The sequence below is a fragment of the Pararhodobacter sp. genome, assembly GCF_036802785.1.
Classification (GTDB): Bacteria; Pseudomonadota; Alphaproteobacteria; order Rhodobacterales; family Rhodobacteraceae; genus Pararhodobacter.
This window is the reverse complement of sequence record NZ_DAIRVN010000003.1, coordinates 1-56318: the sequence shown is the minus strand read 5'-3', so window position 1 is coordinate 56318 and position 56318 is coordinate 1. Positions and strand designations below refer to the sequence as shown.

The 56318-nt window shown below is 65.3% G+C and carries 51 protein-coding genes, 1 pseudogene and 1 riboswitch (1 of these 53 running past the window's edge); of the genes and pseudogenes, 39 read left to right on the top strand and 13 right to left on the bottom strand.

Translation table 11 applies throughout. The features are described from left to right. The 5 genes from V7Q53_RS02230 to V7Q53_RS02210 form a co-directional block, all read left to right on the top strand. A protein-coding gene (locus V7Q53_RS02230; RefSeq protein ID WP_333826740.1) for an amino acid ABC transporter ATP-binding protein crosses the window boundary here: on the top strand, window positions 1–519 show its 3' portion. It extends 228 nt beyond the left edge of the window; 519 of the gene's 747 nt are visible here — the last part of the coding sequence; the start codon falls outside the window, past its left edge; it ends in the stop codon at window positions 517–519. 12 nt (window positions 520–531) lie between these two features. After that, window positions 532–1536: a succinylglutamate desuccinylase/aspartoacylase family protein gene (locus V7Q53_RS02225; protein ID WP_333826739.1), complete on the top strand. Its 1005-nt coding sequence runs from the start codon at window positions 532–534 to the stop codon at window positions 1534–1536. Window positions 1537–1597: 61 nt separating this feature from the next. Next, window positions 1598–1807, top strand: a riboswitch (cobalamin riboswitch). A gap of 57 nt (window positions 1808–1864) precedes the next feature. Continuing rightward, on the top strand, window positions 1865–2908 hold the full coding sequence (locus tag V7Q53_RS02220; RefSeq protein WP_333826738.1) for an ABC transporter substrate-binding protein: 1044 nt from the start codon (window positions 1865–1867) through the stop codon (window positions 2906–2908). A gap of 5 nt (window positions 2909–2913) precedes the next feature. Continuing rightward, window positions 2914–3966, top strand: a complete 1053-nt coding sequence (locus V7Q53_RS02215) for a FecCD family ABC transporter permease (RefSeq protein WP_442954405.1) — start codon at window positions 2914–2916, stop codon at window positions 3964–3966. Beyond that, entirely contained in the window at window positions 3963–4715 is a 753-nt protein-coding gene (locus V7Q53_RS02210; RefSeq protein ID WP_333826737.1) for an ABC transporter ATP-binding protein, read from the top strand. The genes V7Q53_RS02215 and V7Q53_RS02210 overlap by 4 nt, the downstream gene beginning before the upstream one ends. A gap of 131 nt (window positions 4716–4846) precedes the next feature. Here the strand turns inward: V7Q53_RS02210 and V7Q53_RS02205 are convergent, their stop codons facing one another. Further along, a complete protein-coding gene (locus V7Q53_RS02205) occupies window positions 4847–6055 on the bottom strand; it encodes a hypothetical protein (RefSeq protein ID WP_333826736.1) in 1209 nt (402 codons plus the stop codon). Between the two features lie 257 nt (window positions 6056–6312). Here V7Q53_RS02205 and V7Q53_RS02200 point away from each other — a divergent pair, with 257 nt between their 5' ends. Then, entirely contained in the window at window positions 6313–7437 is a 1125-nt protein-coding gene (locus tag V7Q53_RS02200; protein ID WP_333826735.1) for a zinc-binding dehydrogenase, read from the top strand. Window positions 7438–7521: 84 nt separating this feature from the next. Here V7Q53_RS02200 and V7Q53_RS02195 read toward each other — a convergent pair whose 3' ends face one another. Then, window positions 7522–8499 carry a Bug family tripartite tricarboxylate transporter substrate binding protein gene (locus tag V7Q53_RS02195; protein WP_333826734.1) on the bottom strand — a complete coding sequence of 326 codons (978 nt, stop codon included), beginning with the start codon at window positions 8497–8499 and terminating at the stop codon, window positions 7522–7524. A 244-nt stretch (window positions 8500–8743) separates the two neighbouring features. Between V7Q53_RS02195 and V7Q53_RS02190 the strand changes: the two genes are divergently transcribed. The 18 genes from V7Q53_RS02190 to V7Q53_RS02105 all read left to right on the top strand — a co-directional run bounded on the left by V7Q53_RS02190 (window position 8744) and on the right by V7Q53_RS02105 (window position 27017). After that, entirely contained in the window at window positions 8744–9196 is a 453-nt protein-coding gene (locus tag V7Q53_RS02190) for a tripartite tricarboxylate transporter TctB family protein (RefSeq protein WP_333826733.1), read from the top strand. Between the two features lie 10 nt (window positions 9197–9206). Next, window positions 9207–10715, top strand: a complete 1509-nt coding sequence (locus V7Q53_RS02185; protein ID WP_333826732.1) for a tripartite tricarboxylate transporter permease — start codon at window positions 9207–9209, stop codon at window positions 10713–10715. Between the two features lie 149 nt (window positions 10716–10864). Beyond that, window positions 10865–11638, top strand: coding sequence for an enoyl-CoA hydratase/isomerase family protein (locus V7Q53_RS02180; protein ID WP_333826731.1), 774 nt, complete (start codon window positions 10865–10867; stop codon window positions 11636–11638). A 1-nt stretch (window position 11639) separates the two neighbouring features. Beyond that, complete coding sequence (locus V7Q53_RS02175) at window positions 11640–13778, top strand: acetate--CoA ligase family protein (RefSeq protein WP_333826730.1); 2139 nt, start codon at window positions 11640–11642, stop codon at window positions 13776–13778. Continuing rightward, window positions 13775–14953, top strand: coding sequence for an acyl-CoA dehydrogenase family protein (locus tag V7Q53_RS02170; RefSeq protein WP_333826729.1), 1179 nt, complete (start codon window positions 13775–13777; stop codon window positions 14951–14953). Before V7Q53_RS02175 ends, V7Q53_RS02170 begins: the two co-directional genes overlap by 4 nt. 2 nt (window positions 14954–14955) lie before the next feature. Continuing rightward, window positions 14956–15957, top strand: coding sequence for an acyl-CoA dehydrogenase family protein (locus tag V7Q53_RS02165; RefSeq protein WP_333826728.1), 1002 nt, complete (start codon window positions 14956–14958; stop codon window positions 15955–15957). After that, a complete protein-coding gene (locus V7Q53_RS02160; RefSeq protein WP_333826727.1) occupies window positions 15947–16699 on the top strand; it encodes an SDR family NAD(P)-dependent oxidoreductase in 753 nt (250 codons plus the stop codon). Before V7Q53_RS02165 ends, V7Q53_RS02160 begins: the two co-directional genes overlap by 11 nt. 12 nt (window positions 16700–16711) lie before the next feature. Continuing rightward, the gene (locus V7Q53_RS02155; RefSeq protein ID WP_333826726.1) at window positions 16712–17965 is read left to right on the top strand and encodes an SDR family oxidoreductase; all 1254 of its coding nucleotides are present in this window, start codon (window positions 16712–16714) and stop codon (window positions 17963–17965) included. A 135-nt stretch (window positions 17966–18100) separates the two neighbouring features. Further along, complete coding sequence (locus V7Q53_RS02150; RefSeq protein WP_333826725.1) at window positions 18101–19102, top strand: oxidoreductase; 1002 nt, start codon at window positions 18101–18103, stop codon at window positions 19100–19102. Continuing rightward, window positions 19074–19319, top strand: a complete 246-nt coding sequence (locus V7Q53_RS02145; RefSeq protein WP_333826724.1) for a hypothetical protein — start codon at window positions 19074–19076, stop codon at window positions 19317–19319. The genes V7Q53_RS02150 and V7Q53_RS02145 overlap by 29 nt, the downstream gene beginning before the upstream one ends. Beyond that, a complete protein-coding gene (locus tag V7Q53_RS02140) occupies window positions 19316–20356 on the top strand; it encodes an NADP-dependent oxidoreductase (RefSeq protein ID WP_333826723.1) in 1041 nt (346 codons plus the stop codon). Before V7Q53_RS02145 ends, V7Q53_RS02140 begins: the two co-directional genes overlap by 4 nt. 279 nt (window positions 20357–20635) lie before the next feature. Then, complete coding sequence (locus V7Q53_RS02135) at window positions 20636–21748, top strand: acyl-CoA dehydrogenase family protein (protein WP_333826722.1); 1113 nt, start codon at window positions 20636–20638, stop codon at window positions 21746–21748. A gap of 11 nt (window positions 21749–21759) precedes the next feature. Then, a complete protein-coding gene (locus V7Q53_RS02130; protein WP_333826721.1) occupies window positions 21760–22539 on the top strand; it encodes an enoyl-CoA hydratase/isomerase family protein in 780 nt (259 codons plus the stop codon). Further along, window positions 22539–23702 carry an acyl-CoA dehydrogenase family protein gene (locus V7Q53_RS02125; protein ID WP_333826720.1) on the top strand — a complete coding sequence of 388 codons (1164 nt, stop codon included), beginning with the start codon at window positions 22539–22541 and terminating at the stop codon, window positions 23700–23702. The genes V7Q53_RS02130 and V7Q53_RS02125 overlap by 1 nt, the downstream gene beginning before the upstream one ends. A gap of 23 nt (window positions 23703–23725) precedes the next feature. Next, the gene (locus V7Q53_RS02120; protein WP_333826719.1) at window positions 23726–24511 is read left to right on the top strand and encodes an ABC transporter ATP-binding protein; all 786 of its coding nucleotides are present in this window, start codon (window positions 23726–23728) and stop codon (window positions 24509–24511) included. Continuing rightward, window positions 24501–25208 (top strand): ABC transporter ATP-binding protein, encoded by a 708-nt coding sequence (locus V7Q53_RS02115; RefSeq protein WP_333826718.1) that lies wholly within the window; start codon window positions 24501–24503, stop codon window positions 25206–25208. Before V7Q53_RS02120 ends, V7Q53_RS02115 begins: the two co-directional genes overlap by 11 nt. 4 nt (window positions 25209–25212) lie before the next feature. Next, a complete protein-coding gene (locus V7Q53_RS02110; RefSeq protein ID WP_333826717.1) occupies window positions 25213–26097 on the top strand; it encodes a branched-chain amino acid ABC transporter permease in 885 nt (294 codons plus the stop codon). Further along, window positions 26094–27017, top strand: coding sequence for a branched-chain amino acid ABC transporter permease (locus V7Q53_RS02105; protein WP_333826716.1), 924 nt, complete (start codon window positions 26094–26096; stop codon window positions 27015–27017). The genes V7Q53_RS02110 and V7Q53_RS02105 overlap by 4 nt, the downstream gene beginning before the upstream one ends. A 132-nt stretch (window positions 27018–27149) precedes the next feature. Here the strand turns inward: V7Q53_RS02105 and V7Q53_RS02100 are convergent, their stop codons facing one another. The 3 genes from V7Q53_RS02100 to V7Q53_RS02090 all read right to left on the bottom strand — a co-directional run bounded on the left by V7Q53_RS02100 (window position 27150) and on the right by V7Q53_RS02090 (window position 31464). Beyond that, window positions 27150–28769: a long-chain fatty acid--CoA ligase gene (locus tag V7Q53_RS02100; RefSeq protein WP_333826715.1), complete on the bottom strand. Its 1620-nt coding sequence runs from the start codon at window positions 28767–28769 to the stop codon at window positions 27150–27152. A gap of 80 nt (window positions 28770–28849) precedes the next feature. Then, window positions 28850–30502 carry a flavin-containing monooxygenase gene (locus tag V7Q53_RS02095; protein WP_333826714.1) on the bottom strand — a complete coding sequence of 551 codons (1653 nt, stop codon included), beginning with the start codon at window positions 30500–30502 and terminating at the stop codon, window positions 28850–28852. Between the two features lie 182 nt (window positions 30503–30684). Then, entirely contained in the window at window positions 30685–31464 is a 780-nt protein-coding gene (locus V7Q53_RS02090; protein ID WP_333826713.1) for an IclR family transcriptional regulator, read from the bottom strand. A 262-nt stretch (window positions 31465–31726) separates the two neighbouring features. Between V7Q53_RS02090 and V7Q53_RS02085 the strand changes: the two genes are divergently transcribed. The 14 genes from V7Q53_RS02085 to gph all read left to right on the top strand — a co-directional run bounded on the left by V7Q53_RS02085 (window position 31727) and on the right by gph (window position 48246). Then, window positions 31727–32485 carry an SDR family NAD(P)-dependent oxidoreductase gene (locus V7Q53_RS02085; RefSeq protein ID WP_333826712.1) on the top strand — a complete coding sequence of 253 codons (759 nt, stop codon included), beginning with the start codon at window positions 31727–31729 and terminating at the stop codon, window positions 32483–32485. A gap of 59 nt (window positions 32486–32544) precedes the next feature. Beyond that, window positions 32545–33783 carry an ABC transporter substrate-binding protein gene (locus V7Q53_RS02080; RefSeq protein ID WP_333826711.1) on the top strand — a complete coding sequence of 413 codons (1239 nt, stop codon included), beginning with the start codon at window positions 32545–32547 and terminating at the stop codon, window positions 33781–33783. Between the two features lie 73 nt (window positions 33784–33856). After that, window positions 33857–34768 (top strand): SMP-30/gluconolactonase/LRE family protein, encoded by a 912-nt coding sequence (locus V7Q53_RS02075; protein ID WP_333826710.1) that lies wholly within the window; start codon window positions 33857–33859, stop codon window positions 34766–34768. Further along, a complete protein-coding gene (locus V7Q53_RS02070; RefSeq protein WP_333826709.1) occupies window positions 34761–36863 on the top strand; it encodes an acetate--CoA ligase family protein in 2103 nt (700 codons plus the stop codon). The genes V7Q53_RS02075 and V7Q53_RS02070 overlap by 8 nt, the downstream gene beginning before the upstream one ends. After that, a complete protein-coding gene (locus tag V7Q53_RS02065; RefSeq protein ID WP_333826708.1) occupies window positions 36860–37435 on the top strand; it encodes a nuclear transport factor 2 family protein in 576 nt (191 codons plus the stop codon). Before V7Q53_RS02070 ends, V7Q53_RS02065 begins: the two co-directional genes overlap by 4 nt. Before the next feature lie 21 nt (window positions 37436–37456). Next, on the top strand, window positions 37457–37957 hold the full coding sequence (locus tag V7Q53_RS02060) for a flavin reductase family protein (protein WP_333826707.1): 501 nt from the start codon (window positions 37457–37459) through the stop codon (window positions 37955–37957). Window positions 37958–38079: 122 nt separating this feature from the next. Further along, on the top strand, window positions 38080–39282 hold the full coding sequence (locus V7Q53_RS02055; RefSeq protein ID WP_333826706.1) for a substrate-binding domain-containing protein: 1203 nt from the start codon (window positions 38080–38082) through the stop codon (window positions 39280–39282). Continuing rightward, entirely contained in the window at window positions 39279–41282 is a 2004-nt protein-coding gene (locus V7Q53_RS02050; protein ID WP_333826705.1) for an ATP-binding protein, read from the top strand. The genes V7Q53_RS02055 and V7Q53_RS02050 overlap by 4 nt, the downstream gene beginning before the upstream one ends. After that, complete coding sequence (locus V7Q53_RS02045) at window positions 41275–42585, top strand: sigma-54-dependent transcriptional regulator (RefSeq protein ID WP_333826704.1); 1311 nt, start codon at window positions 41275–41277, stop codon at window positions 42583–42585. Before V7Q53_RS02050 ends, V7Q53_RS02045 begins: the two co-directional genes overlap by 8 nt. Window positions 42586–42743: 158 nt before the next feature. Further along, window positions 42744–44066 carry an ABC transporter substrate-binding protein gene (locus V7Q53_RS02040; RefSeq protein WP_333826703.1) on the top strand — a complete coding sequence of 441 codons (1323 nt, stop codon included), beginning with the start codon at window positions 42744–42746 and terminating at the stop codon, window positions 44064–44066. Window positions 44067–44126: 60 nt separating this feature from the next. Further along, window positions 44127–45869 (top strand): ABC transporter permease, encoded by a 1743-nt coding sequence (locus V7Q53_RS02035; RefSeq protein WP_333826702.1) that lies wholly within the window; start codon window positions 44127–44129, stop codon window positions 45867–45869. 16 nt (window positions 45870–45885) lie between these two features. Continuing rightward, complete coding sequence (locus tag V7Q53_RS02030; RefSeq protein ID WP_333826701.1) at window positions 45886–46932, top strand: ABC transporter ATP-binding protein; 1047 nt, start codon at window positions 45886–45888, stop codon at window positions 46930–46932. Further along, entirely contained in the window at window positions 46929–47516 is a 588-nt protein-coding gene (locus tag V7Q53_RS02025) for a histidine phosphatase family protein (protein WP_333826700.1), read from the top strand. Before V7Q53_RS02030 ends, V7Q53_RS02025 begins: the two co-directional genes overlap by 4 nt. A 16-nt stretch (window positions 47517–47532) precedes the next feature. After that, complete coding sequence (gene gph / locus V7Q53_RS02020; protein WP_333826699.1) at window positions 47533–48246, top strand: phosphoglycolate phosphatase; 714 nt, start codon at window positions 47533–47535, stop codon at window positions 48244–48246. Window positions 48247–48300: 54 nt separating this feature from the next. Here gph and V7Q53_RS02015 read toward each other — a convergent pair whose 3' ends face one another. From V7Q53_RS02015 to V7Q53_RS01985, 7 genes are read right to left on the bottom strand one after another with little or no spacing between them, the layout of a single operon-like run. After that, complete coding sequence (locus tag V7Q53_RS02015) at window positions 48301–49560, bottom strand: TRAP transporter large permease (RefSeq protein WP_333826698.1); 1260 nt, start codon at window positions 49558–49560, stop codon at window positions 48301–48303. Beyond that, on the bottom strand, window positions 49557–50120 hold the full coding sequence (locus V7Q53_RS02010; RefSeq protein WP_333826697.1) for a TRAP transporter small permease: 564 nt from the start codon (window positions 50118–50120) through the stop codon (window positions 49557–49559). The genes V7Q53_RS02015 and V7Q53_RS02010 overlap by 4 nt, the downstream gene beginning before the upstream one ends. Before the next feature lie 55 nt (window positions 50121–50175). Beyond that, a complete protein-coding gene (locus V7Q53_RS02005) occupies window positions 50176–51162 on the bottom strand; it encodes a TRAP transporter substrate-binding protein (RefSeq protein WP_333826696.1) in 987 nt (328 codons plus the stop codon). 57 nt (window positions 51163–51219) lie between these two features. Next, window positions 51220–52020 (bottom strand): aspartate dehydrogenase, encoded by an 801-nt coding sequence (locus V7Q53_RS02000; protein ID WP_333826695.1) that lies wholly within the window; start codon window positions 52018–52020, stop codon window positions 51220–51222. A 1-nt stretch (window position 52021) separates the two neighbouring features. Continuing rightward, the gene (locus V7Q53_RS01995; protein WP_333826694.1) at window positions 52022–52570 is read right to left on the bottom strand and encodes a 3-hydroxyanthranilate 3,4-dioxygenase; all 549 of its coding nucleotides are present in this window, start codon (window positions 52568–52570) and stop codon (window positions 52022–52024) included. A 38-nt stretch (window positions 52571–52608) separates the two neighbouring features. Continuing rightward, window positions 52609–53574: a dihydrodipicolinate synthase family protein gene (locus V7Q53_RS01990; protein WP_333826693.1), complete on the bottom strand. Its 966-nt coding sequence runs from the start codon at window positions 53572–53574 to the stop codon at window positions 52609–52611. Window positions 53575–53590: 16 nt separating this feature from the next. Continuing rightward, window positions 53591–55024 (bottom strand): NAD-dependent succinate-semialdehyde dehydrogenase, encoded by a 1434-nt coding sequence (locus V7Q53_RS01985; RefSeq protein WP_333826692.1) that lies wholly within the window; start codon window positions 55022–55024, stop codon window positions 53591–53593. A 130-nt stretch (window positions 55025–55154) separates the two neighbouring features. On the opposite strand from V7Q53_RS01985, the gene V7Q53_RS01980 reads away from it, so the two are divergent. Further along, a complete protein-coding gene (locus V7Q53_RS01980; protein ID WP_333826691.1) occupies window positions 55155–56072 on the top strand; it encodes a LysR substrate-binding domain-containing protein in 918 nt (305 codons plus the stop codon). On the opposite strand, the pseudogene V7Q53_RS01975 reads toward V7Q53_RS01980, so the two are convergent. Beyond that, a pseudogene (locus V7Q53_RS01975) lies at window positions 56069–56318 on the bottom strand (ArsR/SmtB family transcription factor); the annotation flags it as partial. The gene V7Q53_RS01980 and the pseudogene V7Q53_RS01975 overlap by 4 nt on opposite strands.

Genomic DNA, 56318 nt, shown 5'->3' with positions numbered 1-56318 from the left:
ACCCGCAACCTGCACGAGGTGCGCCGCGATGTTGGCATAGTGTTTCAGCATTTCAACCTCTTTCCCCATCTCACGGTGCTGCGCAACTGCACCCTTGCCCTGACCCGCGCCCGCAAGATGCCCCGCGCCGAGGCAGAGGATATCGCGCGCCATTTTCTTGAGCGGGTGCGCATTCCTGAGCAGGCGCTGAAATACCCCGGCACACTGTCAGGCGGGCAGCAGCAGCGCGTGGCGATCGCGCGGGCGCTGTGCATGAACCCCAAGGTCATGCTGTTTGATGAACCCACCTCGGCGCTTGATCCTGAGATGATCAAGGAGGTGCTTGATGTGATGACCGACCTTGCGCAGGACAGCATGACCATGATCTGCGTCACCCATGAAATGGGGTTTGCGCGGCAGGTGGCGGACCGCGTGGTCTTCATGGACCGGGGCGAGATTGTCGAGGTGGCGCCACCCGAGGAATTTTTCCGCAACCCGCAGAATGACCGCAGCAGGCTGTTCCTCAGCCAGATCCTCTGAAAGGGTAATGCGATGACGAAAAGCATGGTCTGGTCGGGGCTTGATCTGGACGGCGAGGGCAAGCAGGCCGATTACCTGCGCATTCCCCATTCGGTCGATACTTCGGCCTATGGCTGGGTGCCGGTGCCGCTTATCCGCATCCGCAACGGCACCGGGCCCACGGCGCTGCTGTGCGCGGGCAATCATGGCGATGAATATGAGGGGCAGATCGCGCTGCTGGATCTTGCGCGCGAGATCGAGGCGAAGGATGTGCGCGGCTGCCTTCTGATCCTGCCCGGGCTGAACTATCCGGCGGTTGCCGCCGGGCGCCGCGTTTCACCGCTGGATGAGGGCAATCTCAACCGCAGCTTCCCCGGTCAGGCGCAGGGCACGCCAACCCAGATGCTTGCCCATTACATCACCGACATGCTTTTCCCGCGCGCTGATTTCGTGATCGACCTGCATTCAGGTGGCCGGTCGCTGGAATATGCCCATTGCGGGCTGGGCCATTATGGCAGGGGTGAGGAGACGGATACGAAAATCCGTGAACTGCTGGAGGTTTTCTCGGCACCCTGGAGCATTCTTACGCAAGGCGCCGGGGGCGGGGGCGATACTACGCTCTATGCGGCCGCCGCCGCGCGCGGCATTCCCGCAATCACGGCCGAGCTGGGCGGCGGCGCGCGGGTTGACCCGGTGGGCCTGCGCCATGCCGCTGACGGCACCCGGCGCGCGCTTGCCCATTGGGGTATCTGGACTGCGCCCGATCTGCGCACACCTGAAACCCCAACGCGCCTTGCCCGCACGCTGCCGCGCCCCACCTCACTTTATGCCATGCACAGCGGCCTCTTTGAGCCGTTTTGTCAGCCGGGAGAGGCCGTTCAGGCCGGTCAACCCGCCGGGCGCCTGCATCATCATGAGCAGCCCTTGCTGCCGCCCACCGCGCTGCAATTTTCAGCCAGCGGCGTCATCTCCTGCCGGCGCGCGCTTGCCCATACGCGGCTGGGCGACTGCCTTTATCATCTGGCCGAGCTGCTCTGACGTGCCCGTTGGGCCGGCGGATCACGGCCCCGCTGGCGCTTGACAACGCCAGCCTGACGCAGGATGTTCGCGCCCGAACGGTTCCCCCGGGATGAAAAGGGAACCCGGTGCCGCGTGTGACAGCGCGAAATCCGGGACTGCCCCCGCAACTGTAAGCGGCCGTTCCGAACCTGTCGCCCTTTGAGGCGAAGCCACTGCATCCGTGATGCGGGAAGGCGGTATCGGAACCATGGCCGCAAGTCAGGAGACCTGCCGTTCCGGCCCCGCGAAGACGCGGGTCTGAAACCTTCATGACCCACCGGACGGGGCGTCCGGGAAAGGAACGTCAATGTCTCAGATATCCTGCGGCCCCCGCCGCGCGCTTGGCATGTTTGCAGCGGCGCTGTTCGCCATGCCCGTTACCCAGGTTCTTGCACAGGCAACCGACTATCCCGTTGAAATCAGCAACTGCCAGCGCGAGATCCGCTTTGAGCGCAGCCCTGAGCGCGCTGTTCTGATCGGGCAGGGCACAACCGAGATCATGCTCTCGCTCGGACTGGCAGAGCGCATTGTCGGCACCGGGATCTGGCTGGCCCCGCTGCCCGAGGCGCTGGCCGAGGCCGGTGCATCCCTGCCAAGGCTCGCTGACAATTCCCCCAGTTTTGAGGCGGTGCTGGGCACCCGGCCTGATTTTGTGGCGGCGCAATGGATCAACGATATCGCGCCTGAGCAGGCCCGCGTCGGCACGTTCCGGCAGTTCGGTGATTTTGGCATCCCCGCCTATGTCTCACCCGCCGAATGCGCGAAAAGCGATTTCAGCGCGGGCAGCGGCGATGGTGCGCGGTCGCAGGCATGGACCATGGACCTGCTGAACCGTGAAATCGAAGAGCTGGCCACCATCTTTGACGCGCAGCCTGCCGGTCAGGCGCTGATCGCTGACAATGCCGCCCGGATCGAGGCCGCCACCGGCCATGCCGGGGCGCTGCAGGCGCGCGATGTGAGCGTGCTTTACTGGTTCTCCTCCCCGCAGGTGGATGGCGAGGCTTATGTCGCCGGGCGTTTTGGCGCCCCGGCGTGGATTTCCTCTGTGGTGGGCGTGCGCAATGTCATCACCTCAGACGAGGAATGGCCCCTTGTGGGGTGGGAGACGATCATCGGCCTTGACCCCGATGTGATCGTGCTGGGCTCAATGGACCGGCGCAGGCTGCCCGCCGACGACATCGCCGCCAAGCTGGCGTTTCTGGAGAATGACCCGGTGGCGCGCCAGTTGCGGGCGGTGCGTAACGGCCATCTTATCGAGATGTCGGCGCATTCGATGAACCCGACATTGCGCGCGGTGGACGGTGTTGAAACGCTTGCAAACGGGTTGCGTGAGCACGGTCTGACACGGTGACATACCTGTCCCGGGCGGCCCCCCGCCCCGGTGCCCGGCCCGGCAGCGTGCTGGGGCTGGGCGCCTTCGTCCTGCTGTCAACCGTCGCTTTGCTGGCCGCTGCGGCGGGTGCGATCCTGCTGGGCGAAATTCCGGTGACGGTGCAGGACGTTGCCGCAACGCTTGGCAACCGGCTTCTGGGCCTCGGTCTGGCTGTCGATCCGATTCATGAGGGGATCATCTGGCATTACCGCCTCAGCCGGGCCGCGGTGGCGGGCTGTGCGGGTGCCTCGCTGGCGATCTGTGGCGCGGTGTTGCAGGCGCTGCTGCGCAACCCGCTGGCAGAGCCCTATCTGCTGGGGATATCGGCGGGGGCCTCTACCGGGGCGGTGATGATCATGGTGCTGGGCATCGGGGCCGGGGCGCTGACCGTGCCGTTCGGCGCTTTCGCCGGGGCTGGCCTTGCCTTTGGCTTTGTTGCTGTTCTTGCCTTCGGGGCGGGTGGCGGGACCGAGCGGATCATTCTGGCAGGCATCGCCGGGTCGCAATTGTTCAACGCCGCGACCTCGTTCATCGTCACTTCGTCGGCCAGTGCCGAACAGACCCGTGGGATCATGTTCTGGCTGCTGGGCAGCCTTGGCGGGGTGCGCTGGCCGGATGTGGGGCTGGCATTCCCGGTCATGCTGTTCGGGCTGGCGGTGGCGCTTTACCGGGCGCGCGCGCTGGATGCCTTTGCCTTTGGCGAGGATGCGGCGGCCTCGCTGGGTGTCAATGTGGCCCGGGTCAGGGTTGAGCTGTTCGCGCTGACCGCCCTGCTGACGGCGACGGTGGTCAGCATTGTGGGGGCGGTGGGCTTTGTCGGGCTGGTCATTCCGCATGCGGTGCGTTTCATCGTGGGGCCGTCGCATGGCCGCCTGATTCTGGGTTCGGCGCTTGCCGGCGGGGTTTTCATGGTCGCCGCCGATGTGCTGTCGCGTCTTGTGTTGCCGGGGCAGGTGCTGCCGATCGGGGTGATCACCGCGCTGTTCGGCGCACCGGCCTTTGCCTTCATCCTGTGGCGCTCACGGAGGGGAAGATGACCCTGCGCGCCGAGAATGTGTCATGGACGACCGGCGGCAATGCCATCGTGCGCGGTGTCACGTTGCGCCTGCCGGACAAGGGGGTGCTGGGGCTGGTGGGGCCGAACGGCTCGGGCAAGTCCAGCCTGTTGCGGCTGCTGGCCGGGCTGCGCCGTGGCACCGGCGGCGCGGTTTATGTGGATGATCAGCCCATCGCGCACATCCGCCGCCCCGAGATAGCGCGCCGCCTTGCGCTGGTTGAACAGCAGGCGATGACCGAGGTGGCGCTGACCGCGCGCGAGGTGGTGGCGCTGGGGCGGTTGCCGCAGCGCAATGCATGGGCGGGCTGGTCAGAGCGCGACGAGGCTGCGGTGACACTGGCGCTGCAGCGCACGGGAATGACGCACCGCGCCGCACAGCACTGGGCAACCCTGTCCGGCGGTGAGCGTCAGCGGATACAGATTGCCCGCGCCCTGGCGCAGGAGCCGCGCGAGCTGTTGCTGGATGAGCCGACCAACCATCTGGATATCCGCCATCAGCTTGACCTGATGCGGCTGTTGCCCAGGCTGGGAACGCGCATTGTGGTGGCGCTTCATGACCTCAATCAGGCCGCTGCCTTCTGCGATGAGATCGCGGTGATGCATGAGGGGCGGCTGGTGGCGCAGGGGGCCCCTTGCGCGGTGCTGGACGCGGCGCTTATCCGCACGGTTTTTGCGGTGGAGGCGACCATTCAGAACGGCCCTGACGGCCCGAGGATTGCGTTCTTCTGAGGGGGAACGCATGGCCGCGCATGGTTCTGATGGCCAGCGCGGCCTCTGTGTCCGTTCTCAAAAGCCCCGCAATCATGCCGCAGGGCCCCTGCGCTTCTTCACTCTGCCGTCGCCCGGTGGCAGGCAGTGGTTCAGTGGCTGACGCCGCTGCCGCCGGTCACGGTGATGTTGAAGGGCAACCCCTCGACGGCGATGGTGCCGGTCTCTTCCAGTGTCTCGGTGGAGATGCGGCGGATCAGGCCCGCGTTGGGGTCGGTCATGACAATCTCATCCCCGGCCATGGCAAGGCGCGGGCGCGGGTCATTCCAGTGGCCGTCCATCGAATAGGGTTCGGTGACCTTGGCACTGGCGGTGATCTGCGCCTGCAACAGGTCGATGCGGTGCAGCGTTCCGTCAGCGGTCAGCACATAACCTTGGGCCGGATGCACCGGGTCCAGCGCGAAATCGACGCGGCGGAAGGACAGCGCGATATGCTGGAAATGCGGCGCATCGACCGGGTCAATGACAACCAGCCCGTCACCGCCGTAATTGCCAAGGAACACCTGCATGCCGGTGGACCCTAGAAGCGTGCCGGTGGTCACGCCCTGCGGCAGGTCGTCAGGATAGGCGAGCATGCGGAACTCCGCCCCGTCCGCCCCGGTTGTCGCGGTCAGCACACCCTCGGCGCAGCCAGCGGCAAGATAGGCGCCCGAGAAGGCCTCGCCATGGATGCCGGTGCAGGTGGCCAGATCGCTGGCCGGGGTGCCGTCGGCATTGAAGGCCTGAAGGCCAAGGCGCGGCACCGAGGCGCCGTCGGCAACCTCGGCGTCGGAGGCGACGCTGGACAGCCAGATGTTGCCCAGCGGTGCCACGAAGCCATGATGCGCGCGCGACTGGGTGAAGCGCGTCACCTCGACCTCGCCATGTGAAAGGTGGTGGCTGTCGATGATCTCGGCATAGCCGCCCAGATCATAGTTGATCACCACATGCCCGCCGTGATCGACCACATGGAAGGGGCGCGGCCCGGTGAGCGTGGTGGCGATTGCGGCGGGGTCGGAAACCTCGATATCCGAATGGTCGCCGTGGTCATGGAATTCGATGCCGCTGGTGAAGAAACTGACCGCGTCATCGTCAGACTGAACCGCCGCGACAACCGCGCCATTGGCAACGCTGTAGAGCCTTGCCTGCCCGGTGGTGTCGAATGTCCAGCGGGTGTCAGGTTCGCTCAGGTCAAAGGCGGTGACGCGCGGCGCGGCATGATCACCGACGAACACGCGATAGAGCGTTACATCATCATGAGCGAAAGCGGCGCTGCCCGCGATCAGCGCCAGTGCGCTTCCTGTTGCGAGTGTTCTGAACATGGTCTTTTCCTTACTGCGTTTCGAAAGGGAGCGGTGGGCTGGCGGATTGCTGGCGCGAGAATGAGGGCATGCGGATACCCCGGGGCGATTCCGAGAAGTTATGTTATTACATTACTTGTGCTGGACGGCAAGACCGGCAGGCGCCGCCACGGGTGCGCGCCACGTCCTTCCCGGGTGATGCTGGACAATGGCGCATGGGCATCGTTTGATGCAGGCCGATGACGGACACGGCAGAACGCATATTCATGAGGGCCTAAATGACACGCAGCAACCTTGAACTCAGATCGACAATCACCGCCGACGGGATGCTGCGGCTAACCCTTGAGAGCGTGCCGCTTCCCGCGCCTGGCAAGGGCGAGCTGCTGGTCCGGATAGAGGCCGCGCCGGTCAACCCCTCTGATCTGGGCCTGCTGTTCGGCCCTGCCGACATGACCACCCTGACGGCGGGCGGCAGTGCGGATGCGCCCGTGCTGAGCGCGCAGGTTCCGCCCCGGGGCCTTGCCGCTGTGCGCGCCCGTGTTGGCCAGTCCATGCCGGTGGGCAATGAGGGCGCGGGCCTTGTGGTTGAGGCCGGGCCTGAGCTTCAGCATCTGGTCGGCAAGCGCGTCGCCATGATCGGGGGTGCCATGTATGCGCAGTTCAGGCTGGTCGCCGCTGAGGCCTGCATCGTCCTGCCCGAGGGTGCCACCGCCGAGCAGGGTGCGGCGCTGTTCGTCAACCCGCTGACCGCGCTTGGCTTTGTCGAGACGATGCGCGCTGAGGGGCACACCGCCATCGTCCACGCACCCGCCGCGTCAAACCTTGGGCAGATGCTGGTGAAGATCTGCAAGGATGACGGGATCGGGCTGGTCAACATCGTGCGCAGCCCGCAGCAGGCCGAGCTTCTGCGCGGGATCGGTGCCACGCATGTGGTGGACAGCAGCGCCAGCGACTTCGCGCAGGCGCTGGAGCAGGCGATCAGCGAGACCGGCGCGACGCTGGGCTTTGACGCTATCGGCGGGGGCGAGATGACCAGCATGATGCTGAACGCCATGGAGGCGGTGGCGCTGCGGCGTATGGAGAGCTACGACCGCTACGGCTCAACCACCATGAAGCAGGTGTATATCTATGGCACGCTCGACAATGCGCCAACAGTCCTGAAGCGCGGTTTCGGGTTCAGCTGGCGGGTGGGCGGCTGGCTGCTGTTCCACTTCCTGAGCCGCGCGGACCCGTCGGTCGCCAGGCGGATGCGGGAGCGTGTGGTTACGGAAATGACGACGACCTTTGCCAGCCATTATACCGCCACCGTCAGCCTGAGGGATGTGCTGACCCCGGAAGTTGCGCTTGCCTGCCAACGCAAGGCGACGGGCGCCAAGTATCTGATCGTTCCGGGCGGGGAGTGATCGGCGCCCCGGTCGGGCGTATAAATGAAAGGGGCGCCGGGTTCTGACCCGGCACCCCTTTGGCGTTCTCGCTGCTGCCTGCGATCAGTCGATCTGGATCTGCGCCGCGTCGATGATCGTTATGTATTTCTCGTTCTCATCGGCCACGAACTGAGCGATCTCTGCAGGGCCGTAGCCGCCGAGTGACATCTGCCCGTTGCTTTCCATATAGGTCACCAGTCGCTCGGATTGCAGAACGCTCTCCATCGCCGCAGACAGCCTTTCCACGATTTCCGCAGGTGTGTCGCGCGGCACCGAGAACAGGGTCCAGCCCACGTTCACAGCGTCAGGATACCCGGCTTCGCCCACGCTGGGCACATCGGGGAAGCGCGGGTGCCGTTCTGCGCCGGTCGTGGCAAGAACCTTGAGCTGGCCTGCGTCGATATAGGGGGCGAGGACTGCCGAGTAGTCGAACGACAGATCAATCACACCGGAAATCAGATCAGCCACCTGATTGCCGCCTGTGCGGTAGGGGATATGATCCATGCTGGCGCCGGTCGCAAATTTGAACAGCTCACCCGCCAGGTGCTGCGCCGTGCCGATCCCCGGGGAGCCGAAGTTCAGCGTGTCAGGGTTCTCAGCGGCAAAGGCGACAAGTTCCGCGACCGTATCGTAGGGTGCATCGCTGGGAACCACCAGAACCTGGCTGGAGGCCGAGATACCGCGGACATGGGTCAGGGCGGTGAGGGGGTCATAGCGCACCTGATCAGGCGTCAGCGAGGGCAGTATCGCAAGCGGCCCCGACGAGGCATAGAGCAGCGTGTAGCCGTCATTATCGGCGGCGATCACGCTTTCGGTGCCCACCAGCCCGCCGGCGCCCGGCCGGTTTTCGACGATCACGGGCTGGCCCAGTTCGCCCGAAAGCGGCTCTGCCAGCAGCCTTGCCATCGTATCCGTCACGCCGCCCGCGCCGAAGGGCACCACCAGCGTGATGGCCCTTTCGGGATAGGCTGATTGCGCCGATGCGGTGCCGAACTGGGCCACGGCTGCGGCCGCGATGAGAAATGTGAAAATTCTGTTCATGGCTTCCTCCAAAGCACTGGTGCGTCAGGCCGATGGACTCGCTGCCGCCCGGACGACCGGTCGGTTATATACATATATGATGAAATCCAACAAGAAATTTGTGGAATCGTTGTTTATCAGCTAGTTCCGAGGTGAAGATGGCGTGCAATGAACCTCGACTCACGTTTGTTCATGTGTTAAAGACCGGGCGGTCGGTCTGTGGTGGGAGCCTCGGAGAGACCGATCTTCACAGGGGAGGAGTGTCATGAAAGACATCCTGGGCGGCGCGGTGCTGGCCATCGCGGGGCTTGCCTTCGCGGTTTATGCTGGCGCGGAACTGAGCCTTGGCAGTTTCAGGCGAATGGGTCCGGGCATGTTCCCGCTGATTCTGGGTATCACTCTTGCTGGCTTTGGCATGGTGCAACTGCTGCTGGGCGTTGCCGCATGGCGCAGCCAGAGCGATCAGGGCGAACTGGCCTTGCCCCGGCTGCCCGTCAGGCCCCTTGCCATGGTGCTGCTGGCCGTCATCGCGTTCGGATTGCTGATCCGGGTTCTGGGGCTGGTCCCGGCGATTTTCGTTACCGTCATCCTCGCCACTTTCGCCGACCGCGCGCTGTCGCTGATCGGCGCGGTGGTTCTTGCCACATGCATGTCGGTTCTGTGCTGGCTCATCTTCATCGTCGGACTGAACCTGCCGATCCAAGCTTTCCGCTTCTGAGGGTGCGCCAATGGACCTGATCAACAACCTGTCGCTTGGTATTGGCGTCGCGTTTTCGTTCAACAACCTGTTCTACTGCTTTATCGGCGTGTTGCTGGGAACGGTTGTCGGCATAATCCCGGGGATCGGCGCGCTGACCGCCATTTCGATGCTGCTGCCGCTGACCTTCTACATGGAGCCGACAACCGCGCTGATCATGCTGGCGGGCATATGGTACGGCACCAGCTATGGCGGCAGCACCACCTCGATTCTGCTGAATATTCCCGGCACGCCCTCGAATGCGATCACCTGCCTTGACGGCTATCCGATGGCGCAGAACGGGCGCGCGGGCGTGGCGCTTCTGATGACCACCATCGCCTCGTTCGCGGCGGCGTCGATCGGCATCATCATCTGCATGACGCTGGCCCCGGTCATCGCGCAATACGCGCTGCGCTTCGGCCCGCCCGAGTATTTCGCCATCATCCTTTTCGGGCTGATCGCGGCATCGACCATTTCCAACGATTCACCCATCCGCGGGCTGGCGATGGTTGTCGTCGGCCTCATCGTGGGAACGGTGGGGATGGATGTCTATACCGGCGCGCTGCGCTTTACCGTGGGCTTTCCGCAACTGGTGGACGGCATCAGCCTTGTGGCGCTTGCGGTGGGGATATTCGGCATCTCGGAAGTGGTGATGTCCATCGGGCAGAACCTTGGAAAGCGCTTTACCAGCAAGGATATCACCATCCGTTCCATGCTGCCCACCAAGGCCGAGCTGAAAAGCTCCGTCGCGCCGGTGCTGCGCGGGACAGCGTTTGGCACCTTCTTCGGCACCTTGCCCGGCACCGGCCCTTCCATCGCGGCCTTTGTCGCCTATGCCACGGAAAAGCGCGTCTCGCCGAACCGCAGGAACTTTGGCAAGGGCGCGGTGGAAGGGATCATGGCGCCGGAAGCGGCCAATAATGCCGCCGATCAGGCCAGCTTCATTCCCACGCTGTCGCTGGGTATCCCCGGCAGCCCGACCATGGCGCTGATGCTGGGCGCGCTTCTGATCCATGGCATCACCCCGGGGCCGAACCTCATTGCCGAGCACCCCTCGCTTTTCTGGGGGCTGATGGTCAGTTTCTGGATTGGTAACCTGATTCTCCTGGTGCTCAACATTCCGCTGATCGGGCTTTGGGTGCGGCTTCTGACCATCCCGTATCATCTGCTCTATCCGGCAATTCTGGCGTTCATCTGCGTCGGTGTCTATTCGATTGGCAACAGCACGTTTGATGTGTTCGTGACCGCTGCATTCGGCTTGCTGGGCTTTCTGGCGCGGTATCTGGGGTATCCGGTCGCGCCGCTGCTGCTGGGTTTCGTCCTTGGCCCCCTGCTGGAAGAGCATTTCCGCCGTGCCCTGCTGGTTGCGCGGGGGGATTTCAGCATTTTCATCGGCAGCGGGATCAGCATGACCTTTCTGGCGCTGAGCGTTGCGCTGATCGTCTGGGGCGGGTTCACCACCTGGCGTGACCGGCTGAGCCGCGCGACATCTGAGGGGTGAGTGCCGGCTGTGTGCCGTCGCGCCACCAGACCGGGCGGTCAGTCACCGGGGTGAAATGGCAAGAAAACTGTTGCCCGGTGGGGACCGGGCTGGTAGATCAAAGCGAGTGACTGACCGTTCGGTCGGTATCGCGTCGAGAGGAGGAAACCATGTTCGACAAGAAGAATTTGCGGGTGGAGATGCACGGGCATGTGGCACTGGTGACGCTGGACAGGCCACCGGTGAACGCGCTTGACCGCCAGACCCGCTATGAACTGATCTCGGTTTTCGACGAAATCTCGCAGCGCGAGGATGTGCGCGCCGCCGTGCTGACCGGCGCCGGAAAGACCTTCTGCGCCGGTGCCGATCTGAAAGACCGGCCGGACGCCGCGCAGCCCGGTGACTTTCTGGAGCACAACCGCGCCACGCGCGAAACCGGCAATGCGATCAAGGAATGCGCCAAGCCCGTTATCGCGGCGGTGAATGGCGCGGCACTTGGCGCGGGCTTCGGGCTGATGGCGGCCTGTGACATCTTCTATGCCTCGGAAGAGGCGGTGTTCGGCATGCCGGAAATCAACGTCGGGCTGGCCGGTGGTGCCTCGATGCTGCACTCGCTTTTCGGCCGCTCCACCACGCGGCGGCTGTTCTTTACCGGCGCACGGCTGAGCGCGCAGGAGCTGAAAGACCGCGCGATCATCGAGGAAGTGACCAGCGCCAAAGACCTGATCCCCACCGCGATGGCCGTCGCGCAGGAGATCGCCTCAAAGGCGCCGCTGGCCATTGCCTATGCCAAGCAGGCCGCAACCATGGTGGAAAACATGCCGCAGCGCGATGCCTACCGGCTTGAGCAGAATTACACGATGGCGCTGTCAAAAACTGACGATGCCAAGGAGGCGCGCATGGCCTTCCTTGAAAAGCGCGCGCCGGTTTTCAAGGGGCGCTGAGATGACGGGCACCTTTTCTGACCGCGGCGCGGCGGCGATCTTCAGCCCGCGCGCCATTGCCATCGTCGGCGCCTCGACTGAGCCGACCAAGACGGGCGGGCGCCCGGTTCACCTGCTGCGCAAGCATGGCTATGCGGGGGCGATCTATCCGGTCAATCCCAAGGTTGACGCGGTTCAGGGCCTGCCCGCGTTTGCCACGCTGGATGCGCTGCCCGAAGTGCCGGATCTGGTGCTGGTCGCCGTGCCCGGTGCGGCGGCCGTTGCCGCGCTGGAAATGGCGGCGGCGCGCGGAGTGGCGGCGGCCATCGTGCTGAGCGCGGGGTTCAGCGAAAGCGGGGCTGAGGGTGTGGCGCTGCAAGAAAGGGTCAGCGCCATTGCGCGCGAGTCGGGCATGCGGATTGTCGGGCCGAACTGCCTTGGCGCCGTGGGCGTGCGTGAGCGCGCGATCGGCACCTTTTCAATCGCGCTGGAGCAGGAGATGCCAAAGGCGGGCGGCATTTCCATTGTGTCGCAAAGCGGCAATATCGGCAGCGCGGCGCTGAGCATGCTGGCTGACAGCGGCGTGGGGCTGGCGCGGTTCATCGCCACCGGCAACGAGGCCGATGTGCAGGCCAGCGATGCCATCGGCTGGCTGGCCGATGATGCCGAGACCCGGGTTATCCTGTGTTGTCTGGAAACCTGCCGCGACGGCCCGCGCCTGACTGCCGCGCTGGAGCGTGCCTATAAGGCCGGAAAGCCGGTGATCGCGCTGAAGATCGGCACATCCGAGGCCGGGCAGAAAGCGGCGCTGTCGCATACCGGCGGGCTGGCGGGCAGTGACCGGGTGTTTGATGCCGTTTTCGCCCGGTATGGCGCTGTGCGGGTGCATTCGCTGGAAGAGCTGGTTGAGGTCGGCGCCGCCGCTGAGGCAGTTGGCGCGCGGCGGATCGGGGTACAACCCTCGGCGGCGATGGTCGCGGCTTCGGGCGGGTTCGGGGTGATGATGGCCGATGCGGCCTCGGCCCATGGGGTGGGTGTGAACCCCCTTGGCGCCGAGGCGCAGGCCCGCATCCGCGCGATCCTGCCGCTTGCCGCCACGGGGAACCCGGTGGATGCGACCGCGCAGATGTCGGCCAATCCCGATGTGCTGGAAGCATTGCTGGATGCCACGCTCGCCGATGACGCAAACACCACCGTCTGTCTGATGCTGGCTCTGGGAATGGGTATCCCGCGCCTGCGCAAGGTGTTCACCGAGGCGCTGGCCCGCGTGACCGCGCGCCATGCCGACCGCACGCTGGTGGCCTGTATTGCAGGCCCGAAAGACGCCGTGGCGGACCTGCGCGCGCTGGGGATCGCCTGTTTCCCCACCATTGATGCAGCAATGCGGGGCACGGCGGCGCTTGGCCGTATCGAGCGCGCGCGCCATCATCCCGCGCCGCCCGTTGAGGCCATCGCGCCCGCGCCCCTTCCTGCGGGCACCACCCGCAACGAGGCCAGTGCCAAGGCGGCGCTTGCGGCGGCCGGTCTGCCCTTCCCGCAGGAGTTTACCGCGCTCAGCGCCGATGACGCGGCGCGCGCCGCTGATGAACTGGGCGTGCCGCTGGCGATGAAGATCCTGTCGCCCGATATCCAGCACAAAAGCGATATCGGCGGGGTGGCGCTGAATGTTTCCGGCGCTGATGGCGCGCGCGCGGCCTATGACCGGCTGATCGCCGCCGCCGCGCAGCATGCCCCCAAGGCGCGCATCGACGGGGTGCTGATCGCGCCGATGACCGCAGGCGGGACCGAGCTGATCCTGGGCACCGTCACCGACCCCACTTTCGGGCCGGTGGTGATGGTGGGGCTGGGCGGTGTCTTTGCCGAGATCTTCAAGGATACCGCGTTGCGCCTTGCCCCGGTGAGCGAGGATCAGGCGCTGGAAATGCTGCGCGGCCTCAAGGCCTTTGCGCTGCTTGACGGCGCGCGCGGCCGCAAACCCGCCGATGTGCAGGCCGCTGCCCGCGCCGTGGCCGCGCTGTCGCGTTTTGCGGTGCGCCATGCCGATGCGGTTGCCGAGATTGATATCAACCCCTTGCTTGTCCGCGATGCCGGGCAGGGCGCCGTGGCGCTCGATGCCCTGATCATCGGTCGCGGGCAGCACAGTCAGGAAGCCGCAGAATGAATATGTCACCCCCACAGGAAACCGCCCTGACGCCCGCCGCCCGCGCCCGCGCGTGGCTGGCCGACAACCTGACGGGCCGGCTGCGCACCGACCGCGCCCACGACACGCCCGCCACGCTGGCGGAGCTGATCGCCTTTGAGAAAGCCCTGCATGAGGCCGGTTTTGCCGGGATCACCTGGCCCACGGCCTATGCGGGCCACGGCCTTGGCCTGCGTGAGCATCTGGAAATCAACCGCGAGATCGGGCGCGCGCCTGCGCCGAACTCGGTCAATTCCATCGGCAAGGAACTGGCCGGGCCGATCATTCTGGCGGTAGGCAACGACAGCCAGAAAGAGCGCTATCTGCCTGCCATCCTGAAAATGCAGGACATCTGGTGCCAGGGCTTTTCCGAGCCCGGCGCAGGCTCTGACCTTGCCGCGCTGCGCACCCGCGCCGAGCGGATGAGCGAGGGCTGGCGCATCAACGGCCAGAAAATCTGGACCAGCGGCGCCTCCAAATCGCAGCGTTGCCTGCTGCTGGCGCGCACCGGCGCGGCGGAAGAGCGGCACAAGGGCCTTGTTCTGTTCGCCGTGCCGATGGACACACCGGGCATTGACGTGCGCGAGATCCGTTCAATCGACGGCCAGCGCTCTTTCTGCGAAGTGTTCTTCAACGATGTGATCGTCTCAGACGCCGATATGCTGGGCGCCCCGGATGAGGGATGGGCCGCCGCCACGCGCGTTTTGTCGATAGAGCGGGCGACCAACCGGATGTACCGCTCATGGCGCTTTCAGAGCGAGCTGGAGCATCTGATCGCCGCCTGCCGTACCGATGCGCGGGCGACGGCGATCATGCAGCCCTACGCGCGGCAACTGGCGCAGGTCCGCATCGACATCGAAATGCTGAAAGGGCTGGTCGAAACCCTGATCGGGCGGCTGATGGCGGGCCATGAAATTGGCCCGAACGGCAGCTTCCCAAAGCTCTACTGGTCTGAGGCGCACCAGCGTTTCGCGCGGATCGCATGGGAGATTGTGTCGCAGTTTCCGCCGGGTGTGGAGGGGCCGCTGCGCGATCTGCATGCGCGGATGGCGGATATCTACCTCTCCAGCCGGGCCGAGACGATCTATGCGGGCACCACCGAAATTCAGCTCGACATCATCGCCAAACGTATCCTGAATCTGAAAAAGGCGGCTTGAGCATGCATGATGAACTTGACCCGAAAGAGTTTGAGGATACCGCCCGCGCCGTGATCGAAACCTGCCGCACGGCCACGGATACCGCCGCGCGCGGTGTGCATCTGGCTGAGGCGGGGCTTCTGGGCGTCCTTGCGGCTGAGGCCGTGGGCGGGCTGGACCTGCCCATCCGCTTTGCCGTGCCGATTGTCAGCGCGGCGGGGGGCGGGCTGCTGGCCTATCCGCTGATCGAGGCGATCCTGCTGGCGCGGCATCTGGCACCCGTCGATCCTGACCTTGCCAGTGCAATTGCCGGGGGGCAGACGGTGGCCACCATCGCCTGGACCGGCAGCGCCGGGAATGGTGTGGTCGGCGGTGCGCCCATGGGCGGCGATGCCGCGCAGGTGCTGGTGTTTCTGGCCGGTGGCGGGGCGGGGCTGGTGCAGCCCGGCGCGGGGGCTGTGGCGCAGCCCGGCTCCGCGCTGGATATTGATGCCCCCGATTGCGCGCTGTCCCTGACCGGCCCCGCCCCGCGCCCGGTTCTGGACGCAGCCCAGGTTGCCGCGCTGCGCGCCGATGCCGCCCTTCTGCGCGCGGCCTTCGTCATGGGGTCGGCGGCGCAATGCCTGACGCTGGCGACTGAATATGCGCAGGACCGTGTGCAGTTCGGCAAGCCGCTGTCGGCCTATCAGGTGCTGCGTCACCGCCTGTCGCGCGACGCGCTCGCGGTGGAGACGCTGCGCACCGGCCTGACCCGCGCCCTGACCGACCCCGCCGAGGGGGCCGCGATTGCGCGCGAAGCGGTCTGGCTGTCTGCCGCGCAGATCGGCCCGAATGTGGCGGAAAGCGCCATTCAGCTCTTCGGCGGCATGGGCTTTACATGGGAGGTGCCGCTGCACCGCCACCTGCGCCAGATGCATGCGCAGGCCAGCTATGGCGCGGCAATCGCGGGGGTCGATGCGTTGGCGCAGGCGCTGCTCACCGGCTCGGAAAACGAATGGTATGGAGATCTTGTCAATGCAGGCTGATGCAAAAACCGCGCTGATCACCGGCGCAGGCCACGGGATCGGGCGCGCGACGGCGAAACATCTGGCCGCGCGCGGCTGGGTTGTGGGCGTGAATGACCTGCGCGAAGAGTTCGTCACCGATGCGGTGGCCGAGATCACGCAGGCGGGCGGGCAGGCCTTTCCCGTGGTGCAGAACGTGGCCACGCGCGACGGCGTTCAGGCCGCCATTGACACGGTCATGGCGCAGACCGGGCGGCTGGACGGGCTGGTCAACAATGCCGCATGGGTCCGCTATCAGGCCATCCCCGACATTGCGCCTGAAACCGTTGACCGCATGCTTCAGATCGGTTTCAGCGGCATCATCTGGGCGATCCAGTCAGCGGCGGCGGTGATGGATGACGCGCGCGGCGGCACCATCGTCAATGTGGCTTCGGCTGCCGGTTTCCGCTCGGCCCCGAACTCGCTGGTCTATAGCGGGATCAAGGCGGGGGTGATGGGCCTGACGCGCGCGGCGGCGGTGGAGCTGGGACCGCGCGGCATCCGGGTGAACGCGGTCGCCCCGTCGGCGGTGCCGACCGAGGGCACCGCCAAGCACCGCTCGGCTGAGCGGGACGCCAAACGCGTCGCCAATACCCCGATGGGGCGGCTGGGCACGGTTGATGACATCGCCCGCGCCATTGTTTACCTGCTGGATGCGGAAAGCGATTTTGTCACCGGGCAGGTTCTGTCGGCGGATGGCGGCATCGGCATTGCGATAACCTGAGGGGGCGGGGCGATGGGCAGCACATTGGCACATTCGGCGGTGGCGCTGGTCACCGGGGGCGCGGGCGGTATCGGCTGGGCGATCTGTCAGCGTCTGGCGCGCGCGGGCTACCGCGTTGTCATCGCCGATCTGAACGCTGATGAGGCCCGCCGCCGGGCGGCCACCCTTGGCCCGGATCATGGCGCGATCGGCGTGGACCTGACCGATGCAGAGGCCGCGCGCGACCTTGTCCCTCAAGCCCTGCGCGCCTTTGGTGCGTTGCAACTGGTGGTGAACAACGCGGGCATGACCGATACCGGCGGCCATGCGCTGACCGGGATGCCAGACGCGGCGTTCGGGCGGATCGTGGCGCTGAACCTGACGGCGGTGCAGGAAATCTGCGCGCAGGCGCAACAGCTGCTGCGCCCGGGTGGCGTGGTGATCAACATCGCCTCGGGTGCGGCGTGGCGACCGCTGCCGCTGCGCGGACCCTACAGCGCGACCAAGGCCGCGCTGGTGGCGCTGACCGAGGGGCTGGCGCCGGAATTTGCCGCGCGCGGGCTGCGCATCGGCGGGGTTGCGCCGGGTTACACGCTGACCCCGCTGGTCGAAGAGCTCAGCCGCGCCGGGCGGCTGGATCTGGACGCGGTCGCCGCCACCATCCCGCTGGGCCGTCTGGCGCTGCCGCAGGACATTGCCGATGCGGTCGCCTTCATGGCCTCCGGCTCAGGTGCGCCTCTCGCCGGGCAGACGTTGATCGTTGATGGCGGGAACAGTCAGGGCACGGCATCGTCCAGCGCAATGCCGCCGCGTGGGGCGCTGGAGGGGCCGGGAGCATTGGCGTGGCTGGGTCTGACAACCGCCGCCTCCGATATCACCGCCACCACCCTGGAGGGCCTTGGCGCCATCCGTCCGCTGGGCGGGGTGATCGACACCACCGCTTTTGACGGCGCCCCGCTGGCAGACATCCTGACCCGGGCGCGCGACACCGCGCAGGCCTGCGCCACCCATCCCGCCCGCTGCCAGGATTTCACGCTGATTTTCGTCGCACCCCCGGGCGTTACGCCCGCCGGGAAAGCGGGGCAGGCGGCACAGGCGATGCTGGCCCGCACGCTGGCGCTGGAATGGGCCGGCGCCGGGATGCGGGTGAATGCGATTGAATGGCACGGCGGCGCGCAGGCGGATCTGGTGGCGCTGTGTCGCTTTCTCGCCGGTGCTGAGGCGGGATACATCACCGGCCAGACCCTGATTGCCGGGAACCTGGCGGGGCTGGCACCGGCGCAGTGATCCGCACCAAGCCTGGCGCGCGCTTTCACATCTGTGAAAACATGCCACAGGGTGATGCAGCGGCTGTTCATGCACCGCGAAACCTCCCAGACTTCGCGCCACAGCGCGGGAGGGCGCTGCAAGGAGGAGGCGACGATGGAAAATGCAGACCTGTTCACCCCTGTCCGGCTTGGCGGGCTTCGGCTTGCCAACCGGATTGTGGTGTCACCGATGTGCCAGTACAGCGCGGTTGATGGCATCGCGCAGCCGTGGCACCGGATGCATCTGGGCGGGCTGGCCCTGTCCGGGGCCGGGCTGGTGATTGCCGAGGCGATCGCCGTGTCGCCAGAGGGGCGCATCACCCACGACTGCCTTGGCCTTTACACCGATGCGCAGGCCGGGGCACTGGCCGCCCTTCTGGACGAGATCCGCCGCTATTCGACCGCCGCGCTGGGGGTTCAACTGGCGCATGCTGGCCGCCGGGCCTCGGCCCGCAGCATCTTCGCGCGTTCAAAGGGTGAGGCGCTCCCGGCAGAGGAGGGGGCATGGCAGACCATCGCCCCCTCGGCCATTCCGGTCAGTGCCGACTGGCCGGCGCCGCAGGCCATGACCGGCGATGACATTGGCCGCGTGATTGACGATTTCGCCACCGCCGCTGCCCGCGCCGATACGGCAGGGTTTGACCTGATCGAGGTGCACGCCGCGCATGGCTATCTGCTGCATCAGTTCCTCTCACCCCTGACCAACCACCGGCAAGACCGTTGGGGCGGCGATCAGGCGGGGCGCAACCGCCTGCTTCTGGCGATCATGGAGCGGGTGCGCGCGCTCTGGCCCCGCACCAAGGCGCTGGGGGTGCGCATGACCAGCACCGACTGGCACCCGGACGGGATGACGCTGGAGGATGCCACAGCGCTGGCCCGCCAGCTCAAGGATACCGGCGTGGATTATGTGGTCATGTCGGCGGGAAATCTGTCGCCCGATGTGCGTATTCCGCCCGCAACCCCCGGCCATCAGGTGCCCTTTTGCCGCGCATATCCGGCGCGCGGTGGGCCTCAGTACAATGGCGGTGGGCCAGATTCTGGACGGGCCGCAGGCCGATGCGATCATCCGCGCCGGGAATGCCGATCTGGTGGCTATTGGCCGCGGGATGCTGGATGATCCGCGCTGGGGCTGGCATGCGGCGGCGGCGCTGGGTGTCGATATCGACTACCCGCCGCAATACATCCGCGCGCGACCGAACAATTGGACGGGGCATGCCGTGCTGCGCCCCGATACCCCCGCCCTTGGCACCGGCCGTCAGGCGGACCGCCCGGCAAGTGGCCTGTGGGACCGTCCTGACAGCGCGCCCCAGCACCAAAAAGGAAATGCCCCATGACCAACGTCCTGACCAACACCCTGAAAAACCGCCAGTATGTCTTTGCCGCCCGCCCGGAGGATGAGGCCACCGCCGGGTGTTTCGGGCAGGTCGAAACCGTGCTGCCCGCGCTTAAGCCCGGCCAGATCCTGTGCCGCAACCTCTGGCTGTCGGTCGATCCTTACCTGCGGCTAAAGATGCATGACCGCGAAAGCTATACGCCGCCGCTGCAGATCGGTGAGGCGATACCGGGCAACAGCGTGGCGCAGGTTGTCACCTCGGCCGATCCGGCGTTTGAGGCGGGCGATATGGTGGCGATTTCGGGCGGTTGGCAGGAATATGCGGTGGTGCGCGCCGCCCATGCAAAGCGCGTCGATCCGGCGCTGTCGCGGCCGCAATCATGGCTGGGTGCCCTGGGCATGACGGGCTTCACCGCCTATGGCGGGCTGCTCAGCATCGGTCAGCCTAAGGCCGGGGAAACGGTTGTGGTTTCGGCGGCGGCAGGGGCGGTCGGTTCACTGGTGGGGCAGATCGCGCGCCAGTTGGGCTGCCGGGTTGTCGGCATCGCGGGCGGGCCGGAAAAATGCGCCCGCGTGGTTGCGGATTTCGGCTTTGACGCCTGTGTCGATTACCGCGCTGAAGGGTTTGCCGGGGCGCTGGCGGCGGCTTGCCCCAAGGGTGTCGATGTGTATTTCGAGAATGTCGGCGGCAAGGTGGCAGCGGCTGTCATGCCGCTGCTCAACATGTTCGCGCGCATCCCGGTCTGCGGGCTGATCTCACAATATGACGGCCAGTCCGGCACCGACCCCAAGGCGCTGGAAGAGTTCATGCGCTGGGTTCTGGTGCGGCGTCTGACCCTGCGCGGGTTCATCGTCTATGACCTTTACCAGAACCACCCCGAGTTTACCGACACCATGGCGGGCTGGCTGCGGTCAGGCGCCATCCGCGAAGAGTTCAACCTGCATTCAGGCTTTGATCAGGTGGTTCCGGCCTTCCTTGGCATGCTGAAAGGCGCGGGCTTCGGCAAGACCCTTGTGCAGATTGCCGAGCCCGTCTGATGCGCGAACGGCCCGCATTTAGTGGGGAAATGCGGCAGTGCGGGGGAAGGGCATCAGGGCGGCTTTCACACCTGTGAAACTCTGCACCCCACATGCGATAATCTTTGACTTCCGACGCCCGCACCCGTTTCCTGTAGCTGGAGAATGCGTGGGCCATCGCGTCGCGCCGGGGAGGTTTTCATTCAGCCGCAGACACTTCGCTTTGGGCGGGGGGTTTGACATGGGCTGATTTCCCGGCCCGCTCACCCGCGCAAGTGACTGACAGTGCTGGGAGGCACCATGCCCCTGATCATGCTTGATGATCCCGAGAATACCCTGGCCATGCTGCGCGAAAGCGTGGCGGTGATGGCCGCGCGCAATGACGGCGCCGCCATCCTGCGCCGGCGCCGCAGCGCGGGCACTGATATGGACCTGAAGGTCTGGCGCGACATGGCGCAGGCCGGTTGGCTGGGCCTTGCCCTTCCCGAAGAGCTGGGCGGCGCGGGGCAGGGAATGGCTGAACTGGCGGTGCTGGCCGAAAGCCTGGGCCGCGCGCTTCTGACCGAGCCCTTCGCCATGCTGTCGGTCTTTCCCGGCGCGCTGCTGTCGGGACTGGAGCGCAGCGACGCGGTGCGCGATCTGGCGGCGGGTATCGCCAGCGGCGAGCAGATTGTGCCGGTTCTCTGGCAGGATGCGCGCGGGCGGTGCCAGCCGCTGAGCCTGTCATCCGGCGGGCTGCTGGAAGGCGAGGCGCATCTGGTCAGCGGCGCGGCCTCGGCCACCGGCTTTCTGGTGCTGGCCCGGCAGGGCGACACACCGGTTCTGCTGCGCGTTGCAGCCGGGGGAGAGGGGATGCGCGTGCATCAGCGCCCGGGGATAGACGCGGCAACGCTTTCCGGCGTGGCGTTTCAGGGGGTGAACGTGGCTGAGGGCGATGTCATTGCGCGCGGCGCGGTGGTGGACGCCGCTTTCGCCAGCGCGATCCGTCTGACGCGCTTTGCCCTTGCCGCCGAGCTGGCCGGGAACGGCGCGCGGGCGTTGGAGATGACGGTCGCATTTACCAAAGAGCGCGTGCAGTTCGGCAAGGCCATCGCCAGCTTTCAGGCCATTCAGCACCGGCTGGTCGATATGTGGGCTGACGCCGAATTTGCCTGCGCGGCCGTCGCCAATGCCGTTGAGGCGCTACAGCAGGGCGGGAACGGCGCGGCGATGGCGGTTCTGGCCGCCAAGGCGCGCGCGGGCGACGGCGCCACCACGATCACGCGCCGCGCGGTGCATCTGCACGGGGCGATGGGCTTTACCGACCAATGCGACATCGGCCTTTACCTTAAACGGGCGATCGCCCTGAACGCCACGCTTGGCCAACCCGAAGAGATGCGACTGGCGTTTCTGGACGCCGAAAGCGCCACCTGAAAGGACGAAACATGAAGAATGACCTGATCAAATGCACCATCGAGGACCATGTCGCCGTTCTGACGATGGACGCGCCCCCGGTGAACGCGCAATCGCGTGAATTCGTCGAAGAGCTGACAGCGGCCTTTGACGAGCTGAACGAAACCCGGGGCGTGCGCTGTATCGTGCTGACGGGCAACGGCAAATGCTTCTCGGCCGGGGCGGATATCAAGTCGCGTGGCAAGGTCGGTCAGGGCACGCCGGGCGATACCAACCGCCACCTGCGCCGCACGCGTGAGGTGGGCTTCGTCATCATGGAGATGAACATCCCGGTTATCGCCGCCGTGAACGGCCCGGCGCTGGGGGCGGGTATGGGGCTGGCGCTTTGCTCAGACATGATCGTGGCCTCGGACAAGGCGGTTTTCGGCCTGCCGGAGATTGATATCGGTCTGATGGGCGGCGTGCGCCATACGATGCGCGCCTTCCCGCTGGCGCTGACCCGGCGCATGGTGCTGACCGGCTGGCGCGTTCCGGCGGAAGAGCTGTATCGCCGCGGCCTGATTGAAGCCTGCGTGGCACCTGAGGCGCTGATGGATACCGCGATGGAAATTGCCCGCGCCATCGCCTCAAAAAGCCCGGCCGCCGTGCGGCTGGCCAAGCGCGCGATCAACACTGTTGAAACCATGGGGCTGAAAGACGGCTACCGCTTTGAGCAGAACCTGACAGTTGAGATGACGCGCCATGAGGACAGCAAGGAAGCGATGCAAGCCTTCCTTGAAAAGCGCCCGCCGGTGTTCAGGGATGATCTGTGATGACGCAGCAGGACTGGAACGCGCTGTCTGATGATGCGTTTCGCGCGGTTTTCCGCGACTGGGTTGATGCCAACTGCCCGCAGCATCTGCGCTTCATGCGCAAGCAGCGCCCGACCTTTGACGAGGTATCGCAATGGTATCACGCGCTGGCGCAAAAGGGCTGGCTGGCGCCGGTCTGGCCGCAGGAACACGGCGGCATGGGGCTGAACCCGGCCAAGCACATCATCTATGTCGAGGAATGGGCGCGCCTCGGCTGCCCGCGCATTCCTGACCACGGGATCGGCCTGACCGGGCCGCTGCTGATCAGCTTTGGCACCGAGGATCAGAAAGCCGCATTCCTGCCGAAAATCCTGTCGGGTGAGCATGTCTGGTGTCAGGGCTATTCCGAACCCAACGCGGGCTCTGATCTGGCCAGCCTGCGCACCAGCGCTGTGCGCGAGGGCGATGATTTCATCGTCAACGGGCAGAAGATATGGACGACGCTGGCCCATTGCGCGAACTGGATCCTGCTTCTGGTGCGCACCGACAAGGAGGCCGCGAAGCCGCAAAACGGCATCACCTTTCTGCTGGTGGACATGAGCACGCCCGGCGTGGTGGTCCGCACCATCCCCAACCTGCGCGAAGAGGCTGATTTCTGCGAAGTCTTCTTTGACAACGTGCGCGTGCCGGTCCGCAATGTGGTGGGTGAGGTCAATGCGGGCTGGGCGCTGGCCAAGGCCGTGCTGGGCCATGAGCGGATTTTTCTGGGCTCGCCCGCCCGGCCCGAATACGCGCTGGAGCGGCTGAAGCAACTGGCCGAGGGGCGCGGCGCGTTCGACGATGCCGCTTTCCGCTCACGCTACGCGCGGCTGCGCACCGACCTTTATGACCTCGGCTCGGCCTTTGAGCGTTTCGCCCGGGTGCTGCGCGAGGGCAAGGAGCTGGGCGCGGATGTCTCGGTCCTGAAGATTTTCTGCACCGAGCTTTACCAGCGCATCACCGAAGAAACCCTCGCCGTCGCGGGCGAAGAGGCCCGGTACTATGACGATCTGCCGGTGGGCGATGGTCATGTGGATGCCATGAACCTGTTCCTTGACGCCCGCGCGCCGGCGATCTTTGGCGGGTCGAACGAAATTCAGCGCAACATCCTCGCGAAGGCCGTTCTCGGCCTGCCATCGCGTTGAGAATCAAGGGAGGGCAGCGCGCCATGTCGGTCACGAACACTGCCCCGCAACCCGGGGGCGACTACGTCCTTGAAGCGCGGGGCCTCAGCAAGTCTTTCGGCGGGTTTCATGCCGTCAAGGATGTCAACCTGAAGGTCCGGCGCGGGTCTATCCATGCGCTGATTGGCCCGAACGGTGCGGGCAAGACGACCTGTTTCAACCTGCTGACCAAGACGCTGGCGCCGACCAGCGGGCAGGTGCTGCTTGACGGAGAGGATATCACCGGGCTGCGCAGCGCACAGGTGGCGCGGCAGGGTCTGGTGCGCTCGTTCCAGATATCGGCCACCTTCCCGCATCTGACCTGCCTTGAAAACGTGCGTGTGGCGCTTCAGTCGGCCTATGGCATCGCCTTTCGTTTCTGGCGCTCGCTCAGGGCGTTGGATTCGCTCAATGACCGGGCGATGGAACTGCTTGAACAGGTGGGGCTGAAAGCGCAGGCCAATGTGCTGGCGACCGAGCTGTCCTATGGCAAGAAACGCGCGCTTGAGATCGCCACCACGCTGGCGATGGACCCCAAGGTCATGCTGCTGGATGAGCCGACGGCGGGCATGGGGCATGAGGATATCAGCCCCATCACCGACCTGATCCGCGAAGTGTCACCCGGCCGCACGATCCTGATAGTCGAGCATAATCTGTCGGTCGTGGCCAATCTGTGCGAGCGCATCACCGTGTTGCAGCATGGCGAGATTCTGACCGAGGGCACCTATGCGGAGGTGTCGAACGACCCCGAGGTGATAACCGCCTATATGGGAGGCGTCGATGACGAATGACCCCTTGCTGGCAGTCGAAGACCTGCACGCCTGGTACGGCGAATCCAAGGCGCTGCATGGCATGAACTTTACCGTCCGCCCCGGCGAGCTGGTCACGCTGATCGGCCGCAATGGCGCGGGCAAATCCACAACCCTGCGCTCGATCATGGGAATCGTGAAAAAGCGCAAGGGGTCAATCCGGTTTGAGGGCGACGAGCTTATCGGCAGGCGCACCTATCAGATCGCGCGCAAGGGCATCGCCTATTGCCCCGAAGAGCGCGCAATCTTTGCCTCGCTGAATGTGGCCGAGAACCTGACCCTGCCGCCGATCCTGAAACCCGGCGGCATCTCAGACGAAGCGCTGCTGCGCCAGTTTCCGAACCTGCAACGGCGGCTGCGCAGTGGCGGGGCAAAGCTGTCAGGCGGAGAGCAGCAGATGCTGGCGATCGCCCGCATCCTGCGCACCGGCGCGCGCTTTCTGTTGCTCGATGAACCCAGCGAGGGGCTGGCGCCGGTGGTGGTGCGCGAGATCGGCGAGAAGCTTCTGGAGCTGAAAGAGCAGGGGTTCACCATCCTTCTGGTGGAACAGAACCTCCAGTTCGCCCGCCGGGTCGCTGACCGGCATGTCGTGGTGGAAAACGGGGTTGTCGTCGACACCCTCAATGCCGCCGAGATCGAGGCCAATCTGGGCCGCGTCAAGAATTATCTGGGGGTCTGATCCGATGTTTGACCAAATCACCATCCAGTTGCTGATGGGCCAGTTGCTGATCGGGCTGATCAACGGCTCGTTCTATGCGATGCTGGCGCTGGGGCTGGCCATCATCTTTGGCCTGATGCATGTCGTCAATTTTGCGCATGGGGCGCAATACATGCTGGGCGCTTTCGCAGCGCTCATCCTGCTCAACACCTTTGGCGTTCCCTATTGGTGGGCACTCGTGATCGCGCCGGTGGTCGTGGGGGCGCTGGGGATTGTGATGGAGCGCGTGATCCTCAAACCGATACGCGAGCTTGATCACCTCTACAGCCTGCTGGCCACCTTCGCCACGGTGCTGATCATCGAGGGGCTGATGCGTTTGCAGTTCGGCGCATCGGGGTTGCCCTACCGCTCGCCCCTGCCGGGGGGCGTGAACCTCGGCTTCATGTTCCTGCCCTGGTATCGTGCCTGGGTGGTCGGCTTCTCGCTGATCGTCTGTGTGGCGGTCTGGTATCTGATCGAAAAGACCAAACTGGGTTCATACCTGCGCGCGGCGAACGAGCGGCCTGAGATCGTCGAATCCTTCGGCATCAACGTGCCCCTGATGATGAGCCTGACCTATGGTCTGGGCGTGGGGCTGGCGGCGCTGGGGGGTGTGCTGGCAGCGCCGATCTATCAGGTGTCGCCCTCGATGGGGTCGAACCTGATGATCGTGATCTTCGCGGTGGTGGTGATCGGCGGCATGGGGTCCATCATCGGAGCCATCCTGACCGGATACCTGATCGGTATCGTCGAGGGGCTGACCAAGGTCTTTTACCCCGAAGGCTCGCATCTGGCGATCTTCGTGATCATGATCCTCGCCCTTATCCTGCGCCCTCAGGGCCTGTTTTCCGCAGCGGAGAAATCCCGATGACGCGTTATGTCCTGTTCGCGGCCCTTGGCATTGTGGCCCTTGCCGCGCCGTTTCAACTGTATCCGATCCTGCTGATGACCATTCTGTGCTTCGTGGTCTTCGCGTCGTCGTTCAACCTGCTTCTGGGTTATGCCGGGCTGTTGTGCTTTGGCCATGCCATGTTCTTCGGGACCGCCGCCTATATCGCGGGCTGGCTGCTGAAGAACACCGCCATCAGCATCGAGCTGGCCTTTATCGTCAGTGCGCTGGCCATGGCATTGCTGGGGTATCTGGTTGGCCTTGTCTCGGCGCGGCGCGGCGGTATCCAGTTTGCCATGATCACCTTCGCCATTGCGCAGTTCATCTATTTCCTGTTGCTGCGCGCGCCCTTCACCGGCGGTGAGGATGGCATGCAGGGCATCCCGCGCTCGGCGCTGTTCGGGTTTATTGACGTCTCCAGCAGCTTCTCGCTTTACTACCTGATCCTGGCGGTGACGGTTCTGGCCGTCGCGGCGGTTTACCGCATCGTGCATTCGCCCTTTGGCGAGGTTCTGCGCGCGATCCGCGACAACGAGGCGCGGGTGGATTCGCTGGGGTTCAACCCGGTGCAATTCAAGATCCTTGCCATCACGCTGTCGGCCGGGCTGGCCGGGCTGGCGGGGGCGATGAAGGCCACGGTGTTCCAGATCGCAACGCTGCATGATGTCTCATGGCATGTGTCCGGCACCATCATCTTCATGACGCTTCTGGGCGGGCTGGGCACGCTGACCGGGCCGGTGGTGGGTGCGGCGGTGGTTGTGGTGCTGCATGACTATCTGGCGCATTTCGGCGAATGGGCGCTGATCATTCAGGGCACCGTGTTCCTTGCGGTGATCCTGTTCCTGCGCAAGGGCATCGTGGGTGAGGCGCGCGCCCTGTTCCGCCGGGTCGTCAAGGCCTGAGGGTCATCGGGGCATAACCGCCGCGCCCTGCATGCCGGGGCGCGGCGTTTTTTTGCGCGGACCTTTGCCGCCACGAAAAACGCCGCCTTCAGCAATGAAGGCGGCGTTCAGCTTTGCGGCATTTGTCTGGCGTCAGGTGGCAGCGGCGGTCAGATGGTTCATATAGGCCTGCCGCAACACCTTCTTGTCCAGCTTGCCGGTGGCGGTCAGGGGCAGGCTGTCCACGAACACCACATCATCGGGCAGCCACCAGCCCACCACTTTTTCTGCCAGAAATTCCCGTATCTCCTGCGCGGTGGGCGTGCTGCCCGGCTTGGCGATGACCAGCATCAGGGGGCGTTCCTGCCAGCGTTCATGCGCGACGCCGACTACGGCGGCGGCTTCGACCGCAGGGTGGCCAAGGGCGGCATTCTCCAGCTCGATCGAGCTGATCCATTCACCGCCGGACTTGATCACATCCTTGGAGCGGTCGGTCAGGGTGACGAACCCTTCGGTATCAATCCGCGCCACATCGCCGGTGGCGAACCATCCCCCGGCATCCAGCACCTCGCCACCAACGCCGCCGTAATAGCCCGAGGTGACCCAGGGCCCCCGCACCATCAACTCACCCGTGGCGCTGCCGTCCTGCGGCAGCTCGGCGCCATCCTCAGCGACAATCTTCAGCTCCACCCCGAACATCGCGCGGCCCTGACGCGCCAGCACGTCGATCTGGCTGTCGCGCGGCAGGGTGCGGTGGTGGGGCAGCAGGGTGGCGACGGTGGCGACCGGGCTTGTCTCGCTCATGCCCCATGCCTGAAAGGCATGCACACCGGCATCGTGGAACCGCTGCAACACCGCGCGCGGCGCGGCAGAGCCGCCGATCAGCAGGCGCTGGAACGGCAGAAGCTGCGGGTCGATCCCGGCCTCATCAAGGTATTTGAACAGGCCGATCCAGACGGTCGGCACACCCAGCGAAAAGGTGCATTCCTCGGCGCGCGCCAGCTCGAACAGGCTTTGCCCGTCCAGCCTTGGCCCCGGCAACACCACCTTCGCCCCGCACATGGCCGAGGCATGGGGAATGCCCCAGGCATTGACGTGAAACAGCGGCACCGCCAGAAGCGTGCTGTCTTCGCGCGACAGGTGCAGCCCGTCGGCCTGACAGCACAGGAAGGCATGCAGCACCGTCGAGCGGTGGGAATAGAGCACCCCCTTGGGGTTGCCCGTGGTGCCTGAGGTGTAGCACAGGCCCGAGGCTGCACGCTCATCCAACTGCGGCCAGACAAAATCGCCGTTCTCCGCCGCCAGCAGCGTCTCATAGCACAGCAGGTCATCGCGGCCCGCCGGCATATGCGCGGCATCGGTCAGCACCACCTTGTGGCGCAGATGGGGCAGCTTGGGCGCCAGCGAATCCACCAGTTCCAGAAACGGCAGGTCAAAGGCCAGAACCTCGGCCGCGCCGTGGTTGAGGATGTAGTCAAGCTGTTCAGCGAAGAGGCGCGGATTGACGGTATGCAGCACCGCGCCCATGCCGGGAACCGAGAAATACAGCTCCAGATGGCGGTGGGTGTTCCACGCCAGCGTTGCAACCCGGTCACCGGGGTTGACACCCAGCCGCGCCAGCGCCTGCGCGCCCTGCCGCGCGCGCTGCGCCGCCTCCCCCCAACTGCTGCGCACGATCCCGCCCTCACAGGGGGCGCTGACGATGGCATTGTCGCGGTGGTACTTCTCGGCATGGGTGAGAAGGGATGAGATCAGCAAGGGCCGATCCTGCATCAGGCCTAACATATGTGTGCTCCGGATCATGGCGGGCGGCCCCCGGGCTGCGGGGTGCCGCGTATTGCAGAGAGGCGCGCTTATTGCGCGGCGGCTTGCGGATGGCGCGCGGCGGCGCTGCCGGTGTTGAACACCAGATCGCGGTAGCCATTGGCAGCGACGGCTTCGCAGGCCTCGCGGTACTTGTGGAAACCGCCGGTGAACATCAGCATCCCCTGCGGCTTGCCCTTGACGTTGGAGCCGACCCACCAGGTTTTCGCCTTGAGCATCAGCGATCTGCTGGCCAGCGCGTGGATCTGCGCCATCCACGCATCCTCAGCCGCAAGCGAGGCCTCGACGGCGGCATGCCCGGTCTGGCCCATATGGCTGATCACATCGGCGATCCAGTCCACATCGTTCTCGCTGATCGTCACGATATTGGCCAGCGCGGCGGGGCCGTTGGGGCCGGTGGTCATGAACAGGTTGGGGAACCCCTCCATCAGGATCCCCAGAAGCGAGCGCGGGCCGCCGACCCATTTGTCGGCCAGCGCGCGGCCCTGACGGCCCTTGATCTCGAACGAGAGCATGGCGCCGGTCAGCGCGTCATAGCCGGTGGCAAGGATCAGCACGTCCAGTTCGGTTTCACCGGATTGCGTGCGCACACCCTTTGGCGTGATCTCGATGATCGGGCCTTCCAGACAGTCGATCAGATGCACATTGGGCCGGTTATAGGTCTCGTAATATCCGGTATCCAGACAGGGCCTGCGCGCAAAGATCGGATAGCCGCGCGGCTTGAGCTTTTCGGCCAGCGCCGGGTCAGTCACGATCTGACCGATCTTGTCGCGCACGAAATCGGCGACCTGATCATTGGCTTCCTGATTGGTCATCAGGTCTGAGAAGATGCCGAGGAATGTATGCCCGCCATGTTCCCATGCCTGCTCCATCAGCTCCTGCCGGTGATCGGCGGGCAGGCTGAAGAAGGGCCGGGTTGAAACCGGGCGCGCGCCGCCGGTGGGGTTCATGCGGCAGGCGGCGCGGATGGCGGGGTAGTTGCGTTTCAGTTCCGTCTGATAGGCGTCATCCAGTGTGCGGTTGCGCATCGGCAGGGTAAAGCTGGGGGTGCGCTGAAAGACGAATACCTCGCAGTCACTGCGCCCCAGCGTCTGGATGATCTGCATCCCGGAGGAGCCGGTGCCGATCACCCCAACCCGCTTGCCCTTCAGATCGACGGGTTCCTGCGGCCATTTCGCGGCGCGCAGCAGCACCCCCTCAAAGCTAGAAAGGCCGGGAATGTCAGGGTCGGTCGGCATCGACAGCGGGCCGGTGGACATGGTGCAGAACCGCGCCTCGATCACCGCGCCGTCGCTGGTGCGCACGGTCCAGATGTTGCGCGCGTCATCCCAGACGGCGCTGATCACGCGGGTATCGAAACGGTAATGCTTGCGCAGATCCAGCCGGTCAGCGACGAAATTGGCATAGGCCAGAATTTCAGGCTGGGCGGCAAATTCTTCCGACCATGACCATTCTTGCTGAACGGCGTCGGAAAAGCCAAAGCTGTAATCGACCGACAGCAGATCGCAGCGCGCGCCGGGGTAGCGGTTCCAGTACCACACGCCGCCGACATCGCCGCCCGCCTCGATACTGATGATGTTCAGCCCCTGTTCGCGGAATTTCCAGGTGGCATACATCCCGCCGAAACCCGCGCCGACGATCACCATGTCCACGCGTTCAACGCGCGTTTTATCCTGCCCCATGTCAGCCCCTCCTCATGGAATGCGCGCAGCCGGGCGAAGCACGGAAGAACCCTCCTCCCCCCTGCGCCATCCTGTCAGGACGGATCGCCCGCTGCTGTCTGCAAGGATGAAAACACCCTTGGCGGGGACAGGCAATGATTCAGCGGGGTGATGGCGAACATTCACATCTGTGAAAAGCGGCGCTACAGCTCGATATGAATGGGCGTCGCAAACTGCTCACTGGATTTCGCGGTGCGCGCGGCGTCCAGAAGGGCTGCCAGATATTTGTCGAGGTTCTTGCGCACCCGCTCCTGCGCGCCGCCAAGGCCCAGCGTGACGGGGCTTTCCAGAATCGTGCCCGGCATCAGAACCGCGATGGTCGCCCCGCCGGGGAAGGGCACACCCTCAACCCAGCCAAAGCCGCGCTGGCGGATCTCTTCGATGCGTTTGAACATGTCCCGCACCAGCACCCGTTCCGAGGGGTTCGGGGTGGCGATATTGGCGCGGCGCACCATATTCTCAACCTTGTCATCGGGCATGGTGGACAGCAACACCCAGCCCGCGACGGACTGGGTGATAGGCCGCACGGTGCCTTCTTCGATATAGAAGCGCAAAGCGTGGATCGACTGCTTGGTCTTCAGGTATTGCAGATAGACATCATTGCGGGTGCCGATGAAGATGCCCTCGCTGGTCTGGGCATGCACATCATTCATGGCGTCGATGATCTTGGAGGGGCCGAAAAGGGCGCGCGGCACCCAGTCACCAAGGCCGGTCACCTTTGGCGTGGGAAAATAGACGCGCCGCACCCGGTCATAATTCAGATAGCCAAGGTTGACGAGCGTCTTCAGCAGAACCGTGGTGCTGGACAGCGGGTAGCCCAGATCGACGGACAGTTCCGACATGGTGCGCGGCTGTTGCGAAAGGCGGAAGTGTTCAAGGATCTCGAACGCCCGGACCGCAGATTTGACCTGAGCATTCGACATCGCCATCCCCCCTGAATTCACAAATGTGAAATTCCAGTACATCTACAAAATTCTGTGGCCGCATGCAAACACTCGTGCAATCCTCTGATCACTCTCGAAGGGCAGAGCGGGCGTGGGTGAGGAGCCGCGCTTTTCCGACCTGAAGCGCATGCTGGCCGATGGGCTGCAGGCGCGGGCGGGCGCCGGACACGCACAGCTTTTGCATATGAGAAACAGGAGGAAGGGCGCCTTTGGCCGCCCGGAAGCAAGGAAGGAATTCGACATGACGGGCAGGCTGACCGGACAGGTGGCATTGGTCACGGGAGGGGGGCGCGGCATCGGCCGCGCCATCAGCGAAGCCTATGCCCGTGAGGGTGCCGCCGTCGGCGTTCTGGATCTGAAGATCGAGGTCGCGCAGGAAGCTGCCGAGGCCATTCAGGCCGCAGGCGGGCAGGCGATCGCCATTCAGGGCAATGTCGCGCTGCGCGAAGAGGTGTTCACCGCCGCCGCGCATCTGCGTCATGCTTTTGGCCCGATGACCACGCTGGTCAACAACGCCATGTGGAACCGCTATGGCCCGCTGGAAGAGCAGACCGAACCGATGATCGCGCGGATGATCGACGTGGGTTTCAAAGGGGTCATCTGGGGCTATCAGGCGGCCATTCCGCAGATGCGCGAAAGGGGCGGCGGCGTGATCGTCAACATCGCCTCGCCCTCGGCGGTTCTGGCGATGAAACACGGCATCATGTATAGCGCGGTCAAGGCTGCGGTGGCGGCTGCCACACGCTCGGGCGCGGCGGAATACGGGCCGGACAACATCCGCGTCAACGCCATTGCGCCGGGGCCGACCCAGACCGATGGCGCCAATCTGGTGGTGACGGAAGAGGGCTGGGAACGCCGCCGCCAGCGCATGCCGCTGGGCCGTCTGGGTCAGCCTGCCGATATCGCCAATGCTGCTGTTTTCCTTGCGTCCGACGAAGCATCGTTCGTGACCGGGGATATGATGTTCGTGGACGGAGGCGTGACTTACGCCTTCTCATAAACCCACGATGCGAACCACGGGGGTGGGAGGCATCCCTTTTATTTCAACGGGAGGAAGATATGAGAACCAAGGAAACCGGCGCGCTGCGTGCGCTTCTGGCCTGCACCGCGCTCACCGCGACAAGCTTTGCCGCCGCAACGGCGGCGCAGGCTGACTACTCGGACGGGGTGATCCGCATCGGCATCATGAACGATCAGTCCGGTCCCTATTCGGACAATTGCGGCGGCGGCTCGGTCACTTCGGCGCGCCTTGCGATCGAGGATCACGGCGGCGCCATCAATGGTGTGCCCGTCGAGGTGGTGATCGCCGATGACCAGAACCTGCCCGATATCGGCCTGTCCACCGCGCGCCGCTGGATCGAGCAGGGCGGCGTGGATGCCGTGGTCGGTTGCTCGGCCTCGTCCATCGCGCTGGCGGTGCAGGACCTGATGCGCGAACACAACCGGCCCTATCTGATCGCCGGAACCGCCACGTCGGAGACGACGAATTCGCGCTGCTCGCCCATGACCACGAACTGGGCCTATGACACCTATACCCTGGCGCGTGGCACCGTGAATGCGCAGCTCGAACAGGGGAATATGTCGTGGTATTTCATCACGGTGGATTACACCTTTGGCCACCAGTGGCAGGCCGATGCCGAACGGTTTGTGCAGGAGGCGGGTGGCACCGTCGTGGGCTCCACCATGCATCCGCTGGGCGCGCATGACTTCTCGTCGCAGCTTCTGATGGCGCAGGCCAGCGGCGCGCAGGCGATCGGTATCGCCAATGCGGGCGCCGACCTTGCCAACCTGATCAAGCAGGCGGAAGAGTTCGGCATCGTGGCGGCGGGTCAGACGCTGGCGCCGCTGGGGATGCAGGTGAACAATGTCCATGGCATGGGCCTTGACGCCACGCAGAACATCATCCTCTCCGCCGCTGCCTATTGGGACATGAACGACGAAACCCGCGCCTTCACCGAGCGTTACCGCGCGGCCTATGGCGGGCGTTATCCCAATGAATCGCAGCTGGTGACCTATTCTGCCGTCAACCACTTCCTGCGCTCCGCCGAGGCTGCCGGGACGGATGAGGGTGTCGCGGTGATGGAGCAGATGCGCGCCTTGCCGGTCAGTGACATGATCATGCGCGATGTGCCGATCCGTGCGGATGGTGTGGTGATGAACCCGATGCTCGCGGTCCGGGTGAAAACACCGGACGAATCCACCGGCGACTGGGATTACTATGATGTCGTCGGCCAGATCGCGGCTGAAGACGCCTGGCGCCCGCAATCGGAAAGCGCCTGCCCGCTGTTCGCGGACTGATCCCGAAACCCTGTGTGGCAGCCAGCCCCTCAAGGCTGGCTGCCGGTTTGCTGCCGATGACCGGGAAGACGCCATGACCGCCTCAAGCGATACCAGAATCGTCGCCAAGTGCATTTCGCCCACGCCTGACATGCTGGGCGAAAGCCCGGTCTGGGATGACCGGATCAACCGGCTGTACTGGATCGACAGCATCGCCCGCACCATTCGTCACCATGATCCGGAGACGGGTGCCTTTGGCTCTGTCGTGCTGCCATCCACCATCGGCTCTATCGGCCTTTGCGCGGATGGCCGGCTTGTCGTGGGGCTTGTTGACGGGGTCTATCTTGCCGACCCGGCGACCGGCGATTGCGAGGTGCTGTATCTTGTCGATCCTCCCAGCGACAGGATGCGGCTGAACGACGGCAGGGTTGACCGGCAGGGCCGGTTCGTCGTCGGCGGCATGGGCCTTTTCGCCGAGCCGGTGGGGGAGCTGATCCGCGTCGATCAGGCCGGGCGGGCCGAGACCCTTGCCACCGGCATCCGCATCTCGAATGCCCTGTGCTTCAGCCCCGATGGCCGGACGATGTATCATGCCGACAGCCTTGACCGCTTCGTGCGCGCCTATGATTACGGCCATGGCGATGACCCGCTTTCAGCGCCGCGCGTCTTTGCCGATACGCAGCAGTTCAACTCCAGCCCGGATGGCGCGACGGTCGATGCCGAGGGTTTTGTCTGGGTCACGCTGGTCAATGTCGGCAAGATCGCCAGGTTCACACCGGCGGGCAAGCTGGACCGGCTGATCGACGCGCCGACCGACATGCCGACCTGCCTGTGTTTCGGCGGCCCTGACCTTTCCACGCTTTACGTCACCTCGATCAAGGACAGCGGGTCTGGCCGCGCGATCTCACGCCATCCGATGGGCGGGCATATGTTCGCGCTGGAAGGGCTGGGTGTCAGGGGTCTGCCAGAGGAGCGGCTGGGCATGGTGGGCTTGCATGATGAGTGACGCGCTCTTTGCTTCGCTCACCGCGCCGCGCAGTGTGGCGCTGGTGGGTGCCTCGGACGATGTGACGCGCATCGGCGGGCGGCCCCTGCGCTACATGCGCGAGTCGGGGTTCGAGGGCCGGATCTTCCCGGTCAATCCGTCGCGCGCGCAGGTGCAGGGCCTTGCCGCCTTTGCCAGTATCCGCGATCTGCCCGAAGTGCCCGATACCGCCATTCTGGCCGTTCCCGCCAGCGCGACATTGCAGGCGGTCGAGGATTGCGCCGCGCGCGGCATATCCTCTGCCGTGATCTTTTCTGCCGGGTTCGCCGAGACGGGCGCCGAGGGGCTGGCCCTTCAGGCGCGCATCCTTGCCACCGCGCGCGAGGCTGGATTGCGGCTGCTTGGCCCCAATTGTCTGGGCGTGTTCAACCCGGCGACGGGTTATTACGGCACCTTCAGTGTGATCCTTGACACCGAACAGATCGCGCCCGGCCCGGTGGGTATCGTCTCGCAAAGCGGGGCTTACGGGGCGCATCTGGCGCATCTGGCGCGCGCGCGCGGGCTGGGGATCAGCCAGTGGGTGACCACCGGGAACGAGGCGGATATCGACCTGTCAGAGGCGCTGGAATGGATGGTGCGCCAGCCGCAGACGCAGGTTGTCATGGCCTATGCCGAGGGGGTGCGCGACCGCGACAGCTTTGTGCGGGCGCTGGAATGCGCGCGCGACCATGGCAAGCCGGTGGTGTTCATGAAAACCGGGCGCTCATCGGTCGGCGCGGCGGCGGCGGTGTCGCATACGGCGGCGCTGGCAGGGTCGGATGCGGTGTTTGACGCGGTGCTGCGCCAGTATGGCGCGCATCGCGCGGCCACCACGGCGGAACAGATCGACGTGGCCTATGTCTGCGCTCCGGGGCGGTATCCGGCGACTGACCGGATCGGCATTTTCACCATGTCCGGCGGCTTTGGCATTCAGCTGGCCGATGATGCCGAGGCGGTCGGGCTGGATGTCGCCCCCATGCCGCAGGACGCGCAGGATGAATTGCTCAGCATGCTGCCCTATGCCTCGCCGCGCAACCCGGTTGATGCCACCGCGCAGGCGGTCAGCGATCTGGGCATGCTGACGCGCTGTGTGCAGACCATGATGAAGCGCGGCGGCTATGATCTGTTCGCGGGGATACTGGGCACCGGCCCGGCCTCCCGCACCTTTGCCGCGCCGCTGCGTGCGGCGCTGCTGGACGGGTTCGATACGTCTGACACCGCCATCCGCGCGCTGACCATGTCTGCCCCGCAAGACGTGGTGCGCAGCTATGAGGCGGCGGGTTTTCTGGTGTTCGAGGATGGCTCGGCCCTGGCCCATGCGCTGGGGGCGCTGGCGCGTATCCGCGACGCGCTCGCCCGCCGTGACCCTGCCCCCGCGCCGATGCCGCCCCTGCCGCTGCCCGACGGCCCGCTGAGCGAGGCAGGCGCGCGGGCGATCCTGTCGCAGGTGGGCATCCCCTTTGCCGCCGGTTATCTGGCAACCGACCCTGAGGGCGCGGCAGTCGCGGCCGCTGCTATGGGCTTTCCGGTGGTGGCCAAAATCTGCTCACCGGATATCCTGCACAAAACCGAGATCGGCGGCGTGGCGGTCAATCTGACGGACGCGCAGGCGGTGCGCGAGGCGACCGCTGCAATCCTTGCGCGCGCCTGTGAGGCCGCCCCGGAGGCGCGGATCGAGGGGGTGCTGGTCTCGCCCATGATTTACGGCGGGGTGGAGACCATCATCGGCGTGGCGCGCGATCCGGTCATGGGGCCGGTGGTCATGTTCGGGCTGGGCGGTATCCATGTTGAGGTGCTCAGGGATGTGACCTTCCGCGCCGCGCCCTTTTCGGTGGATGAGGCGCAGCGCATGATCCGCGAGATCCGTGGCTTTGCGATCCTGCAAGGGGTGCGCGGCGCGGCACCTGCCGATACCGACGCGCTGGCGCAGCTTCTGTCTGATCTGTCGCGCTTTGCCATCGCGCATCGTGAGCGGGTTGTGTCGATCGACCTGAACCCGGTGCGGGTCATGCCGGAAGGGCAGGGGGTGATCGCGCTTGATGCGCTGATCGAACTGGAAAAGGAGCGGGCGCCATGACGCCGGAACTTGAACACCAGATCCGCAGACTGACCGACCGCGCGGCCATTGAGGACTGCCTGCACCGCTATTGCCGCGGGGTTGACCGCGCCGATGAGGCGGCGCTGCGCAGCGCCTATTGGCCCGATGCCACCGACCGGCACGGGCCCTATCAGGGCACGGCGGCGGGGTTCATCGACTGGGCGCGCGACATCTGGGCCACGGGGCCGCGCAACATCCATGTGCTGAGCAATATCCTGATCGACTTTCGCAGCCCGGATGAGGCTGCGGTGGAAAGCTGCTTTACCGCCCATCAGCGCGGCACCGGGGCCGATGGCGTGGTGCGGCAGGTCATGCTGATCGGGCGCTATTGCGACCTGTTTGAAAAGCGCGCCGCCGAATGGCGGATTGCTGCGCGCACTGTCGTCTATGACTGGGTGGAGGACCAGACACCCCCCGCCGCGCCGGATGCCGAACGCTTTGGCCCCCGCCAGCCGGTTGGTAGCACATGGCCGGATGACCCGGTCTATCATATCGGTCGCCCCGCTGGCGCCGCACGCGTGACCCACGATCCAGGCCGGGACCAGGACTGACAACAAGCAGAAAGCACGCGAATGGATGTTCGTTCCGCGGCCTTATTGGTCGATGAATACAAGAATGCGATGCGCCATGTCGCCACTTCGGTGGCCGTGGTGACCTACCGCGATGACGATGGCTGGAAGGGGCAGACCACCACCGCCATCTGCTCGGCCACCACCGAGCCGCCGACGCTGGTGGTCTGTATCCGCAATGACAAGCCCGCCGCCGCGCGCATCCGCGCGGCCGGGGGTTTTGCCGTCAATTACCTGACCGATGAGCAGGCCGAAATCGCGCGCCGCTTCTCCACCAGCACCGGAACCGAGGGCTCGCCCTTTGACACCGGCGCGTGGGCGGAAGGGGCCAGCGGCGCGCCGGTTCTGGCCGGTGCGGTGGCCAGCTTTGACTGCCGTCTTGAGCGCGCCTTTGAACATGGCAGCCATAATCTGCTTTTGGGACATGTGCTGAAGCTGCAGATGGCGCCGGGCGAGAACCTGCTCTACCGCGACGGGTTTTTCCGCCGCTTGCTGGCGGAGTGAGCGCCGTCACCGGCGGCTCTGCCCGCTCATCCCGAACAGCCCCTGCGGCGGCGTGCCGATCCGTTCGGCGCTTGCGGCCCCGGGCGTGACGATGCAACACTCCTCCGCGGGAGGAGAATGTGATGCCGAATGCCCTGATCCGGGCCAGCCGGAGGCTTCTGTGCGGGCTGTCCGTCATTGCCGCCATGCTCGCGTCATCCGTGACGGCGGCAGGGGCGCGCGAACTTCTGGTGCTCACCTCCTACGATACCGATGTTGTAACACCGCTGGTTGCGGCCTTTGTGTCGGCCCATCCTGATGTCTCGGTCCGGGTGCTCAACAAGAACACCAACGCCGCTGTCGATGAGCTTCTGGGCGGCAACGAGCGGCATTTTGACCTTTTCTGGGCCTCGGCCCCCGAAGCGTTTGAGGTGCTTGCACAGGCCGGGCGGCTGGCCGATCTGGGGCAGGGGCTGCACACCGATTTCGCCTATTCAGCGGTCGGCTGGACATGGCGCGCCCCGTTCAACGGCACCCCGCCGCAGGACTGGAATGACCTGCTTGACCCCGCGCTCGCGGGCCGGGTGGGGATGTCGCACCCCATGCGCTCAGGCACCACGCATTCGCTGATCGAAACCATCCTGCAAGACCGTGGGTGGGACGCGGGCTGGGCGTGGCTTTTGCAACTGGCCGGGCAGTTGAACACCATCTCGGCGCGCAGCTTCGGGGTTCTGGAAGGGGTTGAGCGGGGCAGTTTCACGCTGGGCCTGACGATTGATTTTCTGGCACTGACGCGCGCGGACCGGGGGCTGGTGTTCCGCTATGGCCGCCCGCTGATCATCATTCCGGCGCGGATTGCCGGGCTGCAAGGCGGGCGCAACCCTGAAACCGCGCAGCAGTTTGTCGAATTTCTTCTGGGGCCGGAGGGGCAGAACCTGCTGCTCACGCCCGAGATACGGCGCATTCCGGTGGATGCCGGTATCCGCGCCGAACTGGCCGATTCATTCCGCCCCGAAGTGCGCGCGGCGCTGCAATTCAGCTGGTCGCGCTATGATCCGGTGCTGGCAAGCCGCCGCTACTGGGAGGTGAAAGAGCTGTTCGAGGCCTTTATCGGCCGGGATTTTCTGCGCCGGCGTGACCTGTGGCGGCGCTGGCATGCCCTGTCCGGCCAGCGCGGGCCGGAGCTGGCGCGGCTGCGCGCGATCCTGACGCGCATGCCGGTCAGCGAGTTTCAGGCGCGCACCGCGCCGCGCGACCGGGCAACGCTGCTTGCCTGGGCCGCCCTGTCGCATGCGCTTCTGGACCGCGCCGAAGCCGGGCTTGCCGCGCTGGAGGCACGGCAATGAACGCAAGTATCAGGCCGGGAACCATCCGCTCGCAGCTGCTGGCGGCGTTGATTGTCGTGGTGCTGCTGGCCGCCAGTGTGGCGACCGCCGCGATGGTGGTGGTTGTGCGGGCCGAGCGCGATTTCCGCGATCTGGCCGAAACCCGCATCCCCGCCGTCGCGCTGGCCGGCGAACTGGCCGAGGTGACCGGCGAGCTCGCGGCGCTGGCGGTGCGGGTGGTGGCCGAACCCGGGCAAAGCAACGCCGCCATCGCCGATGCCGCCGACGCCGCCGAGGGCATCGCCGCCGTGCTTTCCGCGCCGGAACATGCCGGGGTGCGCCGCAATGCCGTGCTTGCCGCCGAAACGGCACTGCGCGCGGCGTTGATCTCATTCGCTGCGACCAGCGCCGCGCTGACCGACCTTGCGGCGGCCGAGGCGCGCGCCGACAGCGAATTGCGCTGGACGCATGGTGATGTGCAGGATCAGGCGCAGGCGCTGCTTCAGGATCTGTCCTTCAACATGGAGGCGCAGCTTTCAGTTCTGGTCGCCGATGCCGACCCGGGACGCCGCGCCGGGGCCGAGGCGCTGCTGGGCATGGACCGGCCCCTGCGCGACAGATTGCAACGGCTCGCCACCGAGGCCGCAACGCTGGTGGCTCTTCTGCTTCAGGCGCGCAGTGCTGAAACCCCCGATGCGCTTGATCTGGTGGTCCGGCTGGGCGATGACACGCTGGACGCCATCGCACTGGCCCGGCTGAACCTGACGCCGCGCGCCGATGTCAGCCTGTTTCTGGCCCGGCTGGATGACCTGCTTGCGCTGGCGCAGGGGCCGGACAGCATTTTCGCGCAGGCCCGCGCGCGGCTTGCCCTGCGCGCTGCCGCCGTGGCCGATCTGACACGCGCGCAAGAGGCGCTGGCCGCCATGCAGGGGGAGCTGACCGCCATTGGCCGGGCTGAGCGGGTTGGCGCCCAGAAAGCCGCCGATACCGCCGCGCGGACCATGTTCAACGGCGCGCTGCTTCTGACGGCGGTGACGGTGCTGGCGGTGATCATGACCGCAGTGGTTTTGTTCTTCTTCGTGCACGGGCGCATTCTGCGGCGGATAGAGGGGCTTTCGGCCTCGCTCAGGCGTATCGCGGGCGGGGAGCTTTCATCGCCCGCCGCCGTTTCAGGCCGTGATGAGATTGCGGCGATGGGCCGCGCTGTCGAGGTGTTCCGCACCGCAACCGCTGAACTGCATGCCACCCATTTGCGGCTGTCAGCAGAAGTGGCCGAGCGTCAGCGCGCCGTCGAGCGGCTGGAACAGACCCAGCGCGATCTGGTGCAGGCGGGCAAGATGGCGGCGCTGGGTCAGATGTCAGCCGCGATCAGCCATGAGATCAACCAGCCGCTGGCCGCCATGCGACACCGCCTGCATCAACTGTCGCGCGCCCACCCTGAGGCCGGGCCGTCGATTGCCCGGATCGAGGCGATGGTGATGCGGATCACGGCTACCATCGGCCATCTGCGGCGCATCGCGCGCCGGGCGGACCACACACTGTCCCGTGTGGTGCTGAGCCAGCCACTGGATGCGGCGCTGGCGCTGCTTGAGCACCGTTTGCGCGCTGAGGGTGTAGGCGTTGAGATTGACGATTCAACTGGCGCCTTGGCGGTATGGGGCAATGATATCCTTCTGGAGCAGGTTCTGATGAATGTGCTGGGAAACGCGCTGGATGCCATCGCCGAAACCGGGCGCGGCGGTGGCACGATACGGCTGGAAAGCAGCGGCGATGACCCGGTCACCTTGCGGATCATCGACAACGGCATCGGCCTTGGCGGGCGCAGCGCCGCCGATCTGGTTGACCCGTTTCACACAACCAAGGAGCCGGGGAAGGGCCTTGGTCTGGGCCTGTCGATTGCTTTCAACGTGATGCAGGATATGGGTGGCCATCTGGAAATCGGCCAGCATGCTGAGGGGGGCGCCGAAGTGACCCTCAGGCTGAACCGCTGGCAGGCAGGGAGGGCTCAAAACTATGGCTGAGGCGGGCGGGGCGGGCATGGTGATGCTCGTCGAGGATGATGAGGATCTCAGGCTGGCAACCACCGAAACGCTGGAGGCCGAGGGCTTTACGGTGTGCGCCCATGCCGGTGCCGCGACGGCGCTGGCCGAGATCGGCCCGGACTGGCCTGGCGCGATCCTGTCAGATGTGCGGATGCCCGGCATGTCCGGGCTGGATCTGCTTGATGAGGTGCGCAAAAAGGCCCCTGACGTGCCCTTTGTGGTGATCACCGGCCACGGCGATGTTGCCAGCGCGATCCGGGCGATGCGGGCCGGGGCGCATGATTTTCTGGAAAAGCCCTGCTCGCCGGAACTGCTGGTCGATATCCTGCGCCGCGCGGTCGATATGCGCCAACTGTCGCTGGAGAATGCGCGCCTGCGCGACCGGCTGGCGCGCGCGGCGGGGCCGCTGGACCGGCTGATCGGCCGCGCGCCGGTGATGGTTGAACTGCGCAGGCGGGTGGCCGCACTGGCCGGTCTGCGCGTCGATCTGCTGATCGCGGGGGAAACCGGCACCGGCAAGGAACTGGTGGCGCGCATCCTGCATGACCTGTCGCCGCGCGCCGATTTCCCTTTTGTGGCGATCAACTGCGGTGCGCTGAGCGAAAGCGATGTCGACCGCGAGCTGTTCGGCACCACCGATACCGAGGGCCGGATCGCCCAGGCCGAAGGGGGTACGCTGTATCTGGATCAGCTTGAATCCATGCCCGATGCCTTGCAGGTGCGCCTGCTCAGGGTGCTGGAGGCCCGCGAGATCACGCCGCTGGGCGGTGGCCCCTCTCAGGCGGTCAATCTGCGGGTTCTGGGCAGCGTCATGGGCGACCCGCTGCACCTGGTGCAGGACGGGCGGCTGCGCGGCGATCTGTATCACCGCTTCAATGCCGGTGCGCTGCGACTGCCGCCGCTGCGCGCGCGCGAAGGCGATGCCGAGCTGCTGGTCGCGCATTTCGCGGCTGAGGCCGCCGCGCGCCACAACCTGCCCAAACCGGCGCCCGATACCGTTCTGCGCCGCAGGCTGGCGCTGCATGACTGGCCCGGCAATGTGCGCGAGGCCCGCAATCTGGCGGAGCGCATGGTAATCGGCCTCGATGTGTCCTTCGGCCCGGCGCAGGCTGAGGCCGCGCTGCTGACCGAGGGATATGATGCGGCGATGGAGGGGTTCGAGAATCGGCTGTTGCAGGCCGCCCTGTTCCAGACCGGCGGGCGGAAATCTGAGGCGGCGGCGCTTCTGGGTATCCCGCGCAAACGGCTTTACCTGCGTTTGCGCCACCATGGCCTGTATTGAGACGGGTCAATTCTGACCCATTCGGCGTGTCAATCCTGACACGTTTTTCCCATTGAAAACAAAAACTTGACCGATCCGTGATCGGACAGCACAATTTTTCGGCGCCATAAGAAAATCACCATGCGGCGCGTGCTTCAAACTGCCGTGGGAGGCTTTCGATGAAAAAGACACTGATGCTCAGCGCACTGGCGCTGATGAGCACATCCGCCATTGCGCTGGCCAGCACGGTGACGGTTGTCACTTCGTTCCCGCGCGATCTGACCGATCCGTTCAAGGCCGCTTTCGAGGAAGCGCACCCCGAATACACGCTGGAGGTTGTCAGCCGGAACACCAACGCTTCGGTCGCCTATCTGCAAGAGACCCGCAGCGCGAACACGACCGATCTGTTCTGGGCCTCGGCGCCTGACGCATTTGAGGTGCTGAAGTCCGAAGGGTTGCTTGCCCGCGTCGAGATCAATGCCGAGGGCATCCCCGATGTGATCGGCTCCTATCCGATCAACGATCCGGATGGGCATTACTACGGCTTCGCCGCGTCGGGCTACGGGATCATGTATAACACCCGTTATGCTGCGGCCAACGATTTGCCGGTGGCGACGGAATGGCATGACCTGATGCGCCCGGAATACAACGGCCATGTGGCGATGTCCTCGCCTTCACGCTCCGGCACAACGCATCTGACGGTCGAGACCCTGTTGCAGGGCGAGGGCTGGGAGCAGGGCTGGGCGACCTGGAAATGGATTTCCGGCAACATGAACACCGTGACCGAGCGCAGCTTTGGCGTGCCGGATGCGGTCAATTCGGGCTCAACGGGCTTTGGCATCGTAATCGACTTTTTCGGTCTGGCATCGGCTGCGTCGGGCTTTCCGGTTGAACTGGTCTATCCCAGCGTAACCGCAATTGTGCCCGCCAACATCGGTATCCTCGAGAATGCGCCGAACGAGGATGGCGCGCGCGCCTTCGTGGAGTTTGTTCTGTCGCCCGCCGGGCAGCAGGTGCTTCTTAACCCGGCGATCATGCGGCTTCCAGTCAACCCCGCCGCCTATGACAACGCGCCCGAAGGTTTCCCCAACCCGTTCACGCCTGAGTTTGCGCCGGGTGCCATCGTCTTTGATGTCGATGTTTCGGGTGCGCGCTACAATCTCGTCAATTCGCTCTTTGACGTGATGATCACCTATCGCATGAACGACCTGCGCGCGGCAGTCACCGCAGTTCAGCGCGCCGAGGCCCAGCATGCCGATGGCGCCAATGAAGAGGCGCTGGCGCTGATCGCCGAGGCCCGCGCGCTGATCGAGGCACTGCCGATCACTGAAGAGGAGTCGCTGGACCCGTCCTTTACCGGCGTCTTCCAGGTGTCGCGCGCCAGCCCCGATGTGGAGGTCGTCGGCCGTCAGGCCGAGGTTGAGCAGGCGTGGGATTCCTTTGCCGTGCGCAACTATGCCGAGGCCGTGCAACTGGCCAATACCGCAGCCGGAATGCGCTGAACATCTGCCCGCCCGGTCGCTCAAAGGCCGGGCGGGCAATCCGATGCACGAGGGAATGCCATGACCATCTCATCCGAGCCGCCCGCTTCGCCGACCCGGCGTTTCACGTTGTTTCCGCGCGTCTCGGGCGCCGCATTCACCGGGATACTGATTGCGCTGTTCCTGCTGGCCTTCCTGATCCTGCCGGTGGCGCAGGTGGTGTATGTCGCCTTTCTGGACGCCCGCACCGGCGCCTTCACCATCCAGAATTTCCAGGATTTCTTCAACACCTCGCTGTTTCGCGAGAGTTTTGTCAATTCGTTCTATGTCTCGGCCATGTCGGTGGTCTTTGCCACAATCATCGCCCTGCCGCTGGCCTATATCACCTCGCGCTTCAATTTCGCCGGGACTGCGGTCATTCAGGCGCTGGGGATCATCCCGCTGATCATGCCGCCCTTCGTCGGCGCGGTGGCAATGACCTTGCTGTTCGGGCGAAACGGCACGATCAACCTGCTGCTCAACGATTATTTCGGAATCCGCATTCCCTTCATGGAGGGGCTGAACGGCGTTATTCTGGTGCAGTCGATCCATTATTTCCCGTTCATCCTGATCAACCTCTCGGCGGCGCTGCGCAACATCGACCGCTCGATGGAAGAGGCCGCGCAGAACCTGGGCTCATCCGGGGTGCGCATGTTCCGCCGCATCGTGTTTCCGCTGGCGATGCCGGGCTATCTGGCCGGGGCCGCGCTGGTGTTCATCAAGGTGTTCGACGATCTGGGCACGCCGCTGTTGCTGAACGTGAACAACATGCTGGCGCCGCAAGCCTATCTGCGCATCACCGGCGTCGGCATCAATGACCCGATGGGCTATGTGATCTCGTTCATTCTGGTCGCCTTCTCGGTCTTCGCGCTCTGGGCGTCGTTCCTGTTCATGCGCGGCAAGGATTATGCGACCGTGCAGAAGGGCGGCGGCGGGCTTTCCAAGCGTGACCTGCGCCCGCGCGAGAAGGTGATGGCATGGGTGACCATCCTGTTGATTCTGGCGCTTGTTTTGTCGCCGCATCTGGGGCTGGTGCTGCTGGCCTTCGGCACGATCTGGTCCTACAGCCCGCTGCCGGATGGCTTCACCCTGCAACATTTCGCCACCGTCTTCACCCAGTCGCAGCAGTATATCTGGAACACCATTCTCTATGCCGGGACGGCTGCGGTGATTGACGTTATCCTGGGCACAGCGATTGCCTATATCGTGCTGCGCACCGGCCTGCCGGGGCGTAAGTGGCTGGATTATATGGCCACGGCCGCGCTGGCGGTGCCGGGTGTGGTGCTGGGCATCGGCTATCTGCGGATGTTCCACAGCGTGCAACTGCCGTTCGGGCTGGGCCAGATGTCCAGCTTCTGGGGGATCATCATCATTGCGCTGGCGGTCCGTCGCCTGCCCTATGCTTTGCGCGCCTGCATGGCCGCGCTGCAACAGGTCAGCCTGTCGCTGGAGGAAGCGGCTGAGAGCCTTGGCGCCAGCAAGACCAGCACGATCCGCCGGGTGGTTGTGCCCTTGATGACCGGCGGCATTCTGGCAGGCTTCGTCACCAGTTTCGCCACCGCTGCCGTTGAGCTGTCGGCGACGATCATGCTGGTGGGCCGCTCATCCGACGCGCCGCTTGCCTATGGGATCTACCTTTATATGCAGTCGCCCGCCGGGCGCGGTGCGGGGGCGGCACTGGGCATCCTTGCCGTGGTGATGGTCGCCCTCGGCACCTACCTTTCGCAACGCATCATCGAACGTGACCGCGCACGCCGGGCAGCCAGCCCCGGGGCCGATCACTGAGAACCGGGAAATCACCATGAAACACACAACAACCGGAATCCGCATCGAAAACCTGCATCTGTCCTTCGGAGAGACCGAGGTTCTTGCCGGGATCGACATGGAAATTCAGCCGGGCGAGTTCTTTGCCTTCCTTGGCCCTTCCGGCTCGGGCAAATCGACGCTTCTGCGGGCGATTGCCGGGTTCGGACCCACGCCGCGCGGGCGTATCCTGATCGGCGACCGCGATATCGCCAATCTGCCGCCCTGGAAACGCAATGTGGGGATGGTGTTCCAGTCCTACGCTCTGTGGCCGCATATGACGGTGCGCCAGAACGTGGCCTTTGGCCCCGAGGAGCGCCGCATGCCCCGGCGTGAGATCGCGCCCAAGGTCGAGGCGGCGCTGGAGCTGGTGGGGCTGCTACATCTGGCCGACCGGATGCCTTCGCAACTGTCGGGGGGGCAGCAGCAGCGCGTCGCGCTGGCCCGCACCATCGCGGTGGAGCCGCAGGTGCTGCTGCTCGATGAGCCCTTGTCAAACCTTGACGCCGCCCTGCGCGTTCAGATGCGCCGCGAACTGCTGGCCCTGCAGCGCAAGCTGGGCCTGACCACCATCTTCGTGACCCATGATCAGGAAGAGGCCAACACCACCTCAGACCGGATGGCGGTGCTGGATGGCGGCGTGATCCAGCAGATCGGCACCCCGCAAGAGCTGTATGATACCCCCGCCAACGGCTTTGTCGCGGGCTTTCTGGGGACGGCGAACATTCTGGAAGGGCACTGCGACGGGATGCGCTTCATCACCCGCGCGGGCTATGTCATTCCGGTGGCCGACCCGGTGGCAAAGGCGGGGCGCATTGTGCTGAGGCCGCAGAACATCACGCTTCAGGGCAACGCCGCTGAGGGCTCGCTGCGCGGATCGGTGCAGCACCGGGAGTTTCTGGGCAGCCAGATCCGCTATCTTGTGGATACTGCCGATGGCCAGATCATTGTCGACACGCTGCACAAAAGCGGCACGGCGCCCTTTGACGAAGGGGCGCAGGTCGGGCTGGCGATTGACAGCCTCAGCGCGCCAATGCTGGCATGACCACTGCACAGCCCGCTGAAATCTGGTTCATCCGGCATTTCCGCACCCCGTGGAATGCCGAGGGGCGGTTGCAGGGAAGGCGCGACATAGCGCTGGATGACCCGTTAAGCGACGCGGATCAGGCGGTGCTGGCCGTCAATCGCGCGGCGCTTGAGGGGGTGCAGTTCCGCGCCGTTCTGACATCGCCGTTGCAGCGCGTGCGCCAGACCGCCGCTTTGCATGGCTTCGCCGGGGCAAGCCCCGATGCCGACCTCGCCGAGCTGGATTTCGGCCAGTGGGAGGGGCGTTTGTGGCATGAGCTGCACGCCAGCCACCCCGGCGCATGGCAAAGCGCCCCCCATTCCCTGCCGCTGGGTGAGCCTTTCGCGGCGTTCCGCGCGCGTGTCGCAGGCCTGCACCAGCGCCTTCTTGCCCAGCCCGGCCCGGTGCTGTTGTTCGGGCATGGTGCGTGGTTCGGATGTCTGCAAAGCCTGCTTGCCGGGGGGGACGGCAGCGATCTGGCCGGGCGGACCTGCGGAAACGGGGTGCTGACCCGCCTCGCCCGCCCTTCGGGCAATACCAATACGCCGGACACCCACCTGTAAGCACGAAAGCCCAGCCATGCCGCCGAATAACAGCCCGCGCCCTCAGGCCACCCCCCATCCGGCGGGCGGCCCACAGGGGGCCATCGTCTTTGATCTGGACGGCACCCTGATCGACAGCGCCCCCGATCTGCATGCGGCACTCAACAAGGTGCTGACGGAAGAGGGCGCGACCCCGGTCTCATTGCAACAGACGCGCGGCTTTATCGGGCATGGTATTCCCCATCTCGTGCGCGCGGCGCGTCTGGAATGCGGCATCGACCCCGCGCGCGAGGCCGCGATGACCGCCTCGATGTTTCGCCACTACATGGCCGCCCCCGCGCGGCTCTCGCGGCCCTATCCCGGCGCTGTCGCCTGCCTTGAGGCCTTGCAGGCCCGGGGCCACCCCCTTGGCCTGTGCACCAACAAGGCAATCGCACCGACCCGCATGATCCTGAAAGCGCTGGATCTGGAGCGGTTCTTTTCGGTGGTGATCGGCGGCGACAGCGTGGCGCAGAAAAAGCCTGACCCGGCACCCCTGCTTGCCGCCTTTGCCCCGCTCGGCCCGCCGCTGCTCTATGTCGGCGACAGCGAGGTGGATGGCGAAACCGCGCTGGCCGCCGGTATCCCCTTTGCGCTTCACACCGAGGGTTATCGCAAGGCGCCGCTGCACGACCTGCCGCACCGCTTTGCCTTCAGCGATTTCGCACAGCTCGCGCCATGGGTTGCTTCCGGGTCTGACGCGCCTGCGTGAAGCACTGAGGCAACCGGATGCATCACGCCGCGTGTAGCAGGCCGCCGGGGACGCTCAGATCAGCGCCAGCGTCAGCCATGGAAAGAGGCACAGCAGCAACAGCACAATCAGCGAAACCGCCAGAAACGGCAGAAGCTGCATGAAAATCGCCGTGGGCCGTGCCCCGGTCATCGCGGCGGCGACATACAGGCCCGCACCCACCGGCGGCGTCAGCAGGCCCAGTACCAGATTGAGGCTGATCACCAGCCCGAACTGCACCGGATGAATCCCGTACACCCCGACCGCCACGGGCAGCAGCAGCGGCACGACCAGAATGAGCGCGGCAATCCCGTCAATCACCATGCCGACCAGAAACAGAACCCCCATCACGATCAGCAGAAACACCAGCGGGTTCTGCGTCAGCTCGACCAGCATCGCCGTCAGCCGCTGCGGCAGCGCTTCATAGATCACCACCCAGCCAAAGACATTGGCCGCCGCGATGAGAAAGATCACCATGCTGGACGAGGCTGCGACGCGCAGAAACATGCTCAGGAACCGCGACCAGTTCAGATCACGGTAGATCAGCGCCCCGATCATGAGCGCGATGACCGAGGCGATGGCGGCGGATTCGGTCGGCGTGGCGATGCCGAACAGGATGGACCCCACAATCACCGCCGGAATCATCGCCGCCGGAACCGCCGCCAGCAATGCCTTGCCCGCCGCGCCCGCGCTCATCCATTCGCCCTTGGGGAACTGCTGCTTCAGTCCGATCAGCGCCACCACCACAAAGAAGCTGCCGGTCAGCATCAGCCCCGGAATGATCGCGGCGATGAACAGATCCGATATCGGCAACTGCGCCAGCACCCCGTAAATCACCAGCAACATCGATGGCGGGATGATCGGCGCCAGCAGGCCCCCTGCGGCGGTGGTGGCGGTGGCGAAATCCTTGCGATACCCCTCAGCCTCCATCACCGGGACCATGGCGCGCGACATCACCGCGATCTGGCTCACGGCAGAGCCGATGATCGCCGCCATGAACATATTGGCCAGCAGGTTGATATAGGCCAGCCCACCGCGAAACCCGCCGACAAAGACCCGCGCGGCATGCACCAGCCTGCGCGTGGCGCCACCCTCGTTCATCAGCTCGCCGGTCAGCATGAACAGCGGAATCGCCAGCAACCCGTAGCTTTCGATGCCTGAGAAAAGCTGCTGCGCGAAAGAGGTGAACAGCACATCATTGCCGCTGGCGCGCACATACCATGCCGAGGTCATGATCAGCACAATGCTGATCGGCACCGCACCCAGCAGCAGGACCAGAAAGATAACAGCGGTCATGGGGCGTTTTCCCGCGCGGCCTGCGGTGTGGGGATGCGGCCCGCCAGCGTTTTCAGAAGGTTTGAGAAGGCATGCAGCGTGAAGCCCAGTGCGAAGACGGGCATCACCAGCCAGAACCAGAACTTGGGCATGCGCAGGGTCGAGGTCGGTTCGGCATAGATGAAGTTGAAGGTCTGGCTGCGGAAGGCGCGCAGATCAAAATCGACGGCGATCAGGGTCAGCGGGTCAAACCAGATCCAGCAGGCCCAGATCAGCAGCGCGCCCGCACCCAGCGTGACCAGATCGACGAACAGCCACATCACCCGCTGCGCCCGCACTGACAGCATATCGACGATCAGCGTGATCGAGATTGCCTCGCGCTGCGCGATGGAGGCCGAAGCGGCGAAAAAGGCCATGGCGACCATCGCATAGATCGCGGCCTCATCCACCCAGAAAACCGCCTGCCGCATGGCGCGGGTGACGACGTTGTATAGGATCAGCACACTGACCACGGCGGCAAGCACCGCCGCCGCGATCATCTCTATCCGGGCCCAGCCATCAGATATTCTGTGCACGATCATTTCCGCATCACCTGTGACAAAAAGGGCCGGGGCCTGTGCGCCCCGGCCCGCTGGTTCAGCGCGTCTCGTCAGCGACAGCGCGCAGCGCGCTCAGAACCGGGGCGCGCTCAGCCCAGGTCGCTTCCCATTCGGCGATGGCATCGGCAAAGAAATCCGGGCCGATGCGGCTGTAGTTCACGCTTTCCTCGGCTTCGACCTGCGCCATCCACTCAGGGTCTTTCTCGATATAGGTGTCGATCGTGGCATCGAGATGCCGCTGCATCGTCTCGCGGATCAGGGTCTGATCGTCGCCGTCCAGCCCGGCCCAGACCCGGCCCGACACCAGCCCGACCATCGGAAACAGCGCGTGGTTCGTCTCCAGCACCGTGGGCGCCTGCTCAAAATAGCGCATCGCCCAGATCAGTTCGGCATCCATGTCGATCGCATCGACCTGGGCATTGGCCAGCGCGTCATAAACGGCGGGCAGCGGCATGGGCGTGGGGGCGGTGCCGAGGGCGTTGTAGAAATCGCGGAAGGCATCGACCGGGGTGATGCGGATCTTCAGCCCGTTCAGATCGGCGGCGGTGCTGACCGCAACACGGCTGACCATCTGGCGCATGCCCGCGCTGCCAAAGCCCAGCCCCATCACGCCCGCTTCTTCCGGCAGCAAATCCAGCAGCTCGGTGGCGACATCGGAGCGGATGATGCGTGCGGCATGGCTGATGTCATCGGCAAGGAACGGCGCAAAGAAGGCGCCGAATTCCGGCACCCGGTTGGAGATTTCCGCAACCGTCATGAAGGCCATGTCCAGCGCGCCGGTCTGCAACATCTGCAGCATCTGCGCCTCGTTGCCCAGCTGCCCGCCGGGGAAGGCCTGCAGGGTGATGCGCCCCCCGGTTGCCTCGTTCAGTTCCTCGCCCATGGCGACGGCGGCCTGACTCCAGACATGGTTGGGCGGCGTGATCAGCCCGATGCGCATGTTCTGCGCCGCGGCGATTGCCGGGGTCAGACCGACAGCACCGGCAAGGGCAAAAGCGGTAAGGGTGTTTCTTATCATGCTCATATCATTCTCCCTGAATGGCGTTTCTTTCAAGTCCGTAACGGTTGCACCACACCGGCATCAGATCACCACCGGGGCAGCGCGGTTCTCGATCAGCCGCACCAGCGACAATGCGGTCATGGCAGAGGATTTCGGGTTGTCTGGCAGGGCCGCATTCTCGAACGACAGTGCCATGCGGCCGAAAGCACCCTCGGCGTCGATCTCATGGCGGTTGGTGGTTGCGGCGGGGTCGGCGATCAGCACTACCTGCGTTTCCTCTGGCCCCAGCCCGGCCAGCGCCGTGATCAGCGCGGCATTGGCGTTTTGCGGAAAGCGGGCGGCGGCCTCGGTGGCGCTGCCGGTGAAAAAGGCGGTAGGGGTGGTCAGCGCGCCCAGATCGCACAACTGCTCCGCCCCCGTTCCGGCCCAAGCGCGCGGCGGTTTGACGATCCGGTGGGTGACAGATGTCAGCCCCATGCGCTGCGCCGCTGACAGCGCATCCATCCCCCCCAGCGCGCCGGGCGGAATGATCAGCTTTGCGCCTGAGGTGCGGGCGAGGGTTGTCAGCTCGGCCAGCAGCTCAGTGCCCGCGAAGGCCGAAGTTGAGCTGACCGCGAAATCAACCCCTGCCGACAGCGCCGCCCGGCCCCAGGGCGCAACGGCATCCCGGCCCGCCGCCTCGACAACCAGATCGGCGCGGGTGGCGGCCAGACCGGCAGGGTCGCGCAGCACGGGCACGCCATCGGGCAGGCCGGGGCGGGGTGGGTTGCGCAATGCGATGCCCACCAGATCGACCGGCGCGCGCCGGTCGGCCAGCATCCGCGCGACCGCGCCCGCGATCGCCCCGAAACCCACCAGTACCAGCCGGACCCGCCCTGTCATGTCAAAGCTTCACCCAACCCTCGGGCGGCTCCTTGCCCGGATGCAGGGTGCCGCATTTGGGGCAGGTGCGCAGCTTGGGGTCGGCATAGAAGGCGGCATAGATCGGTGGCAGATCATCGACGATGGATTCCAGATCAACCTCGGCGCGGTGAACGCGGGTGCTGCAGTTGAAGCAATACCATTCGACCGCATCCAGCGCCCCCTCCGGCCGCGCAGGTTCAATCACCAGCCCGATGGAGCCTTCCTGCGGGCGCTGCGGCGAGTGGCGGATATGCGCGGGCAGCAGGAAGATATCCCCCTCGCGGATCGGCACATCATAGAATTCGCCCGTGCCGGTATCATGCAGCTTCAGCAGCATATCGCCCTTGAGCTGGTAGAAAAATTCCTCCACCGGGTCATCGTGGTAATCGGTGCGTTTGTTCGGCCCGCCCACCACGGTCACCATCAGATCGGCATCCTTGAACACCATCTGGTTGCCGACCGGCGGCTTGAGCAGGTGCTTGTTCTCGTCAATCCATTTCTGGAAGTTGAAGGCGGCGAGGCGTGGCATGGCTTTCCCCCTGTTGTTATGGGCTTGCAGGCTTTGTTTCAGGCAGTCACAGGCAGTTTCAACCCGCAGCCCGCGAATGCCGCGCGCGTCGCGGCTTTCTCGGCGTCGGTCAGTTCCAGCAACGGCGGGCGCACATGGCCGCCGCGCTGGCCCAGCAACTCCTGCCAGTATTTCTGATGCGCATGCGGCTTTTCCGCCGGGCGGGTGTGGCGCAGTGCACGCCGCACCGGGGCAAGGCTGGCGCTTATTGCGCGGGCCTCCTCTGCCCGGCCAGCCAATGCGGCATCGGTATAGTCGCGCATCCGCCGGTCTGCGGCGGTCTGGATCAGGTAGGGCGGGGAGGAGCACAGATACAGCTTCCAGCCCAGTTCCAGAATGTTATCCAGCCACTCTTCCTCGGACGCGGTTGAAACGATGATCCGGTCACCTGCCAGCCGCGTCAGTTCCACATACATCTCGCGCGGCACCGAATACTTGATCGCCACCACCGTTTCGATATCGGCAAGCCGGTTGCACAGTTCCGGCGACATCAGATAGCCCGCATCGGGGTGCGACCAGAGCGCGATGCCGATATCGACCTTGGAGGCGATGGTTTCATAATACCGCAGCAGCGTCTCATCCTGCGCCTTGAAGAAGTTCAGCACCGGCGCATGCACCACGATGTAATCAGCGCCGCAGGCCTGCGCATGGCGGGCAAGGTCGATCACCACATCCATGTTCTGGTCCGAACATGACATGATGGTCTGCGCGCGCCCCCGCGCGGCCTCGACCGCCAGATCGAAGGTGCGTTTGCGCTCATCGACCGACATCGAAAAGAACTCTCCCTGCTTGCCGGCGATGAAGAAGCCGTCGATGCCAAGGTCGTCAATCCAGTGGTCCATATTGGCGCGAAAGCCGTCCTCGTCGATGCTGAGGTCATCACGGAAGGGCATCAGCGCAGCGGCCCAGATGCCGCGCATATGGGCGAAGGCATGGGCCTTGGCGTTCTGGCGGGTGTATTGCATTGCGCGCTCCTGCTCCTCAGAACGCCATGGCGTGCGAGAGGTTCTTGATGATGGTGTAATGATCCAGCCCTTCGGCGCCACCCTCACGGCCATAGCCGGAGTGCTTGACCCCGCCAAACGGCGTTTCGGGCAGCGATGCCTCCAGCGTGTTGATGGAAAGATTGCCGCATTCGACCTCATCCACCAGACGGTCCACCGTGGCGGCGCGGTGGGTGAAGGCATAGGCGGCAAGGCCGAAGGGCAGGGCATTGGCCTGCCGGATACCCTCATCCAGACTGGCGACGGGGTTGATGACGGCCAACGGGCCAAAGGGTTCCTCGGTCATCACGCGGGCATCGGAGGGGACATCGGCCAGAACCGTGGGTTCAAAGAAATACCCCTGATTGCCGCGCCTGCCGCCACCCACAAGCAGGCGCGCGCCCTTGGCCACGGCATCATCGGTCAGTTCCTGCAACGCATGCAGGCGGCGCTCGTTGGCGACGGGGCCCATATCGGTGCCCGCCTCCATCCCGTTGCCGACAACCGTCTTCCTGACCTGAGCGACAAAGGCGTCAGAATAAGCGCTGTAGAGGCTTTCATCGACAAAGAAGCGCGTGGGCGAGGTGCAGACCTGCCCGGCGTTACGCATCTTGCGGATGGCTGACAGGCGGCCCGCGGCAACCGGATCGGCATCATCGCAGACAATGACCGGCGCATGGCCACCCAGTTCCATCAGAACCGGGGTCATATGCGCCGCGGCGATGCCCGTCAGATGCCGCCCCACGGCCGTGGAGCCGGTAAAGGCCACCAGCCGCACCTGATCTTGCGGGATAAGGTAGCTGGAAATCTCGGCCGGTTCGCCAAAGACGAGGTTCAGCACGCCGCGCGGCAGCCCGGCATCGTGAAAGGCGCGGGCGATGTGCAGCGCCCCTGCCGGGGTCTCTTCGGCGGCCTTGATGATGATCGAACAGCCCGAGGCAAGCGCGCCCGCGATTTTGCGCGAAGGCTGGCTCATCGGGAAATTCCATGGGGAAAAGGCGGCGACGGTGCCTGCGGGCTGGCGGTAGACAACGTAGCGGATGCCCGGCGCGCTGGGAATCACCCGGCCATACAGCCGCTGGCCCTCGGCGGCGTCCCATTCAAAGAACTCACACCCCCGGATAACCTCAAGCCGGGCCTGCGCCAGCGGCTTGCCATGTTCCAGCGTGATCGAATGGGCGATGTCATCCATCCGCCGGCGCATGAGCGCGCAGGCCTTCAGGATGATATCGCCCCGCTCACGCGGCGAGGTGCGGCTCCAGACCCGGAAGCCTTCATCGGCGGCCTGCAACGCGTCGTCCAGCTCCGCCCGGCCCGCCATCGGCAGGGCACCGATCACCGAGCCGTCTGCCGGGTTGATCACCGGCATGGTCTCGCCGGGCTTGCGCCACGTCCCTCCGATATAAAGCTGCAGTTCCGGGTAGCTGGTCATTGGATACTCTGTCTGGCGTGGTCGGGGCTTGCGCTGCACCATGCCCAGGCGCCGATCGGCAAACAAGTGAATTGAACTCCTTTGGATATTCCTGCAATGAATACCAGACATCCTTCCGAAGGGGCAGCCGATGGGCCTTCTGCATTCGCGCATGACATTGCGCAATCTGCACCTGATCGACGCGATCAAGCGCGAGGGCAGCCTGTTGCGCGCGGCGCAGGCGCTGAACATGTCACAATCGGCGGTGACCAAGGCCTTGCAGGAGGTGGAGGCGACGCTGGGTTGCAGCCTTTTTCACCGCACCAATCGCGGGGTGGTGACCACACCTTCGGGCGATGTGCTGGCCGCCCATGCCCGGGTGATGCTGACGCAACTGGACCACGCGGAACAGGAGCTGACCAATCTGCGCGACGGGGCCAGCGGCATTGTGACGGTGGGCACCCTGCTGGCGGCGTCGGTGTCCTTGTTGCCAAAGGCGATTGCCCATGTGCGCGCCGGGCGCCCGCGTCTGACGGTGCGGACGGTGGAGGGGCCTAATGCCTCGCTGATGCCGCTGCTCAGGCAGGGCGCGCTGGATATGGTTGTGGGCCGTCTGCCGGTCTACCGCCAGCGCGACGGCATCGCGCAAGAGCGGTTGCTGGAAGATCAGGCCGCTATCGTCATGCGGCGTGACCATCCGCTGTCCCGGCACCCGGGGCCGGGGCCTGCCGATCTGTTGCGCTGGGACTGGATATTGCCGCCGCAGGATACCACGATGCGCCGGCAGGTGGATGATCTGTTCCGCGAAAAGGGCCTGCAGGCACCGGTCGCAGGGGTTGAGACGCTGTCAGTGCTGATCACGCGCGACCTGCTGCTGCATTCCGACATGCTGGCGATCTGGCCTGCGGAAGTGGCGCAGGCCGAGGATGCGCTGGGGATTGTGTCGGTGCTGCCGTTCGATCTTTCGCATACCGGCCGCCCCGTCGGCATCTCCACCCGCGAGGGTGGGCGGCTTTCCCCCGCTGCCGAGGCGCTGATCGACGCGCTTCGGCATGTGGCGCGGGCTTAACCGCCCGGCGCCAGCGTGATGCCATAGGCCTGCCTGAAGCCCGCCCGGCCCGCTGGTGTGATGTCCAGCGCGCGGGTGCCGGTGCGGCGGCGCAGCCAGCCCTGCCCCAGCGCATGCGTGCAGATCGCCGCGCCCAGCAGCCCGGCCAGATGCGGGCGCCGCTCGCTCCAGTCGAGGCAGGGGCGGCAGAGGGGGCGGCTGTGGGGGCGGGCGGTGCGCTGGCCGCCCTCCGGCGCAAGGATGCCA

Bases quoted from the DNA above. Each gene is read 5' to 3' on its own strand.
- V7Q53_RS02135 (WP_333826722.1), top strand. From the start codon at position 20,636: ATGCCCCTGATCATGCTTGATGATCCCGAGAATACCCTGGCCATGCTG.
- V7Q53_RS02140 (WP_333826723.1), top strand. From the start codon at position 19,316: ATGACCAACGTCCTGACCAACACCCTGAAAAACCGCCAGTATGTCTTT.
- V7Q53_RS02225 (WP_333826739.1), top strand. From the start codon at position 532: ATGACGAAAAGCATGGTCTGGTCGGGGCTTGATCTGGACGGCGAGGGC.
- V7Q53_RS02180 (WP_333826731.1), top strand. From the start codon at position 10,865: ATGTTCGACAAGAAGAATTTGCGGGTGGAGATGCACGGGCATGTGGCA.
- V7Q53_RS02155 (WP_333826726.1), top strand. From the start codon at position 16,712: ATGGGCAGCACATTGGCACATTCGGCGGTGGCGCTGGTCACCGGGGGC.
- V7Q53_RS02125 (WP_333826720.1), top strand. From the start codon at position 22,539: ATGACGCAGCAGGACTGGAACGCGCTGTCTGATGATGCGTTTCGCGCG.
- V7Q53_RS01985 (WP_333826692.1), bottom strand. From the start codon at position 55,024: ATGACCAGCTACCCGGAACTGCAGCTTTATATCGGAGGGACGTGGCGC.
- V7Q53_RS02175 (WP_333826730.1), top strand. From the start codon at position 11,640: ATGACGGGCACCTTTTCTGACCGCGGCGCGGCGGCGATCTTCAGCCCG.
- V7Q53_RS02110 (WP_333826717.1), top strand. From the start codon at position 25,213: ATGTTTGACCAAATCACCATCCAGTTGCTGATGGGCCAGTTGCTGATC.
- V7Q53_RS02060 (WP_333826707.1), top strand. From the start codon at position 37,457: ATGGATGTTCGTTCCGCGGCCTTATTGGTCGATGAATACAAGAATGCG.
- V7Q53_RS01995 (WP_333826694.1), bottom strand. From the start codon at position 52,570: ATGCCACGCCTCGCCGCCTTCAACTTCCAGAAATGGATTGACGAGAAC.
- V7Q53_RS02030 (WP_333826701.1), top strand. From the start codon at position 45,886: ATGAAACACACAACAACCGGAATCCGCATCGAAAACCTGCATCTGTCC.
- V7Q53_RS02000 (WP_333826695.1), bottom strand. From the start codon at position 52,020: ATGACAGGGCGGGTCCGGCTGGTACTGGTGGGTTTCGGGGCGATCGCG.
- V7Q53_RS02115 (WP_333826718.1), top strand. From the start codon at position 24,501: ATGACGAATGACCCCTTGCTGGCAGTCGAAGACCTGCACGCCTGGTAC.
- V7Q53_RS02090 (WP_333826713.1), bottom strand. From the start codon at position 31,464: ATGTCGAATGCTCAGGTCAAATCTGCGGTCCGGGCGTTCGAGATCCTT.
- V7Q53_RS02015 (WP_333826698.1), bottom strand. From the start codon at position 49,560: ATGACCGCTGTTATCTTTCTGGTCCTGCTGCTGGGTGCGGTGCCGATC.
- V7Q53_RS02055 (WP_333826706.1), top strand. From the start codon at position 38,080: ATGCCGAATGCCCTGATCCGGGCCAGCCGGAGGCTTCTGTGCGGGCTG.
- gph (WP_333826699.1), top strand. From the start codon at position 47,533: ATGCCGCCGAATAACAGCCCGCGCCCTCAGGCCACCCCCCATCCGGCG.
- V7Q53_RS02160 (WP_333826727.1), top strand. From the start codon at position 15,947: ATGCAGGCTGATGCAAAAACCGCGCTGATCACCGGCGCAGGCCACGGG.
- V7Q53_RS02150 (WP_333826725.1), top strand. From the start codon at position 18,101: ATGGAAAATGCAGACCTGTTCACCCCTGTCCGGCTTGGCGGGCTTCGG.
- V7Q53_RS02190 (WP_333826733.1), top strand. From the start codon at position 8,744: ATGAAAGACATCCTGGGCGGCGCGGTGCTGGCCATCGCGGGGCTTGCC.
- V7Q53_RS02070 (WP_333826709.1), top strand. From the start codon at position 34,761: ATGAGTGACGCGCTCTTTGCTTCGCTCACCGCGCCGCGCAGTGTGGCG.
- V7Q53_RS02195 (WP_333826734.1), bottom strand. From the start codon at position 8,499: ATGAACAGAATTTTCACATTTCTCATCGCGGCCGCAGCCGTGGCCCAG.
- V7Q53_RS02120 (WP_333826719.1), top strand. From the start codon at position 23,726: ATGTCGGTCACGAACACTGCCCCGCAACCCGGGGGCGACTACGTCCTT.
- V7Q53_RS02025 (WP_333826700.1), top strand. From the start codon at position 46,929: ATGACCACTGCACAGCCCGCTGAAATCTGGTTCATCCGGCATTTCCGC.
- V7Q53_RS01980 (WP_333826691.1), top strand. From the start codon at position 55,155: ATGGGCCTTCTGCATTCGCGCATGACATTGCGCAATCTGCACCTGATC.
- V7Q53_RS02065 (WP_333826708.1), top strand. From the start codon at position 36,860: ATGACGCCGGAACTTGAACACCAGATCCGCAGACTGACCGACCGCGCG.
- V7Q53_RS02100 (WP_333826715.1), bottom strand. From the start codon at position 28,769: ATGCAGGATCGGCCCTTGCTGATCTCATCCCTTCTCACCCATGCCGAG.
- V7Q53_RS02220 (WP_333826738.1), top strand. From the start codon at position 1,865: ATGTCTCAGATATCCTGCGGCCCCCGCCGCGCGCTTGGCATGTTTGCA.
- V7Q53_RS02130 (WP_333826721.1), top strand. From the start codon at position 21,760: ATGAAGAATGACCTGATCAAATGCACCATCGAGGACCATGTCGCCGTT.
- V7Q53_RS02200 (WP_333826735.1), top strand. From the start codon at position 6,313: ATGACACGCAGCAACCTTGAACTCAGATCGACAATCACCGCCGACGGG.
- V7Q53_RS02185 (WP_333826732.1), top strand. From the start codon at position 9,207: ATGGACCTGATCAACAACCTGTCGCTTGGTATTGGCGTCGCGTTTTCG.
- V7Q53_RS02005 (WP_333826696.1), bottom strand. From the start codon at position 51,162: ATGAGCATGATAAGAAACACCCTTACCGCTTTTGCCCTTGCCGGTGCT.
- V7Q53_RS02080 (WP_333826711.1), top strand. From the start codon at position 32,545: ATGAGAACCAAGGAAACCGGCGCGCTGCGTGCGCTTCTGGCCTGCACC.
- V7Q53_RS02170 (WP_333826729.1), top strand. From the start codon at position 13,775: ATGAATATGTCACCCCCACAGGAAACCGCCCTGACGCCCGCCGCCCGC.
- V7Q53_RS02085 (WP_333826712.1), top strand. From the start codon at position 31,727: ATGACGGGCAGGCTGACCGGACAGGTGGCATTGGTCACGGGAGGGGGG.
- V7Q53_RS02165 (WP_333826728.1), top strand. From the start codon at position 14,956: ATGCATGATGAACTTGACCCGAAAGAGTTTGAGGATACCGCCCGCGCC.
- V7Q53_RS02205 (WP_333826736.1), bottom strand. From the start codon at position 6,055: ATGTTCAGAACACTCGCAACAGGAAGCGCACTGGCGCTGATCGCGGGC.
- V7Q53_RS02075 (WP_333826710.1), top strand. From the start codon at position 33,857: ATGACCGCCTCAAGCGATACCAGAATCGTCGCCAAGTGCATTTCGCCC.
- V7Q53_RS02050 (WP_333826705.1), top strand. From the start codon at position 39,279: ATGAACGCAAGTATCAGGCCGGGAACCATCCGCTCGCAGCTGCTGGCG.
- V7Q53_RS01990 (WP_333826693.1), bottom strand. From the start codon at position 53,574: ATGCAATACACCCGCCAGAACGCCAAGGCCCATGCCTTCGCCCATATG.
- V7Q53_RS02035 (WP_333826702.1), top strand. From the start codon at position 44,127: ATGACCATCTCATCCGAGCCGCCCGCTTCGCCGACCCGGCGTTTCACG.
- V7Q53_RS02040 (WP_333826703.1), top strand. From the start codon at position 42,744: ATGAAAAAGACACTGATGCTCAGCGCACTGGCGCTGATGAGCACATCC.
- V7Q53_RS02010 (WP_333826697.1), bottom strand. From the start codon at position 50,120: ATGATCGTGCACAGAATATCTGATGGCTGGGCCCGGATAGAGATGATC.
- V7Q53_RS02210 (WP_333826737.1), top strand. From the start codon at position 3,963: ATGACCCTGCGCGCCGAGAATGTGTCATGGACGACCGGCGGCAATGCC.
- V7Q53_RS02095 (WP_333826714.1), bottom strand. From the start codon at position 30,502: ATGGGGCAGGATAAAACGCGCGTTGAACGCGTGGACATGGTGATCGTC.
- V7Q53_RS02105 (WP_333826716.1), top strand. From the start codon at position 26,094: ATGACGCGTTATGTCCTGTTCGCGGCCCTTGGCATTGTGGCCCTTGCC.
- V7Q53_RS02045 (WP_333826704.1), top strand. From the start codon at position 41,275: ATGGCTGAGGCGGGCGGGGCGGGCATGGTGATGCTCGTCGAGGATGAT.